This window comes from Streptomyces sp. EDA2-14 (assembly GCF_054963755.1).
This window is the reverse complement of sequence record NZ_JBUEGE010000015.1, coordinates 55,900-113,156: the sequence shown is the minus strand read 5'-3', so window position 1 is coordinate 113,156 and position 57,257 is coordinate 55,900. Positions and strand designations below refer to the sequence as shown.

48 protein-coding genes (2 of these 48 only partly in view) are annotated in these 57,257 nt (G+C 71.8%); 24 read left to right on the top strand and 24 right to left on the bottom strand.

Annotated features, from left to right (window positions below):
- Positions 1-566: the 3' end of a peptidoglycan D,D-transpeptidase FtsI family protein gene (locus ACY34M_RS29550; RefSeq protein WP_462721381.1), read on the top strand. 907 nt of this gene lie to the left of the window's left edge; 566 of the gene's 1,473 nt are visible here — the last part of the coding sequence; its start codon lies off the left edge, out of view; its stop codon occupies positions 564-566.
- Positions 567-584: 18 nt separating this feature from the next.
- Here the strand turns inward: ACY34M_RS29550 and ACY34M_RS29545 are convergent, their stop codons facing one another.
- A complete protein-coding gene (locus ACY34M_RS29545) occupies positions 585-1,691 on the bottom strand; it encodes a ferritin-like domain-containing protein (protein WP_462721380.1) in 1,107 nt (368 codons plus the stop codon).
- A gap of 158 nt (positions 1,692-1,849) precedes the next feature.
- Here ACY34M_RS29545 and ACY34M_RS29540 point away from each other — a divergent pair, with 158 nt between their 5' ends.
- From ACY34M_RS29540 to ACY34M_RS29525, 4 genes are all read left to right on the top strand, one after another.
- Positions 1,850-2,788, top strand: coding sequence for an AurF N-oxygenase family protein (locus ACY34M_RS29540; protein WP_462721379.1), 939 nt, complete (start codon positions 1,850-1,852; stop codon positions 2,786-2,788).
- A 35-nt stretch (positions 2,789-2,823) separates the two neighbouring features.
- On the top strand, positions 2,824-3,549 hold the full coding sequence (locus ACY34M_RS29535; protein WP_462721378.1) for a TetR/AcrR family transcriptional regulator: 726 nt from the start codon (positions 2,824-2,826) through the stop codon (positions 3,547-3,549).
- Positions 3,550-3,586: 37 nt separating this feature from the next.
- Positions 3,587-3,865 carry a hypothetical protein gene (locus ACY34M_RS29530; RefSeq protein ID WP_462721377.1) on the top strand — a complete coding sequence of 93 codons (279 nt, stop codon included), beginning with the start codon at positions 3,587-3,589 and terminating at the stop codon, positions 3,863-3,865.
- A gap of 136 nt (positions 3,866-4,001) precedes the next feature.
- A complete protein-coding gene (locus ACY34M_RS29525; protein WP_462721376.1) occupies positions 4,002-5,150 on the top strand; it encodes a C40 family peptidase in 1,149 nt (382 codons plus the stop codon).
- Here ACY34M_RS29525 and ACY34M_RS29520 read toward each other — a convergent pair.
- Complete coding sequence (locus ACY34M_RS29520) at positions 5,139-9,575, bottom strand: cation-translocating P-type ATPase (protein ID WP_462721375.1); 4,437 nt, start codon at positions 9,573-9,575, stop codon at positions 5,139-5,141. The genes ACY34M_RS29525 and ACY34M_RS29520 overlap by 12 nt on opposite strands.
- A gap of 167 nt (positions 9,576-9,742) precedes the next feature.
- On the opposite strand from ACY34M_RS29520, the gene ACY34M_RS29515 reads away from it, so the two are divergent.
- Positions 9,743-10,162 carry a hypothetical protein gene (locus ACY34M_RS29515; RefSeq protein WP_462721374.1) on the top strand — a complete coding sequence of 140 codons (420 nt, stop codon included), beginning with the start codon at positions 9,743-9,745 and terminating at the stop codon, positions 10,160-10,162.
- On the opposite strand, the gene ACY34M_RS29510 is transcribed toward ACY34M_RS29515, so the two are convergent.
- From ACY34M_RS29510 to ACY34M_RS29485, 6 genes are all read right to left on the bottom strand, one after another.
- Positions 10,133-10,264 carry a hypothetical protein gene (locus ACY34M_RS29510; protein WP_462721373.1) on the bottom strand — a complete coding sequence of 44 codons (132 nt, stop codon included), beginning with the start codon at positions 10,262-10,264 and terminating at the stop codon, positions 10,133-10,135. The genes ACY34M_RS29515 and ACY34M_RS29510 overlap by 30 nt on opposite strands.
- Positions 10,265-10,437: 173 nt before the next feature.
- Positions 10,438-11,694, bottom strand: coding sequence for a styrene monooxygenase/indole monooxygenase family protein (locus ACY34M_RS29505; protein ID WP_462721372.1), 1,257 nt, complete (start codon positions 11,692-11,694; stop codon positions 10,438-10,440).
- 76 nt (positions 11,695-11,770) lie between these two features.
- Positions 11,771-12,400, bottom strand: coding sequence for a GTP-binding protein (locus ACY34M_RS29500; protein ID WP_462721371.1), 630 nt, complete (start codon positions 12,398-12,400; stop codon positions 11,771-11,773).
- Positions 12,381-12,839 carry a DUF742 domain-containing protein gene (locus ACY34M_RS29495; protein ID WP_462721370.1) on the bottom strand — a complete coding sequence of 153 codons (459 nt, stop codon included), beginning with the start codon at positions 12,837-12,839 and terminating at the stop codon, positions 12,381-12,383. Before ACY34M_RS29495 ends, ACY34M_RS29500 begins: the two co-directional genes overlap by 20 nt.
- Positions 12,836-13,303: a roadblock/LC7 domain-containing protein gene (locus ACY34M_RS29490; RefSeq protein ID WP_462721369.1), complete on the bottom strand. Its 468-nt coding sequence runs from the start codon at positions 13,301-13,303 to the stop codon at positions 12,836-12,838. The genes ACY34M_RS29495 and ACY34M_RS29490 overlap by 4 nt, the downstream gene beginning before the upstream one ends.
- A gap of 35 nt (positions 13,304-13,338) precedes the next feature.
- Entirely contained in the window at positions 13,339-16,206 is a 2,868-nt protein-coding gene (locus ACY34M_RS29485; RefSeq protein WP_462721368.1) for a sensor histidine kinase, read from the bottom strand.
- Between the two features lie 399 nt (positions 16,207-16,605).
- Here ACY34M_RS29485 and ACY34M_RS29480 point away from each other — a divergent pair, with 399 nt between their 5' ends.
- The gene (locus ACY34M_RS29480) at positions 16,606-17,394 is read left to right on the top strand and encodes a protein phosphatase 2C domain-containing protein (protein ID WP_462721367.1); all 789 of its coding nucleotides are present in this window, start codon (positions 16,606-16,608) and stop codon (positions 17,392-17,394) included.
- A gap of 6 nt (positions 17,395-17,400) precedes the next feature.
- Here the strand turns inward: ACY34M_RS29480 and ACY34M_RS29475 are convergent, their stop codons facing one another.
- A complete protein-coding gene (locus tag ACY34M_RS29475; protein WP_462721366.1) occupies positions 17,401-17,913 on the bottom strand; it encodes a MarR family winged helix-turn-helix transcriptional regulator in 513 nt (170 codons plus the stop codon).
- A 239-nt stretch (positions 17,914-18,152) separates the two neighbouring features.
- Between ACY34M_RS29475 and ACY34M_RS29470 the strand changes: the two genes are divergently transcribed.
- Positions 18,153-18,989 carry a lysozyme gene (locus ACY34M_RS29470; RefSeq protein WP_462721365.1) on the top strand — a complete coding sequence of 279 codons (837 nt, stop codon included), beginning with the start codon at positions 18,153-18,155 and terminating at the stop codon, positions 18,987-18,989.
- 146 nt (positions 18,990-19,135) lie between these two features.
- Here the strand turns inward: ACY34M_RS29470 and lon are convergent, their stop codons facing one another.
- Positions 19,136-21,538, bottom strand: coding sequence for an endopeptidase La (lon, locus tag ACY34M_RS29465; protein WP_462721364.1), 2,403 nt, complete (start codon positions 21,536-21,538; stop codon positions 19,136-19,138).
- Positions 21,539-21,706: 168 nt separating this feature from the next.
- Here lon and ACY34M_RS29460 point away from each other — a divergent pair, with 168 nt between their 5' ends.
- The 5 genes from ACY34M_RS29460 (at position 21,707) to ACY34M_RS29440 (ending at position 29,157) form a co-directional block, all read left to right on the top strand.
- Entirely contained in the window at positions 21,707-22,366 is a 660-nt protein-coding gene (locus tag ACY34M_RS29460; protein WP_462721363.1) for a GNAT family N-acetyltransferase, read from the top strand.
- A gap of 96 nt (positions 22,367-22,462) precedes the next feature.
- Positions 22,463-23,164: a spermidine synthase family protein gene (locus tag ACY34M_RS29455; RefSeq protein ID WP_462721362.1), complete on the top strand. Its 702-nt coding sequence runs from the start codon at positions 22,463-22,465 to the stop codon at positions 23,162-23,164.
- 93 nt (positions 23,165-23,257) lie between these two features.
- On the top strand, positions 23,258-23,995 hold the full coding sequence (locus ACY34M_RS29450) for a response regulator transcription factor (protein WP_266714016.1): 738 nt from the start codon (positions 23,258-23,260) through the stop codon (positions 23,993-23,995).
- A complete protein-coding gene (locus ACY34M_RS29445; RefSeq protein WP_462721361.1) occupies positions 23,992-25,116 on the top strand; it encodes a HAMP domain-containing sensor histidine kinase in 1,125 nt (374 codons plus the stop codon). Before ACY34M_RS29450 ends, ACY34M_RS29445 begins: the two co-directional genes overlap by 4 nt.
- A 240-nt stretch (positions 25,117-25,356) precedes the next feature.
- Positions 25,357-29,157 (top strand): multifunctional oxoglutarate decarboxylase/oxoglutarate dehydrogenase thiamine pyrophosphate-binding subunit/dihydrolipoyllysine-residue succinyltransferase subunit, encoded by a 3,801-nt coding sequence (locus ACY34M_RS29440; protein WP_462721360.1) that lies wholly within the window; start codon positions 25,357-25,359, stop codon positions 29,155-29,157.
- 100 nt (positions 29,158-29,257) lie between these two features.
- On the opposite strand, the gene fxsT is transcribed toward ACY34M_RS29440, so the two are convergent.
- From fxsT to ACY34M_RS29400, 8 genes are all read right to left on the bottom strand, one after another.
- The gene (gene fxsT / locus ACY34M_RS29435; protein WP_462721359.1) at positions 29,258-32,269 is read right to left on the bottom strand and encodes an FxSxx-COOH system tetratricopeptide repeat protein; all 3,012 of its coding nucleotides are present in this window, start codon (positions 32,267-32,269) and stop codon (positions 29,258-29,260) included.
- A gap of 131 nt (positions 32,270-32,400) precedes the next feature.
- Positions 32,401-33,810: an aKG-HExxH-type peptide beta-hydroxylase gene (locus tag ACY34M_RS29430; RefSeq protein WP_462721358.1), complete on the bottom strand. Its 1,410-nt coding sequence runs from the start codon at positions 33,808-33,810 to the stop codon at positions 32,401-32,403.
- A complete protein-coding gene (locus ACY34M_RS29425; RefSeq protein ID WP_462721357.1) occupies positions 33,810-35,000 on the bottom strand; it encodes an FxsB family cyclophane-forming radical SAM/SPASM peptide maturase in 1,191 nt (396 codons plus the stop codon). Before ACY34M_RS29425 ends, ACY34M_RS29430 begins: the two co-directional genes overlap by 1 nt.
- A 156-nt stretch (positions 35,001-35,156) precedes the next feature.
- The gene (fxsA, locus tag ACY34M_RS29420) at positions 35,157-35,354 is read right to left on the bottom strand and encodes an FxSxx-COOH cyclophane-containing RiPP peptide (protein ID WP_462721356.1); all 198 of its coding nucleotides are present in this window, start codon (positions 35,352-35,354) and stop codon (positions 35,157-35,159) included.
- A gap of 32 nt (positions 35,355-35,386) precedes the next feature.
- The gene (locus ACY34M_RS29415) at positions 35,387-38,749 is read right to left on the bottom strand and encodes an SAV_2336 N-terminal domain-related protein (RefSeq protein WP_462721355.1); all 3,363 of its coding nucleotides are present in this window, start codon (positions 38,747-38,749) and stop codon (positions 35,387-35,389) included.
- A 4-nt stretch (positions 38,750-38,753) separates the two neighbouring features.
- Positions 38,754-39,773 carry an AAA family ATPase gene (locus tag ACY34M_RS29410; RefSeq protein WP_462721354.1) on the bottom strand — a complete coding sequence of 340 codons (1,020 nt, stop codon included), beginning with the start codon at positions 39,771-39,773 and terminating at the stop codon, positions 38,754-38,756.
- 187 nt (positions 39,774-39,960) lie between these two features.
- Positions 39,961-42,057 (bottom strand): VMAP-C domain-containing protein, encoded by a 2,097-nt coding sequence (locus ACY34M_RS29405; RefSeq protein WP_462721353.1) that lies wholly within the window; start codon positions 42,055-42,057, stop codon positions 39,961-39,963.
- The gene (locus tag ACY34M_RS29400; RefSeq protein WP_462721352.1) at positions 42,054-42,560 is read right to left on the bottom strand and encodes a CU044_2847 family protein; all 507 of its coding nucleotides are present in this window, start codon (positions 42,558-42,560) and stop codon (positions 42,054-42,056) included. The genes ACY34M_RS29405 and ACY34M_RS29400 overlap by 4 nt, the downstream gene beginning before the upstream one ends.
- A gap of 176 nt (positions 42,561-42,736) precedes the next feature.
- On the opposite strand from ACY34M_RS29400, the gene ACY34M_RS29395 reads away from it, so the two are divergent.
- The gene (locus ACY34M_RS29395) at positions 42,737-42,922 is read left to right on the top strand and encodes a DUF6104 family protein (RefSeq protein WP_030207192.1); all 186 of its coding nucleotides are present in this window, start codon (positions 42,737-42,739) and stop codon (positions 42,920-42,922) included.
- A 109-nt stretch (positions 42,923-43,031) separates the two neighbouring features.
- Here ACY34M_RS29395 and ACY34M_RS29390 read toward each other — a convergent pair whose 3' ends face one another.
- Positions 43,032-43,865, bottom strand: a complete 834-nt coding sequence (locus ACY34M_RS29390; protein WP_462721351.1) for a hypothetical protein — start codon at positions 43,863-43,865, stop codon at positions 43,032-43,034.
- Between the two features lie 169 nt (positions 43,866-44,034).
- Here ACY34M_RS29390 and ACY34M_RS29385 point away from each other — a divergent pair, with 169 nt between their 5' ends.
- Positions 44,035-44,919: a DUF4097 family beta strand repeat-containing protein gene (locus tag ACY34M_RS29385; protein WP_462721350.1), complete on the top strand. Its 885-nt coding sequence runs from the start codon at positions 44,035-44,037 to the stop codon at positions 44,917-44,919.
- A gap of 1 nt (position 44,920) precedes the next feature.
- Complete coding sequence (locus ACY34M_RS29380; protein WP_462721349.1) at positions 44,921-45,889, top strand: PadR family transcriptional regulator; 969 nt, start codon at positions 44,921-44,923, stop codon at positions 45,887-45,889.
- Between the two features lie 185 nt (positions 45,890-46,074).
- Here ACY34M_RS29380 and ACY34M_RS29375 read toward each other — a convergent pair whose 3' ends face one another.
- Together ACY34M_RS29375 and ACY34M_RS29370 are read right to left on the bottom strand one after the other, a co-directional pair.
- Entirely contained in the window at positions 46,075-47,037 is a 963-nt protein-coding gene (locus ACY34M_RS29375; protein WP_462721348.1) for a zinc-binding dehydrogenase, read from the bottom strand.
- A gap of 143 nt (positions 47,038-47,180) precedes the next feature.
- Positions 47,181-48,395, bottom strand: a complete 1,215-nt coding sequence (locus ACY34M_RS29370) for an NAD(P)-dependent malic enzyme (RefSeq protein ID WP_462721347.1) — start codon at positions 48,393-48,395, stop codon at positions 47,181-47,183.
- A gap of 565 nt (positions 48,396-48,960) precedes the next feature.
- On the opposite strand from ACY34M_RS29370, the gene ACY34M_RS29365 reads away from it, so the two are divergent.
- From ACY34M_RS29365 to ACY34M_RS29355, 3 genes are all read left to right on the top strand, one after another.
- Entirely contained in the window at positions 48,961-49,920 is a 960-nt protein-coding gene (locus ACY34M_RS29365; RefSeq protein ID WP_462721346.1) for an ABC transporter substrate-binding protein, read from the top strand.
- A 71-nt stretch (positions 49,921-49,991) separates the two neighbouring features.
- Positions 49,992-50,939, top strand: coding sequence for an amino acid ABC transporter permease (locus ACY34M_RS29360; protein ID WP_462721345.1), 948 nt, complete (start codon positions 49,992-49,994; stop codon positions 50,937-50,939).
- 14 nt (positions 50,940-50,953) lie between these two features.
- Positions 50,954-51,706, top strand: coding sequence for an amino acid ABC transporter ATP-binding protein (locus tag ACY34M_RS29355; protein ID WP_462721472.1), 753 nt, complete (start codon positions 50,954-50,956; stop codon positions 51,704-51,706).
- 79 nt (positions 51,707-51,785) lie between these two features.
- Here the strand turns inward: ACY34M_RS29355 and ACY34M_RS29350 are convergent, their stop codons facing one another.
- Positions 51,786-52,556, bottom strand: a complete 771-nt coding sequence (locus ACY34M_RS29350) for a class I SAM-dependent methyltransferase (protein ID WP_462721344.1) — start codon at positions 52,554-52,556, stop codon at positions 51,786-51,788.
- Between the two features lie 84 nt (positions 52,557-52,640).
- Here ACY34M_RS29350 and ACY34M_RS29345 point away from each other — a divergent pair, with 84 nt between their 5' ends.
- Positions 52,641-53,270 carry a CGNR zinc finger domain-containing protein gene (locus ACY34M_RS29345; protein ID WP_462721343.1) on the top strand — a complete coding sequence of 210 codons (630 nt, stop codon included), beginning with the start codon at positions 52,641-52,643 and terminating at the stop codon, positions 53,268-53,270.
- Here the strand turns inward: ACY34M_RS29345 and sodX are convergent.
- On the bottom strand, positions 53,174-53,617 hold the full coding sequence (sodX, locus tag ACY34M_RS29340) for a nickel-type superoxide dismutase maturation protease (RefSeq protein ID WP_462721342.1): 444 nt from the start codon (positions 53,615-53,617) through the stop codon (positions 53,174-53,176). The two genes, ACY34M_RS29345 and sodX, sit on opposite strands and share 97 nt — an antisense overlap.
- Positions 53,618-53,808: 191 nt before the next feature.
- On the opposite strand from sodX, the gene sodN reads away from it, so the two are divergent.
- From sodN to ACY34M_RS29320, 4 genes are all read left to right on the top strand, one after another.
- On the top strand, positions 53,809-54,204 hold the full coding sequence (sodN, locus tag ACY34M_RS29335) for a superoxide dismutase, Ni (RefSeq protein ID WP_306323441.1): 396 nt from the start codon (positions 53,809-53,811) through the stop codon (positions 54,202-54,204).
- A gap of 143 nt (positions 54,205-54,347) precedes the next feature.
- Entirely contained in the window at positions 54,348-55,169 is an 822-nt protein-coding gene (locus tag ACY34M_RS29330; RefSeq protein ID WP_462721341.1) for an ATP-grasp domain-containing protein, read from the top strand.
- A 46-nt stretch (positions 55,170-55,215) separates the two neighbouring features.
- Positions 55,216-56,109, top strand: coding sequence for an NAD(P)-dependent oxidoreductase (locus tag ACY34M_RS29325; RefSeq protein ID WP_462721340.1), 894 nt, complete (start codon positions 55,216-55,218; stop codon positions 56,107-56,109).
- A 45-nt stretch (positions 56,110-56,154) separates the two neighbouring features.
- Positions 56,155-57,000: an EamA family transporter gene (locus tag ACY34M_RS29320; protein ID WP_462721339.1), complete on the top strand. Its 846-nt coding sequence runs from the start codon at positions 56,155-56,157 to the stop codon at positions 56,998-57,000.
- Between the two features lie 15 nt (positions 57,001-57,015).
- On the opposite strand, the gene ACY34M_RS29315 is transcribed toward ACY34M_RS29320, so the two are convergent.
- Positions 57,016-57,257: the final stretch of a GNAT family N-acetyltransferase gene (locus tag ACY34M_RS29315; RefSeq protein ID WP_462721338.1), read on the bottom strand. It continues 358 nt past the right edge of the window; only the last 242 of its 600 coding nucleotides appear in the window; the start codon falls outside the window, past its right edge — the gene reads right to left on this strand; its stop codon occupies positions 57,016-57,018.

Sequence of the window (57,257 nt, the reverse complement as noted above, 5' to 3'; positions counted from 1 at the left end):
ACAGCGGCATCAACGTCCCGATGACGGCCGCGAAGTCGAACTTCGACACCGACATGAACGACGCGCAGCTCGCGCTCTCCTCGATCGGCCAGTACGACACCGCCGCCACGCCGCTGCAGATGGCGATGGTCTCCTCGGCCGTCGCCAACGGCGGCGCCCTGATGAAGCCGCACCTCGTCGACAGGACCACGGACAGCGAGGGCGACACGGTCTCGGAGACCGGCAACGACACCTACAAGCAGGTCATGTCCCCGTACACGGCGACGCAGGTGCAGTCGATGATGGAGGACGTGGTCTCCGAGGGCACGGGCACCGGGGCGCGGATCTCCGGCGCGACCGTCGGCGGCAAGACCGGCACCGCGCAGCACGGCGAGAACAACGAGGGCACTCCGTACGCCTGGTTCATCTCCTACGCCAAGGAGAAGAACGCGGCCACGCCGAAGGTCGCGGTGGCGGTGGTCGTGGAGGACGCCTCCGCGAATCGTGACGACATCAGTGGCGGGGGCAGCGCGGCGCCGATCGCGAAGTCGGTGATGGAGGCGGTGCTGGACTCGTCGGACGGTTGAGCCGAAGCGGGGGCGCGGTCACGTTGATTTACCCGCCTCCACGGCCTCCGCCACCTCCGCCACCCGTTCCTGCTCCTCCGTCGCGAAGCGTTCCGCGTCGAGTTTTTCGGCGATCTCCTCGTCCTGGGCCATGAGCTGGTCGAGGTTGGAGTTGCCCATGTCGAAGACGCCCATGTCGACGTAGGCCTGCTGGAGGCGCTTGCCCCACAGGCCGATGTCCTTGACGCACGGGACGATCCGCGAGAACAGCAGCTGGCGGAACATGGCCAGGAATTCGGACTGCTCCGTGTACTTCTCGGCGTCGGCCTTGGGGATGCCGAAGTTCTCCAGCACTTCGAGGCCGCGCAGCCGGTCGCGCATCAGGTAGCAGCCCTCGATGACGAAGTCCTCGCGCTCGCGCAGTTCGGCCTCGGTGAGCTGCTTGTAGTAGTCGCGCAGCGCCATCCGCCCGAAGGCCACGTGCCGGGCCTCGTCCTGCATCACGTACGCGAGGATCTGCTTGGGCAGCGGCTTGTCGGTGGTGTCGCGGAGCAGGCCGAAGGCGGCGAGGGCGAGGCCCTCGATGAGCACCTGCATGCCCAGGTAGGGCATGTCCCAGCGGGAGTCGCGGAGCGTGTCGCCGAGCAGGGCCTGGAGGTTGTCGTTGATCGGGTACAGCATGCCGATCTTCTCGTGCAGGAAGCGGCCGTAGATCTCCGCGTGCCGCGCCTCGTCCATGGTCTGGGTCGCCGAGTAGAACTTGGCGTCGAGGTCGGGCACGGACTCCACGATGCGCGCGGCGCACACCATCGCGCCCTGCTCGCCGTGCAGGAACTGGCTGAACTGCCAGGAGGCGGAGTGCTTGCGCAGCTCGGCCTTGTCCTTGTCGGTCATCTTCGCCCAGTAGGGCGTGTTGTAGAGGGCCAGCACGTCGTCGGGGGTGCCGAGCGGGTCGTACGGATCGACTTCGAGGTCCCAGTCGATGCGCTTGGCGCCGTCCCACTGCTTGTCCTTGCCCTTTTGGTAGAGGGAGAGGAGGCGGTCGCGCCCATCGTCGTATTCCCAGCTGAGTCGGGCCGAACTGGCGGACGGTACTTGCCAGTTGGACCCTTCCGGGGCCTTGGTGTACAGCTCATGCGTCGCCATGTTGGCAGGCTCACACGGTGGTAGACGCGGGGTCAACAAGTCGTGCGCAAGGGATTGACGGGCTTGCTGACGCGCAGTCTCATAAGAGTGGAGGCGGCGTGACCGCCGGTAACCGGCGTCCGCCCGATGCACACCCGTACGACGAGGTGGGGACAGCCATGACGACCATGACGGAAGCCGACGCGCTGGCGGGACTGCGCGACGCGCTCGGTCTGCTCAAGGACCGGGAGCAGGTGGCCGAGCGGCTGCTCGACTCTTCCGCCAAGCACTCCTTCGACCCGGACAAGGAGCTGGACTGGGACGCTCCCTTCGAAGAGGGCAAGTGGTTCTGGCCGCCCGAGCTGGTGTCCCTGTACGACACCCCGCTGTGGAAGCGGATGGGCGAGGAACAGCGGATCCTGCTGTCGCAGCACGAGGCGGCGGCCCTGGCCTCGCTGGGCATCTGGTTCGAACTGATCCTGATGCAGCTCCTGGTCCGGCACGTCTACGACAAGGCGGCGACGAGCGCGCACGTGCGCTACGCGCTCACCGAGATCGAGGACGAGTGCCGGCACTCGAAGATGTTCGCCCGCCTCATCACGCGCGGCGGCACCCCGCACTACCCGGTCGCGCCCGTCCACCACAATCTGGGCCGCCTCTTCAAGACGGTCTCGACGACCCCCGGCTCGTTCACGGCGACGCTGCTCGGCGAGGAGATCCTCGACTGGATGCAGCGCCTGACCTTCCCCGACGAGCGCGTGCAGACGCTGATCCGCGGCGTGACGCGCATCCACGTCGTGGAGGAGGCACGCCATGTCCGGTACGCGCGAGAGGAGTTGCGCCGCCAGATGATGACGGCGCCGCGCTGGTCGCAGGAGTTCACGCGCCTCACCTCGGGCGAGTTCGCCCGCGTCTTCTCGGTGGCGTTCATCAACCCGCAGGTGTACGAGAACGTGGGCCTGAACAAGAAGGAGGCCATGGCCCAGGTCAAGGCCAGCGGCCACCGCCGCGAGGTCATGCAGACCGGGGCCAAGCGCCTGACCGACTTCCTCGACGACATCGGCGTGCTGCGCGGCATCGGCCGGCAGATGTGGCGATCCTCGGGACTTCTGGCCTAGACGGTGGACATGGCGTGCCGGTTACGCTTCGAAGCATGACGTCGGCAACCGGCACGCCCGCCTACAAACGGCTCAGCGTCGAGGAGCGGCGGGCCCAGCTGCTCGAATCGGCGCTGTCGCTGTTCGCGCACCGGGCGCCGGAGGAGGTCTCGCTCGACGACGTGGCGGAGGTCGCGGGGGTCTCCCGGCCCCTCGTCTACCGGTACTTCCCGGGCGGCAAGCAGCAGCTGTACGAGGCCGCGCTGCGCTCCGCCGCCGACGACCTGGAGCAGTGCTTCGCGGAGCCGCCCGAGGGCCCGCTCACCGCGCGCCTCACCCGCGCGCTCGACCGCTACCTGGGCTTCGTCGACCAGCACGACATGGGCTTCGCGGCGCTGCTCCAGGGCGGCAGCGTGGTGGAGACCTCCCGTACGACGGCGATCGTGGACGGGGTGCGGCGGGCCGCTGCCGAGCACATCCTCAGCCACCTCGGCCAGGACGCGCCGGGGCCGCGCCTGCGGATGACCGTCCGCATGTGGATCACCGCGGTGGAGGCGGCCTCCCTGATCTGGCTCGACGAGGACAAGCAGCCGCCGCTGGACGAGCTGCGGGACGGGCTCGTCGAGCAGTTCATGGCGGTCCTCACGGCGACGGCGGGCCGGGACCCGCAGACCGCGGAAGTGGTGCGGTACGCGCTGGCGCTGGAGTCGCCGGAGGGGCCGGTGGGGGAACTGGCGCGCAGGGTGCTGCCGGTGGTCGCCGGGGCGGGACATCTGCTGTGAGTGAGGGCCGGGCGCCGGCCTGCGTGACACTGGTGGCGTGAAGAGCGAAGACATCCCCTTTGTGGGCGGCCCCCTCGACGGGCGGACCCTGCCGGTACTGGTGACCGCCACCGGGAACCCGCCGAAGGTCTACCGGGTTCCGGTGCCGGACGCCGAGGGCGGCCCGGACACCGTGCTCGTCTACGTACGGGAGGCGGTGCCCGGCAGGAAGGGGGTGCGGCTCGTGGCCAAGTGGCGGTACGCGTTCGCGCCCGACGGGAAGGTCGAGCGGGCGGTCACGTGGCCCTGGTCGAGGAACCGGTCGCCCGAGGCGTAAAGCGGACGCGCCGGGCGGGCACCGGACGGGTGGTCCGGTTGGGCCGAAGCGAGCAGCCCGGCGCGTGGGCGGGCCGCCCGTCTGTTCATGTTCACGGTGCGGGGCACAGGGGTTGGCCCGCACCGGAGGTGATCAGGTGTCAGGCAGGCTTGTGCGGTGGGTGTGCACGGTGGCCGTCACGGGGGCGCTGCTCGCACCGCTGCCCGCGAGCGCGGCTCCGTACCCGGAGCCGGAGGACGGTGGGACCGGCTCCGTCGCCGACCTCCTCACGGACCTCCAGCGCCTGTACCAGGACGCCGAGGCGGCCACCGAGACGTACAACGCGACGGCGGAGGCCCTCAAGGACCGCCGGAGGACGGCCGACGACCTCGCGAAGAAGCTGGCCGCGGCGCGCTCCTCGCTGCACAGCAGCCGGACCGACGCCGGGCGGCTCGCGCGCGACCAGTACCAGGGGCGCAGCGACTTCTCCCCGTATCTGCGCCTGCTCCTCGCCCGCGACCCCCAGCAGGCGCTCGACGAGGGCCACGTCATGCGGCGGGCGGCGCGCGAGCAGAAGGCCACCGTGGACCGGCTCACGGGCCGGGAGAAGAAGGCGGACGCGCTGGCGACGAAGGCGCGGGCCGCACTGGACGATCAACTTCGGCTCGCGGAGCGGCAGAAGAAGGACCGCGACAAGGTACGCGGCCACCTCAAGGAGGTCGAGCAGCTGCTCTCCTCGCTCACGGCCGACCAGCTCGCGGACGTGGCCCGCCTGGAGGCGCAGGGCACATCACGTGCCCAACGGGCGTTCATGGCGTCCGGAGCGCTCAGCTCGACCGGAAAGGCGCCGTCGGAGGCGGGCGACAAGGCGCTCTCCTATGCCGTCCGCCAGATCGGCAAACCGTACGTCTGGGGTGCGGAGGGGCCGGACTCCTTCGACTGCTCCGGTCTCACGTCGCAGGCGTGGGCCCATGCGGGGCGGGCCGTCCCGCGCACGTCGCAGGAGCAGTGGGCTTCGCTGCCGCGGATCCCCCTGTCGGAGCTGCGCCCCGGCGACCTGGTCGTCTACTTCCCCAAGGCCACGCACGTGGCGATCTACCTGGGCGACGGCATGGTGGTCCAGGCCCCGCGCCCCGGCGCCGACGTCAAGGTCTCCCCCATCGCGGCGAACCCCCTGCTGGGCGCCGTCCGGCCGGATCCGGGAGCGCCGCAGATGTCGGGGTACCGGGCGCCGGCGCTGCCGGAGGGGGCGATGGACGGGGGCGATACGGGGTACGGCGCGGCCGGGGCTCCTTCAGGACGGTAGCGGGGCCGCGGTCAGGGCCGGTCGGCTCGCTCGCCCCACGGCGGGGTCGGGGAACAGGACCGAGGCCAGCGTTCCCCCCGCGGCAGCGAGCACGGCCATGGCCCACGCGAACGGGCCGAGCGGTGTGCAACCGAAGAAGTGGCTGACCCCCGGGGTCTGCACCACGGCGGCCAGCGCGGCCGCCGACCCCACGACGGCCGCGAGGACCGTCGCACTGCGGGGCGCGGTCAGCAGGGTCTGCCCCAGTTGCGCGCCGACGAGGGCGAGCAGGGCGACGGTGCGGGCCCGGGCCGGGCGGCCGGTGACGCGGGCCACGAGCCATCCCGCGAGGGCGGCGAGCGCGGTGGCGCCCGCACGCACTCCGGTCTCCTGCGCCAGGGCGGCGCCCAGCGAGATCTCGGGGCCCTCCTTGAGCGGTCCTGACGTCAGGACACCGCCCGGGTCGCGGGTGGCCACCGCCACCGCTGGGGCGAGGTCGGTGAACAGGTTCACCAGGAGCAACTGCCGTGCGGTGAGCGGGGACTGGCCGGTGAGCGCCGCGGCCGACACGGCGAACGCGATCTCCCCCAGGTTGCCGCCCACGAGGATCGCCAGCGCCTGACGCACCGTCACCCACAGGGCGCGCCCCTCGATCAGGGTCGCCAGGACCGGTTCGAGGCGGCTGTTGGTCACCACGAGGTCGGCCGCCGCCCGGGCAGCGGGGGTGCTGCCGCCGCCGAAGGCGATGCCGACGTCGGCCAGGCGGATGGCGGGCGCGTCGTTGGCGCCGTCCCCGGTCATGGCCACCGTGCGCCCCATGCTCTGGAAGGCCTGCACGACCCGGACCTTGTGGTGCGGTGTGGCGCGGGCGACGACGCCGACCGTGGGCAGGATCTCGGCGAGCTTGGCGTCGTCGAGGTTGTCGAGTTCGGCGCCGCTGACGACGTGGTGCCCGTTGACCAGGCCCAGTTCCCGGGCGATCGCCTCGGCGGTGTCGGGGTGGTCACCGGTGATCATCACGATGTGCACGCCCGCGTCCGTGAGCCGCTCGATCGGCGCGACGGCGCTCCCGCGCACCTGGTCCGTCAGGGCCAGGAAGCCGAGGAAGTCCAGGCCGCTCACGTCCTCGTCGGTCAGCTCGGCGCCGTCCGGCAACGAACCGGTCCCGACGGCCTCCCGCCGCTCGGCGACCGCGAGGACGCGGTGCCCGGCCGCGGCCAGCTCCTCCCCTTCGGCCAGCACCGCCCGCCGGCCGGCCCGGTCCAGGGCGCTGCCGTCCCGGTGGGTGCAGCGGTCCACGACCTCCTCGGGCGCCCCCTTCACGGACAGCACGACCCCCGCCTTGCCGCGGCCCAGCGCCGCGTGGAAGCCGCGGCTCGGCTCGAACGGAAGGGAAGCGGTGGCCTTCCAGCCGGGCGCCCCCGTGTCCCTGCGCACCCCCTGCTCGCGCAGGGCCGCCGAGACGGCCTGGTCGGTGACATGGGCCAGGCGGCGGCTGCCGCGGGCCCGCGGCGTGGCCCGCAGCGCGGCGCCGAGGACGGCCCGGTGCTGCGGTTCCCGGCTGTCCAGCGGGAAGGTGTCGCCCCGGGCGTGGACGGATTCGAGTGCGAGACGCCCGTGGGTGAGCGTGCCCGTCTTGTCGAAGCACAGGACGTCGGTGCGTCCCGCCGCCTCGATGGTGCGGGCGTCGCGCACGAAGACACCGTGCTCGGCGAGCCGCCGCGCGGCGGCGAGCTGTGCGGCCGTGACGAGGAACGGCAGCCCCTCCGGGACACTGGCCACGGCGAGACCCACGGCCGCGCCGATGGTCTCCCGGACCGGGCGGCCGCGGAACAGCCCGGCCGCCACCACGGCACCCGCCGAGGCGAGCGCAGCGGGGAGCGCGGCCCTGGTGATCCGGGCGAGGCGGCGCTCCACTCCGGTCTGCGGGGCCTCGTCGTCGACGCCCCCGGTGCCGCGCCGCGCTTCGGTGGCCTCGCCGGTGGCGACGACGACGGCGCGGGCGTGCCCCGCCGCGAGCGTCGTGCCCTCGTAGACCATGGACGTGCGCTCGGCGGGATACCGGGCGAGGACCGGGGCGGCGGACTTGGCCACCGGGAGCGACTCGCCGGTCAGCGACGACTCGTCGGCCTCCACCCCGTCGGCCGTGAGCAGCCGGCAGTCCGCGGGGACCGCGTCGCCCGCGTGCAGGACCACGACGTCCCCCACCACCAGTCGCTCCGCGGACAGTTCCGTCTCCTCGCCGTCGCGCACGACCCGGGCGGGGATCACCGTGCGGTGGTACAGCCGCGCCGCCGTCCGGTCGGCGAGAAAGCGCTGGACCCCGCCGATCAGGCCGGACACCCCGGTGACGGCCAGGATCATCGACGCGTCGAGGACCGCGCCCACGGCGGCGGACAGCGCGGCCCCGCCGACGAGGACCGGCGTGAGCGGATTGGCCGTCTCGGTGACGAACGCCCTCGCGAGGGACGGGCGCGGGGCCGCGCGCTCGGGCGGCCGTGGGCGCTCGCGCGCCTGATCCGACGTCAGCCCGTCCGCGCTGCCCTCTGTCCTGGCCAGCACCGTGTCCGGGTCCATCGCGTGCCAGGGGTGGCGCACCGTACGCGCCGGCACGGGCTGCGCCAGCGACCGGGCCGCGCACCACACCCCCACGGCCAGGCCGACCGCCGCGGCCCCGTTGACGGTCATCAGGAAGCGGGCGATCGGCCGGCGCGCGGTCTGCACCGCGGACATCGCCACCCCGAGTCCAGCTGATGTCTGGGCGAGCCGCACACCCCAGCCCGACACGGACCGCGCCGACGCGCACGCCGCCAGCAGCACGGCCGCCTGCCCGGGATCCGCGTCGAGGTGGACGTCGGCGCCCCACGGCAGTTCGTCGGCGTGCGCGGCGACCCCGATCCCCACGTCCGCGGCGGCCAGCGCGTCCCGTCGCCGGGACAGCAACAGCACGCCCGAGCCGTCCCGTTGGGCCGCGCGCACGGCGTCGGTCAGGTGCTCGCCGCCCTCGACGACCCGGTCGCCGCCCGGCACGCCGGGCAGCCCCGAGTCGGCCCGGGTGGTCAGTACCGTGAGTCCGGCGCGGCGCGCCACGGCGACGAGTGCGCCCGACGCCTCGTCCACTTCCGAGACCGCCCCGACCAGAGCGAGCAGCCGGTCGCCCCGCACCAGACCGAGTACCTGGCGTGCGCCGCCCTCCTCCAGCCGCGTGCGGGCATCGGTGTAGGCCGCGTACGTCTCCGTGTGCGCCGGGTCCGGCCGGGGGCAGCGGTCCACCGCGTCGAGCCGCCACGGTCCGTCCTCGTGCGCCTGGTCCGGCCGCCGCGGGTCGAACAACCGGTACGCGACGGCGGTCGACTCCCCCACGTCGTCGTCTTCGTCGAGGAGACACAGATCGGTGAGGAGATGATCACCCGTCAGAAGGGCGTCGGTGTCGAGGAGCGCGACGTCCACGCGGTCGAGCCGCCGCAGCGCCTCGACGTCGCCGACGATCAGCCCGCGCCGGGCAAGACCCCGGCCCAGCGTGCAGGCGAAGGCCTCGCGGGCCAGCCAGGACGCCTTCGGGATCACCGACACGGCGGCTCCCATGGCGTGCAGGGGCCGGCCGGTCAGCGCCACCGCCCCGGCGAAGGAGGCGGCCGCCACCGTCTCCGCGCGGTCGGCGTACCGCTCCACGGGACCGGTGCGCAGCGGCACCTCACGGGGTGCGTGCCGGATGTCCGGGGCCGCGAACCGCTCCGCCGTGCCCGTGAGCCGGTGCTCCGCCGTCCGCCACGCGGACTGGTGGGCGAGCAGTTCCATCAGGCGCAGGGCATGGCGGACGGCGTCCACGCCGAGGCCGGGGCCGATCCCGGAGCCCGCGTTGACGACCGCGCTGAGCAGGGCCCGGGCCATCTCGGTGTCGTCGACGCCGAGGACGCGCTCCACCGAGCGGCGCAGCCGGGGCTGGGAGTCCAGGGCGCTCACCACCGAGGCCACCGCCGCGGGAACCGGGGTGCGGCCCGCCAGTTGGACCACGACGGCCACCGGCAGAGCGGCCAGGTGAGCGGCGAGCACGAGGCGGGCCCGCCGCGGCGGCACGGGGGACAGCGGATGTCCGGGCAGGTCCCCTGCGGCGGCGTACTCGCTCTCCAGCGCCTCGACCGCGTCGACCAGCGCCGCGACCGTGCTCTCCTCGATGGTCCCGCCGCCTTCGCCGTCGGCTCCGTCGGCCTCGGCGACGACGTGGCCCAGATGGCTGTTGACCGCCGCCCAGCGGACTCCCGGCACGGCGGCGAGCCGCTGCTCGTACATGGCGGCGAGGTCGGTGCCCCGGGGCCCCTGCAAGCCGCGCACCGCGATGTGCGCCCGCGGCCCGTGGATGTGGACGCGGGAGTCGTCCGACTCCCGCAGGCCCGCGAAGAGCGGCCCGACCAGCGCGGACAACCGGGCGATTCCCAGATCCCACATCGTGCGGCCCCACCTTCCGAGAGGGGGGTATCCTCCCGCACAACCGGCCCCCGGGCACGGTCGCATTCCGGTCTTCCGGCAGGGCCGCATCGCGAACCGGAAGGCGGGTGTGGCCGGGGCCGGCAGGGGTACGCACAGCACTCTCAGGCAACGAGACAGGAGCAGCCATGCCCAGTCCAGCCAAGAGCAAGCAGGAGAGCGCCGGGGCGAAGCGGGCCTCGGCGGCCGAGAAGTCCGAGCGGATCGAGACCCACGAGCACGAGAGCGAGCAGCACCTGGCGGTCCACACGCTGGACGCCAAGCTGCCCATCCCGTACTTCACCCCGGGCGACCTGGCGAACAACACGCGGACCGTCACCGGTTGGCTGCCATCGGCACCGCCCGCGAAGGACGTGGTCTACTACGGCGGCCTCGGCGCCCTCGCGGTGGCCGGAGCCCTCGAATGGCCGGTGGCCCTGGCGGTCGCCGGAGCGACCTGGGTGATCCGGAGCAGGCGAGGGGAACCGGCGGCCGGACCGGAAGGCGCGCACGGGACGGCACAGGAACCGGAAGAAATGTCAGGCGGTCGCGGTACCGGCCTGTCGTGACCGCGTGTACGCCGCGTACAGCTCGTACACGAGCCGGGAGACGACCGCCTCGACGAGTACGAGACCGACCTTCACCAACAGGGCCTGCACAAAACTGGCCATGGGAACCACCCTCCTGCTCACCGGACTTCACCGGTCCGGCCTTCGCTTCGTGCGGCTGCTCTACCCGCCGGAAACGGAGCGCGGGCAACGGCCGGGCGAAGTCCCGGTGATGCGGAGATGACGTCACGGCGCCGGCCGTGGGCCGTCTCGGGACGGCCCACGGCCGGTGGAGGTCAGGCGCCCGTGAGCGAGGACAGGTACGCGTCCGTCTTCTCGGGCTCGTAGAAGAAGTTCTCGAAGTCCGACGGGTCGTTGAAGCCGTTCGCGAAGCGGTCGGCCACCGGCTGGAGCTGCCCGCCCGCACCGATCAGGTTGAGCACGTGCTCCGGCGGAGCCTGCAGCATCGTGTTCGTCCACTTCGTGACGTGCTGCGCCGTCTCCCAGTACCGGTCGAACGCCGACTGCATCCACTCCTCGTCGAACGGCTTGTCACCGTGCTCGACGATCGACGCGAGGTACGACGCCGCGCACTTGGAGGCCGAGTTGGAGCCCTGGCCGGTGATCGGGTCGTTGGCGACGACGACGTCGGCGACGCCCAGGACCGCACCGCCGGAGGGCAGCCGGCCGATGGGGTTGCGCACGGTCGGGGCGTAGCGCCCGGCCAGCGTGCCGTTGGCGTCGGTCAGTTCGACCTTCGTGGCGCGCGCGTACTCCCAGGGCGTGAACTTCTCCATCAGCTCCAGCGTCAGCGCGAGGTGCTCGGAGGGGTCCTTGACGCCCTTGAAGGCGTCGAGCGGTCCGCCGGGGATGCCCTCCCAGAAGAGGATGTCGGCGCGGCCGGAGGTGGTGAGCGTGGGCATCACGAAGAGCTCGCCGACGCCGGGCACGAGGTTGCAGCGCACCGCGTCGAAGTCCGGGTGCTCGGGGCGCACGCCCATGCCGTGCACGTAGGCGACGGCGAGGGCCCGCTGCGGCTCGGTGTACGGGGACTTGGCGGCGTCACGACCGAACATCGAGACCAGCTCGCCCTTGCCGGCCGAGACGAGCACCAGGTCGTACGTGCGGGAGAAGTAGTCGAGGTCGGAGACCGCCGCACCGTGGATGACGAGCTGCCCGCCGCGCTGCGCGAACGTCTCCATCCAGCCGGCCATCTTCACGCGCTGGTCGACGGACTGGGCGTAGCCGTCCAGCTTGCCGACCCAGTCGATGGCGCGCTGGGTGGGACCCGGGTCGTGCGAACCGGGCGCGGCGACGGAGACGCCGAGGCCCTCGATCCGCGGGGCCTGCGACTCCCAGAAGTTGAGCTGCAGGTCGCGCTCGTGCTGGAGCGCCGTGTGGAACATGCACTGCGTCGACATGACCCGTCCGGAACGGACCTCGTCGGCGGTGCGGTTGGACATCAGGGTGACCTCGTACCCCTGCGTCTGCAGGCCGAGGGCGAGCTGGAGGCCGGACTGGCCGGCTCCCACGACGAGTATCTTCCGCGACATATGAGACTGCCTTAACTGCCGTAACTAATGTGTGGGGGGCGGGGCTTGACCACTATGCGGGCACGGTTCCGCGCGACTACTCGGGGGTCGCGTCCAGGGCGTGGCCGACCAGCGCCAGGAGCGTCTCGATCGCCGCGATACGGCGCCGCGCGTCCATGATCAGCACCGGTACGTGCGGCGGCACGGTGAGCGCCTCCCGTACGTCCTCGGGCGCGAACTCGGTCGTGCCGTCGAAGTGGTTGACGGCCACCACGTACGGCAGCCCGCAGCTCTCGAAGTAGTCGAGCGCCGGGAAGCAGTCCTTCAGGCGGCGGGTGTCGGCGAGCACGACCGCGCCGATCGCCCCGCGCACCAGGTCGTCCCACATGAACCAGAACCGCTGCTGCCCCGGCGTGCCGAACAGGTACAGCACCAGGTCGTCGTCGAGCGTGATGCGGCCGAAGTCCATGGCGACCGTGGTCGTGGACTTCTCCGGCGTCGCGGTGAGGTCGTCGGTGTCCTCGCTCGCCTGTGTCATCAGCGCCTCGGTCTCGAGGGGCTGGATCTCCGACACGGCGGACACCAGGGTCGTCTTGCCCACGCCGAAGCCGCCCGCCACGATGATCTTCGTGGCGACGGGGGCCCGGGTCCTGTCGGTCTGCCAGGCCTGCAACTCCTCGTCTTCCAAGGGCAGTTCGTCGAGCAGTTCAGAGGCGGCGGAGTCCACTCAACACCCTTTCGAGGAGCGCCCGGTCCGGCTGTCCGGGGCCGTGGCCTGTTCCGTATACACGGATCTTTCCCTGGTCGGCGAGGTCGCTGAGCAGCACACGCACCACGCCGAGCGGCATCTTGAGCAGCGCCGCGATCTCCGCGACCGTCCGCATGCGGCGGCACAGCGCGACGATGGCGCGCATCTCCGGCATGATGGCGGCGAGCCCGCCCGAGCCCAGCTCGGGGCGCTCCTCGGGGCCCTCGATCGCCGCGGTGCTGGCGATGAACGTCTCCACGAGCAGCACATGGCCGAAGCGGGTGCGGCCACCGGTCAGCGAGTACGGGCGGACGCGCGCGGGCCTGCGGTCGCCGCCGCGCACGGGGAGCCTGCTCGTTCCGTACGTCCTACTGGTGCCGTTCGGACTGTGAGCACTGCTCGAAGAGCCGGGGGTCATCGGCTGGCCTCCATCGACTGGCGCAGTTCGCTGCGGAGTTCCGGCGTCAGGACGTGCCCGGCACGCCCGACGAAGAGCGCCATGTGGTACGCGATGACGCCCATGTCGCAGTCGGCCGAGGCGTGCACCCCGAGCAGGGATCCGTCGCTGATCGACATGACGAAGAGGCTGCCCTCGTCCATCGCGACCATCGTCTGCTTGATGCCTCCGCCGTCCATCAGCTTGGCGGCTCCGATGGTCAGCGAACCGAGCCCGGCCACGATGGCCGCCAGGTCGGCGCTCGACCCTTTGGGGCCGGTGCTCGCGTCGGTCGCCGGGGCCGCGTCGTGCCGACCCGGATCGGAGGAGAGCAGGAGCAGTCCGTCCGACGAGACGACCGCGACGGACTGGAGCCCTGGCACCTCCTCGACCAGATCGGTGAGCAGCCAGTGCAGGTTGCGTGCCTCGCTACTGAGACCGTTCATTCCCTTTAGTCCGTTGAGTGCAGGGGTGGGCGCAGTCAACTGCTTGCCTCCTCGGCTGTGTCCCCCTCGGCTTCACTTCTACGTCCAGGGTTGTCTGCGAGCTCGGCCGTGACGTCACGGCGGCCCGCGGTCGCGCCGCGGTGGAACCCGCCGAGCTTGCGGCGCAGCGCGTCCGCGTCGACGGAGCCGGTGCGCGGCTTCGGTGCGGACGCGGGGGCGGCCACCTTCGGGGTGCGCTTGGGAAGGCCCTTCGCGGTGACGCGTTCGGCCGGTTCGGGCTGCGGTTCGGACTCCGGTTCGGGCCGCCGGTCGAGCGGCTGGTCCGGCTGCTCGGGGTGTCCGGCGGGCTCTTCCGGCTCCTCGCGCGGCGCGCGCGGGCGCGGAACTTCGGCCGCGGGCCCGGGGGCCGGGGTCGGGGGGAGCCAGGGCGCCGACTCGGGCTCCGGCTCAAGCTCGGACTCCGGCTCGGGCTCGGGCTCAAGCTCGGAATCCGGCTGGGGCTCGGACTCCGGCTCGGGCTCGGGCGGTACCGGCGCGCCGAGCGCCATGGTCGTCTCCGCGGGCGACTCGACCGGCTCGAAGGACTCGGGCGACTCGGCGGACTCCACCGCTTCCGCCGACTCGCGCACGGCCTGCTCGGCCGCCTCGATCAGCGGGTCCCCGTGCTCCGGGGCGAGCTCCTCCGGCACGGTGCGGCCGTACAGCTCGTTGGAGTTGGCCTCCGCCTCGGAGCCCGCCTGGCGGACCGCGGGTGCGGCGCCGGGCACCAGGACGGCGGGCGGCACCGAGGCCGCGGGGGCGGCGGCGAAGAGGGACGCGGGCAGCACGGCGACCGCCGCGACCCCGCCCTGCTTCTGCTCGCGCAGCCGTACGCGCACACCGTGGCGGACCGCGAGCCGGGCGACGACGTACAGGCCGAGCCCGAACCCGTCGACGTCCTCGGGGTCGTGCGCCTCCTCGGCGGTGAACGAGGAGAGGCGCGTGTTCAGCTCGCGCATCCGCTCGTCGGTCATCCCTATGCCCTCGTCCTGGACGGAGAGCATGACCGCGCCGCTCTCCAGGAGCCAGCCGGAGACCTCGACGGAGGCGTCCGGCGGCGAGAACGACGTCGCGTTCTCCAGGAGTTCGGCGACGAGGTGGCTGAGGTCGTCGGCGGCGAAGCCGGCGAGGTGGGCGTGCGGCGGGAGCGCGGCGATGCGCACCCGCTCGTACCGCTCGATCTCGGAGACGGCGGCGCGCACCATGTCGACGAGCGCCACCGAACCGCCGTGCTGCGGGCCGCGCTCGGTGCCCGCGAGGACGAGCAGGTTCTCGCTGTGCCGCCGCATGACGGTGGCGGAGTGGTCCAGCTTGTAGAGCGTGGCGAGCCGGTCCGGGTCCTGCTCGCGCTCCTCCAGGCCCTCGATGATGCCCAGTTGCCGCTCGACGAGTCCGAGGGTGCGCAGCGCCAGGTTGACGAACGTGCCGTGGATGGAGTGCTTGACGCGGTCCAGCTTGCCGGCGACCTCGGCGAGCTCGCCGCGCAGGCGGTCCCGCTCGTCGGCCATCCGCTGGCGCTCGCCGACGAGGTGCTTGCGGTCGGACTCCAGGGTGCCGATGCGGCCGTGCAGCCCCACGGCGTGCGCGTGCAGGGCGTTGATGGAGTCGACGACCTGAGCGAACTCGTCGTTGCGGCCCTTGTACTTGACCGGTTCCTCGACCGCCGGATCGCCCGCGACGCGCGCGGAGCCGATGCGCAGCGCGGCGAGCGGGTGGGTCAGCGAGCGGGCCGTCGCCATGGCCACGCCGACGGCGGCGAGGAGGCAGACGCCGACCAGCGCGATCCGGATCTCCAGCGCGGTGACGTCGTCGTCGCGCAGTTGCTCCAGGCGCTTGACCCGCTGGTCGCCGAGCGCGGACTCGGCGCCGCGCATGAGGTCGATGCGGGAGGTGAGAGCGGCTTCGACGCTCTTGGCGTTGTAGCCGAGTTCGGTGTCGCTCAGCGTCGGGGCGTCGGCGAGGCGCGTCAGATAGGCCTCGGCGCGCGTGGCGTCCGGGCCGGTGACGGTGGAGTCGTACGCGTTGACCGCCGAGGTCGTGCCCGAGTCGTGGAAGTCGTCGAGCGCGGCCTGCTCGCGCACCCTGGCCCGCTGGCCCTCGGCGCTGAGCGCGTCGCGCTGGGCGCGGGCGGCGGAGGACTCGCCGACGACCGCCTTGCGCAGTCCGGTCGCGGGGTCGATCCCGCTGGTCGTGGTGCGCGGCACGGCGAGCGCGGAGAGCAGCAGTCCGCGCGCGGCGGACGCCTGCTCGACGGCGCGGTCCAGGTCCGCGAGCGCGTACGCCCCGGAGCCCGCGCGCACGGGTATGCGCTCGGCCAGGTCCTCTGCGCGCGCGTGCAGTTCGCCGATGGAGCGGGAGTACGCGGCGTGGGCCTCCAGGGCGGAGCCCTTGCCGGTGAGGGCGGAGCGGCGCACGGCGGCGACCCCGTCGAGGTCCTTGCGCAGTGCGGGACTCGCGTCCACGCGCAGCTCGTCGACCTGCCGGTCGACGCGGGCCCCGCGTGCCTCGCTCAGCCCCTGGCCCTTGGGCCGGCCGGCCGCGATGAACCGGGTGACCTCGTCCCGCTCGTCGGCGAGCGCGTGCGACAGGGACAGTGCCTGCTGGGTCAGCCGGGCCTCGTCCACGAGGTTCTGCGACTCGCCCACGTTGTCGGAGGCGCCCACGACGACCGGAGCCCCGGCGCCGACGACGGCGGCCGCGACCACGGCGACCGCCACGATCAATCGGCTGCGGACCCGGACGCGCTTGCCCCGGCCGGAACCCTTGCGGCTCACCTCGGGCGCCTGGCCTGGGGCGACATCACCCGACACACCCAGCCCACTGGCCCCATTACCGCCGGAGGTGTTCCCCACTGATGCTCGCATTCCTGACTCGTCCTACGCATGGGTCCAGGTGACGCTGCGTCAACACTCGTGACCCTCTGGCCTGGTTCCTGACCCTTCCAGTGCCGGTGAGCAGGGGGCGCCCATCACCTCGCCCGCCACCCGAAGGAGTGAACATCGAGCGGGAGTTGGGGAGCAAGTTCCCGTGCAGTGATCACGCTCTGTCAACCGCGCGCTGGTTGGACGTCTTCGGCGCCCTTTGGCAAGATGCCCCGCCACACGCCAGACGGAAGTGATCATTCCAAGCAAATCCGGCGCTCCGCAAGCCGGTTCGGATCGTTGTCGAACCGGAACGGAAGCACCGCCGACCACCACGGTTCGACGCGCTCCAACTCGTGGCGCCACGCCGTCCCGTGAGGGCACCTCGTGCAGACTGATCGCATGCGCATCGAACTGACCACGGAGCCGGGCGCCGCCGACCGACCCAACGAGGACTACGTATCGGTGGCCGCACCGGCCGCAGGGCACGGCGGTTCGCTGGTCGTCCTCGACGGGGTCACTCCCCCGGCCACCGACGACGGCTGCCGGCACTCCGTACCGTGGTTCACCGCCCACCTCGGCGGCGCGCTGGCCGAACTGTCCGTTTCGCGGCGGGACATGAGCCTGGCCGACGCGCTGAGCACGGCGATCGCCCGGACCGCCGACGCCCATCGCGACACATGTGACCTTTCTCACCCGCGTACTCCGCAGGCGACCGTGGTGCTGGCCCGCTGGGACGCGGAGCGGGTGGAACATCTGGTGCTCTCCGACTCGGCGTTGCTCGTCGAGGCCCCGGACGGCGCGGTCACCCCGCTGCTCGACGACCGCCTCGACCGGGTCCCGCGCGCCCACCTCGTCTCGAACGAGGTGGCCGACGCCACGGTGCGCAACAAGGAGGGCGGCTTCTTCACGGCCGCCGCGGACCCGGCGGTGGCGCGCCGCGCGGTGACGGGCACGCTCCCCCGCGGCGAGGTACGGGCGCTCGCCGCGCTGACGGACGGCGTGACGCGCTGGGTGGAGAAGTTCCACGAGGGCGACTGGACGGACCTGTTCACCCTCGTACGCAAGGAGGGCGCGGAGGCGACGGTGGCACGCGTGCGCGCCCTGGAGGACGCGGACGCGGAAACCCGCACCCACCTCCGCCGTGCCAAGACCCACGACGACGCGACGCTGGCGTACGTGGAGCTGTGACCGGGACTATTCGGCGCCGGCATTCAACTGGTGCAGGAGCCGCGCCAGTTCCGCCACTTCCCGCCGGTCCCATCCCGCGAGCTGCCGCACGTACCGCCCCCGCCGCGCGTCCCGCACCTGCCGGAAGTGCTCACGCCCGTACTCGGTGAGGGAGACCAGCCACGCCCGGCCGTCCGCCGGATCGGGGGCGCGGTCGACGAGGCCCAGCTCCTCCAGGGCCCGCAGCTGGCGGCTCATCGTCGCCTTGCCTACGCCGATGTACCCGGCGAGCTCGGTCGCCCGCTGTGCCCCGCACTCCTCCAGACGTACGAGAAGCCCGTACGCGGCCGGTTCCAGATCGGGGTGGACCTCGCGCGCCATCTCGCCGGAATTGGCCCTCGCCCGGCGCAGAAAGACGGTCAACTCGCGCTCCAGGGCCAGGAATTCACCGTCCACGGCCGTCGGCGCCGCGGCGGTTCGCAGCTCGGTCTCCGCACTCCGCCGCCCGTCGTTCCCGTCTTCGCGCACGTCAGCACCCATGACCAGATTTTCCCCTGCTTCCCGGAGATTCCCGAATCTGAAAGTTTTCGCCCATCACGGTCATCACCGCAGTTCCGCCAGTATTTCGCAGGCGTAGACCAACGGCACACACCGACCCCTCTTCCACCGGCCGGTCTACGTGCGTAGCGTGGTTATCGCTGCCGGTCATGGCATGCACTCACCATCGAGCGCACTGGCGCCACCGCAACGTCACCCCACGTCGTCCCCGGAGGCCGCTCATGCCTGTGCACAGACCTGTCACCAACCGTCGCAGACGCAGCACCAGTCTCGGCGTCACCGGCACTCTGCTCCTTGCTCTCTCCCTCTTGTTCACTCTCCCGAGTGCGGCGCAGGCCGCCGACGTCCCCGCCCGCGGCGAGGCCCACATGGGCACAGGGGTCGCCGAGCACGACGGCGTCGGCTCCCCGCCCTCCTCCGGCGGCCGCGCCACACAGACCGAAGGCGTCGACGTCTCCAGCCACCAGGGCAACGTGGCCTGGTCGACGCTGTGGAACAGCGGCGTGCGCTGGGCCTACACCAAGGCCACCGAAGGCACGTACTACACGAACCCCTACTTCGCGCAGCAGTACAACGGCTCGTACAACGTGGGCATGGTCCGCGGCGCGTACCACTTCGCTACGCCGGACACCACGAGCGGGGCCACCCAGGCCAACTACTTCGTGGACCACGGCGGCGGCTGGTCCAAGGACGGCAGGACGCTGCCGGGCGTGCTCGACATCGAGTGGAACCCGTACGGCGCGGCCTGCTTCGGCAAGACGCAGAGCGGCATGGTGACCTGGATCCGGGACTTCCTGAACCAGTACAAGGCCCGCACGGGACGCGACGCCGTCATCTACACGGCGACCAGCTGGTGGACCCAGTGCACGGGCAACTACTCCGGCTTCGCCGCCAACAACCCCCTGTGGATCGCCCGCTACGCGAGCACGGTCGGCACCCTGCCGGCGGGCTGGTCCTTCCACACCATGTGGCAGTACACGTCGACGGGCCCGACGGTCGGCGACCACAACAAGTTCAACGGCGCGCTCGACCGCGTCGTGGCACTGGCCAACGGCTGACCAAAAACAGCGGCCGGACTCCAGAGGGAGTCCGGCCGCTGTCCTGCCGCGGTGAGCCACGACGGCGGATTGAGCAGATCAAGCCCCTGCGGCGATTGCGCAGCGGGGTCCGGGGCAGAGCCCCGGGACCTCACCCCCGCCGCAGGTCACGCGGCGACGGGAACCCCGACGTCGGCGGGCGCCAGCGCCAGCTCCAACACCTGCCGCACATCGTTCACCGGGTGCACGTCGAGCTTCTCCAGGACCTCCGCGGGGACGTCGTCCAGATCCGCCTCGTTCCGCTTCGGAATGATGACGGTCGTGATCCCCGCCCGGTGCGCGGCCAGCAGCTTCTGCTTGACGCCACCGATGGGCAGGACCCGCCCGGTCAGCGAGACCTCACCGGTCATGGCCACATCCGTACGGACGAGCCGCCCGCTCAGCAGGGACGCGAGCGCCGTCGTCATCGTGACGCCCGCGCTCGGCCCGTCCTTCGGGACGGCACCGGCCGGGAAGTGGATGTGCACGCCGCGCTCCTTCAGGTCGGCGACGGGCAGCTCCAGTTCCGCGCCGTGCGAGCGCAGGAAGGAGAGCGCGATCTGCGCCGACTCCTTCATGACGTCGCCGAGCTGACCGGTGAGGGTCAGCCCCGCCGCGCCCGTCTCCGGGTCGGCGAGCGACGCCTCCACGAAGAGCACGTCACCACCGGCCCCGGTCACGGCGAGCCCGGTCGCCACGCCCGGCACGGACGTGCGCCGCTCGGCCGGGTCCTGCGCCGACTCGGGCACGTGGTGCGGCCGCCCGATGAGCGGACGCAGATCGCCCTCGCCGACGGTGAACGGCAGCTCGCGCTCGCCGAGCTCGTGCTCGGCCGCGACCTTCCTGAGCACCCGCGTCACCGACCGCTCCAGGTTGCGCACGCCGGCCTCGCGCGTGTACTCGCCGGCGAGCTTGCGCAGCGCGTCGTCGCCGATGGTGACCTCGTCGGCCGCGAGTCCCGCGCGGTCCAGCTGGCGCGGCACCAGGTGGTCGCGGGCGATGACGACCTTCTCGTCCTCGGTGTACCCGTCGAGCCGGACCAGCTCCATGCGGTCGAGCAGCGCCTCCGGGATCGCTTCGAGCACGTTCGCCGTCGCGAGGAACACGACGTCGGACAGGTCGAGCTCGACCTCCAGGTAGTGGTCGCGGAAGGTGTGGTTCTGGGCCGGGTCGAGGACTTCGAGCAGCGCCGCGGCCGGGTCGCCGCGGAAGTCGGAGCCCACCTTGTCGACCTCGTCCAGGAGGACCACCGGGTTCATCGACCCGGCCTCCTTGATGGCGCGCACGATGCGGCCCGGCAGGGCACCCACGTACGTACGCCGGTGGCCGCGGATCTCCGCCTCGTCCCGTACGCCGCCGAGCGCGACGCGGACGAACTTGCGGCCCATCGCGTGCGCCACGGACTCGCCGAGCGAGGTCTTGCCGACGCCGGGCGGGCCGACGAGCGCGAGCACGGCACCGCCGCGCCGCCCGCCGACGACGCCGAGGCCGCGGTCGGCGCGGCGCTTGCGCACGGCCAGGTACTCGGTGATCCGCTCCTTCACGTCGTCCAGGCCCGCGTGCTCGGCGTCGAGGACGCCGCGGGCGCCCTGGATGTCGTAGCTGTCCTCGGTCCGCTCGTTCCACGGGAGTTCGAGGACGGTGTCGAGCCAGGTGCGGATCCAGGAGCCCTCGGGCGACTGGTCGCTCGACCGCTCCAGCTTCTCGACCTCCTTGAGCGCGGCGTCGCGCACCGTCTCGGGCAGGTCGGCGGACTCCACGCGGACGCGGTAGTCGTCCGACTCCTCGCCGTCCGTCTCTCCGTTGAGGTCGCGCAGTTCCTTGCGGACGGCGTCGAGCTGGCGCCGCAGCAGGAACTCGCGCTGCTGCTTGTCGACGCCTTCCTGGACGTCCTTGGCGATGGACTCGGCGACGTCCTGCTCGGCGAGGTGGTCGCGCAGGTGCTGGGTGGCGAGCTTCAGCCGCTCGACCGGGTCGGCGGCCTCCAGCAGTTCGATCTTCTGGGCGGTGGTGAGGAACGGCGAGTAGCCGGAGTTGTCGGCGAGCGCGGACACGTCGTCGATGGCCTGGACGCGGTCCACGACCTGCCAGGCGCCGCGCTTCTTCAGCCAGTTCGTGGCGAGCGCCTTGTACTCCTTGACCAGCTCGGTGATGGCGCCGGGCAGCGGGTCCGGCACCTCCTCCTCCACGGTCAGGCCCTCCACCCACAGGGCGGCGCCGGGCCCGGTCGTGCCCGCGCCGATGCGCACGCGGCCGACGCCGCGGATGAGCGCGCCGGGGTCGCCGTCGGCGAGGCGTCCGACCTGCTCGACGGTGCCGAGCACGCCGGTGTTCGCGTACGTGCCGTCGACGCGTGGAACAAGCAGCACCTTCGGCTTGCTGGGTCCTGTGCGTGCGGCGGCCTGCGCGGCCTCCACCGCGGCTCGTACGTCGGTGTCGTTGAGGTCCAGGGGCACCACCATTCCGGGCAGCACGACCTCGTCGTCGAGCGGCAGCACGGGCAGGGTGAGCGGTGTGGACGTCGAAGCCATGATCTCCCCTTCGGCAGTCAAGTTGAGCTATGTCGACTCAATGCTCGGGAGTCCCCAGATGTTCCGGAGAGGCCGTTCGCTGTCAGCGATCACGGCTTCCGCCGGAACGAGGCGACCGTATGTAATAACTGCAACCACGAAGGGACCCTTACGCAAGGGAGTGCGGTCATGACGGGCGAGCAACTCGTACGGGACTGGATCGACGGCTGGGTCGCGTCGCGCGGCACCGCTCCCCCGCTCACCGAGCCCTGGGGTTACACGATTCACGTGGGCCTTCCGGAGCACGTGAGCCGGCACGTCGTCGGCGCCACCAACGACGCCGTGCGCGAGGAGGCCGTGCGCAAGGCGGCCGAGTCGACGCACGGCCGCGGCACCCACCTGAAGGTCTTCGCGGACGCGGAGCGGGTGCTGCCGTGGCTGGGCCCGGAGTGGGAGGCGTACGGGGCGGACGACTTCCTGATGTCGACGGACCTCACCGCGGCCCCGGCGCCCCTGGCCCCCAGGGGCTACATCCGGCATGTCTGGACCCGCGCGGGCGTCACCCGCGTCCTGCTGACCGACGCCTCGGGCGCCTTCGCCGCGCGCGGCCAGGTCGCCCCGACCGGAGCGAGCGCCGTGGTCGACCAGATCGAGACCTCCGAGCACCACCGCCGCAAGGGCCTCGGCCGCGTGGTCATGGCCACGCTCCAGGAAGCCGCCCACACCCGCGGCGCGACCCGCGCGGTCCTCGCGTGCACACCGGAGGGGCGACTGCTCTACGAGTCGGTGGGCTGGCGGATCGAGGCACCGCTGACGAACGCGAAGTACGTCGGCGCCCCGGAGGACTGACGCGGTCGGCATCACCCTCTGTGACGCGCGCCATGTGAGACGTGGGACACACAAAAGCCCGGCGGGACATAGGTGCGGTCGGCAACAATGGCGGCCATGACGACTTTGCACGACCCCGATCCACCCGTCGTCCTCGATCGCCACGAAGGCCCGTTCGGCGAGGTGGTCCTGCGGCGGCACGGCGAGCTGCTGCAGATCATCGCCAACGGCACGTTCCTCATGGACACCTCCGACGGCCGCTCCGAGCGGCGGCTCGTCGACGCGGCGCTCACCGCCCTCACCACCGCCGGCCCGCTCGACGACCGCGCGAAGCCGCGTGTCCTCATAGGCGGCCTCGGCGTCGGCTTCTCCCTCTCCCACGCGGCCGCGGACCCGCGCTGGGGCGGCATCACGGTCGTCGAGCGGGAGCCCGCGATCATCGACTGGCACCGGGACGGACCGCTGCGCGAGCTGTCCGCCGAGGCACTCGCCGACCCCCGTACAGAGATCGTGGAGGCCGACCTCGTACGGCATCTGCACACGAGCACGGAGACGTACGACGCGCTCTGCCTCGACATCGACAACGGTCCCGATTGGACCGTGACCGAGGACAACGACGGGCTCTACGGGCCCGCGGGCCTCGCCGCCTGCATGGATCGACTCGACCCGGGCGGTGTTCTCGCCGTATGGTCCGCACAGCCGTCAGCAAATTTCGAAAAAACCTTGCGGAATGCCGGTTTCCAGGCGGTGCGCACCGAAGAGATCCCGGTTGTCCGGGGCGTCCCCGACGTGGTGCACCTCGCACTGAGGCCCACGTAGCCGACCGGCGGTAACTCCCCGTACGCTGACGTCCGAAACCCGATCATTCAAGCGTCAAGCGCGTCACGACGGCGCGCACTCAGGGGCGGGGCGATGGAGCAGACACACACCTCCCACAACACCACCACGACGACACAGGGAGCCCAACGACGGGTCCTGGTCGTCGAGGACGATCCGACCATCGTCGATGCCATCGCCGCCCGGCTGCGTGCCGAGGGATTCCTCGTGCAAACCGCGCAGGACGGCCCGGCGGCGGTGGACACGGCCGAGGCCTGGCAGCCCGACCTGCTGATCCTCGACATCATGCTGCCCGGATTCGACGGGCTCGAGGTCTGCCGGCGCGTGCAGGCCCAGCGGCCGGTGCCGGTGATGATGCTCACCGCGCGCGACGACGAGACGGACATGCTCGTCGGCCTCGGTGTCGGCGCCGACGACTACATGACCAAGCCGTTCTCCATGCGGGAGCTGGCGGCGCGCGTGCACGTGCTGCTCCGCCGCGTCGAGCGGGCCGCGCTGGCCGCCACGACGCCGCGCAGCGGCATACTGCGCCTCGGCGAGCTGGAGATCGACCACGCGCAGCGCCGTGTGCGCGTGCGCAGCGAGGACGTGCACCTCACGCCCACGGAGTTCGACCTCCTGGTGTGCCTGGCGAACACGCCGCGCGCCGTCCTCTCCCGTGAGCAGCTGCTCGCCGAGGTGTGGGACTGGGCGGACGCCTCGGGCACCCGCACCGTCGACAGCCACATCAAGGCGCTGCGCCGGAAGATCGGCGCGGAGCGCATCCGCACCGTGCACGGCGTGGGCTACGCGCTGGAGACGCCGAACCCGTGAGCGGTGGGAACCGGACTCCGGGCGGGCGGCCGCACCGGCCGCCGTTCAACCCGCAGTGGGCGTCCGGGGGCTTGCGCCCCTTCTCCGTCAAGGCGAAGCTCGGCACGCTCGTCGTCGTCTCGGTCTTCATCACCACGGGCCTGCTCATGGTGGCGATGTACACGGCGACGGAGCTGCGCTTCATCACGGTGTTCTCGATCATCGCGACGCTGCTCATCACGCAGTTCGTGGCGCACTCGCTGACGGCGCCGCTCGACGAGATGAACCTGGTCGCCCGGTTCATCTCCAACGGCGACTACTCACGCCGGGTGCGCGGCGCGGACCGGCGCGACGAGATCGGTGACCTCGCGGTCACCATCAACCGCATGGCCGACGAGCTGGCGGCCCAGGACCAGCAGCGCAAAGAGCTCGTCGCCAATGTCTCGCACGAGCTGCGCACGCCCATCGCGGGCCTGCGCGCGGTCCTGGAGAACGTGGTCGACGGGGTGATGTCGCCCGACCCCGAGACGATGCGCACCGCGCTCAAACAGACGGAGCGGCTCGGCCGCCTCGTCGACACCCTGCTCGACCTGTCCCGCCTGGACAACGGCGTCGTGCCGCTGAAGGCGCGCCGCTTCGAGGTCTGGCCGTACCTGTCGGGTGTCCTGAAGGAGGCCAACATGGCGGTCTCCCAGCGCGCCGGCATCGCCTCGGGCTCCGGCACCCACACCCGCACGGACGTCCATCTGCACCTCGACGTCTCGCCGCCCGAGCTGACCGCGCACGCCGATCCGGAGCGCATCCACCAGGTCGTCGCGAACCTCATCGACAACGCGGTGAAACACTCGCCGCAGCACGGCCGCGTCACCGTGCTCGCCCGGCGCGGTCCCTACCCCGAGTCACTCGACCTCGAAGTGATCGACGAGGGCCCCGGCATCCCGCAGTCCGAGTGGCACAAGGTCTTCGAGCGCTTCAACCAGGGCGCGGCGACCGGCGACAAGGGCGACGGCGGCACCGGCCTGGGCCTCGCGATCGCCCGCTGGGCCGTCGAACTGCACGGCGGACAGATCCGGGTGGCTGAATCCGCTCGGGGCTGCCGGATCAAGGTCACCCTTCCGGGAGAGTCCGGAACGCAAAGTTGACGTAGGGTTTCGGTCAGGCAAGGGTCAAGAGCGCGCCAGGCAGACAAGAGCACGCCGGGCGCGCATCCGAACGTACCGAAACCTCGGTTGTTTCCCGCCATTTCCAGGCCCGAAACGCGACTTCCGATGTGACTTACGTGACGGATCACCGGCCCGGTCTGCACGTCTCGCACATGGAGGCGTAGCCTTTATTCCCGCTGTCCATCACCTTGTGAGAAGCGGAAGAGGGCGGTTACCGCCGTGTCGCCACAGTCCCCCAGTAACTCGAGCATCTCCACCGAGACCGACCAAGCCGGGCAGGGTAAGAACCCTGCGGCCGCATTCGGCCCCAACGAGTGGCTCGTCGACGAGATCTATCAGCAGTACCTCCAGGACCCGAATTCGGTTGACCGAGCCTGGTGGGACTTCTTCGCCGACTACAAGCCAGGTGCCGCGGCCGCGGGGGCCGCGACGACCCCGAAGCCGGCCGAGAAGTCCGCGGCCCCGGCCGCGCCAGCAGCGCAGGCCCCCGCCGCGCCCGCGAAGCCCGCAGCCGCAGCTCCCGCACAGGCTGCCGCCGCGCCCGCGAAGCCCGCCACTCCGGCCGCGCCCACCGCGCCGAAGCCGGCCGCTGCTGCGCCCGCGAAGCCCGCAACCCCGAAGAAGGCTGAAGAAGTGACGACCGAGGCCCCTGCCGGCCCCGAGCTCGTGACGCTGCGCGGCCCCGCCGCCGCCGTCGCGAAGAACATGAACAAGTCCATCGAGGTCCCCACGGCGACGTCCGTGCGCGCGGTCCCGGTGAAGCTGCTGTTCGACAACCGCATCGTCATCAACAACCACCTGAAGCGGGCCCGCGGCGGGAAGATTTCCTTCACGCACCTCATCGGGTACGCGATGGTGCAGGCCATCAAGGCCATGCCGTCGATGAACTACTCCTTCCAGGAGAAGGACGGCAAGCCGACCCTGGTGAAGCCGGACCACGTGAACTTCGGTCTGGCCATCGACCTCGTGAAGCCGAACGGCGACCGTCAGCTCGTCGTCGCCGGCATCAAGAAGGCCGAGACGCTGAACTTCTTCGAGTTCTGGCAGGCCTACGAGGACATCGTCCGGCGCGCCCGCGACGGCAAGCTCGGCATGGACGACTTCACCGGTGTCACGGTCTCCCTGACCAACCCCGGTGGCCTCGGCACCGTCCACTCGGTCCCGCGCCTGATGCCCGGACAGTCGGTCATCATGGGCGTCGGCTCCATGGACTACCCGGCCGAATTCCAGGGCACGTCGCAGGACACCCTCAACAAGCTCGGCATCTCGAAGGTCATGACGCTCACGTCGACCTACGACCACCGGGTCATCCAGGGCGCCGCCTCCGGCGAGTTCCTGCGCATCGTCGCGAACCTCCTCCTCGGTGAGAACGAGTTCTACGACGAGATCTTCAAGGCCCTGCGGATCCCCTACGAGCCGGTCCGCTGGCTCAAGGACATCGACGCGTCGCACGACGACGACGTCACCAAGGCCGCCCGCGTCTTCGAGCTGATCCACTCCTACCGGGTCCGCGGCCACGTCATGGCCGACACCGACCCGCTGGAGTACCAGCAGCGCAAGCACCCCGACCTGGACATCACCGAGCACGGGCTCACGCTGTGGGACCTGGAGCGCGAGTTCGCCGTCGGCGGCTTCGCCGGCAAGTCGATGATGAAGCTGCGCGACGTCCTCGGCGTGCTGCGCGACTCGTACTGCCGCACCACCGGCGTCGAGTTCATGCACATCCAGGACCCGAAGCAGCGCCGCTGGCTGCAGGACCGCATCGAGCGGCCGCACGCCAAGCCGGAGCGCGAGGAGCAGCTGCGCATCCTGCGCCGGCTGAACTCGGCGGAGGCCTTCGAGACCTTCCTTCAGACCAAGTACGTCGGTCAGAAGCGGTTCTCCCTGGAGGGCGGCGAGTCCGTCATCCCGCTGCTCGACTCGGTCATCGACGCCGCCGCCGAGGCCCGCCTCGACGAGGTCGTCATCGGCATGGCCCACCGCGGCCGTCTGAACGTGCTGGCGAACATTGTCGGCAAGTCGTACGCGCAGATCTTCCGGGAGTTCGAGGGCAACCTCGACCCGAAGTCGATGCACGGCTCCGGCGACGTGAAGTACCACCTGGGCGCCCAGGGCACCTTCACCGGCCTGGACGGCGAGCAGATCAACGTCTCGCTGGCCGCCAACCCGTCCCACCTGGAGACGGTCGACCCGGTCATCGAGGGCATCACCCGCGCCAAGCAGGACATCATCAACAAGGGCGGCACGGACTTCACGGTCCTGCCGGTCGCCCTGCACGGTGACGCGGCCTTCGCGGGCCAGGGTGTGGTCGCCGAGACGCTCAACATGTCGCAGCTGCGCGGCTACCGCACGGGCGGCACGGTCCACATCGTCATCAACAACCAGGTCGGCTTCACCGCCGCCCCGGAGTCCTCGCGCTCCTCCATGTACGCCACGGACGTGGCCCGCATGATCGAGGCGCCGATCTTCCACGTGAACGGCGACGACCCCGAGGCCGTCGTCCGCGTTGCCCGCCTGGCCTTCGAGTTCCGCCAGGCGTTCAACAAGGACGTCGTCATCGACCTCATCTGCTACCGCCGCCGCGGTCACAACGAGTCGGACAACCCGGCGTTCACGCAGCCGCTGATGTACGACCTGATCGACAAGAAGCGCTCGGTGCGCAAGCTCTACACCGAGTCCCTCATCGGTCGCGGCGACATCACCCTGGAAGAGGCCGAGCAGGCGCTCCAGGACTTCCAGGGCCAGCTGGAGAAGGTCTTCACGGAGGTCCGTGAGGCCGTCTCGCACCCGGCCGCCGCCGAGGTGCCGGACCCGCAGGCCGAGTTCCCGGTGGCCGTGCAGACGGCGATCTCCCAGGAGGTCGTCAAGCGCATCGCCGAGTCCCAGGTCAACATCCCGGACCACGTCACCGTGCACCCGCGTCTGCTGCCGCAGCTGCAGCGCCGCGCCAGCATGATCGAGGACGGGACGATCGACTGGGGCATGGGCGAGACCCTCGCCCTCGGTTCGCTGCTCCTGGAGGGCACGCCGGTCCGGCTGTCCGGCCAGGACTCGCGCCGCGGCACCTTCGGTCAGCGCCACGCGGTCCTCATCGACAACAAGACGGGCGAGGACTTCACCCCGCTCCTCTACCTGTCGCCCGACCAGGCCCGCTACAACGTCTACGACTCGCTGCTCTCCGAGTACGCGGTCATGGGCTTCGAGTACGGCTACTCGCTGGCGCGTCCCGAGTCCCTCGTGATGTGGGAGGCGCAGTTCGGCGACTTCGTCAACGGCGCGCAGACGGTCGTCGACGAGTACATCTCGGCCGCCGAGCAGAAGTGGGGCCAGACCTCCGGCGTCACGCTGCTGCTGCCGCACGGCTACGAGGGCCAGGGCCCGGACCACTCCTCGGCCCGTGTCGAGCGCTTCCTCCAGCTGTGCGCGCAGAACAACATGACGGTCGCCATGCCGACGCTGCCGTCGAACTACTTCCACCTCCTGCGGTGGCAGGTGCACAACCCGCACCACAAGCCGCTGGTGGTCTTCACGCCGAAGTCGATGCTGCGCCTCAAGGCCGCCGCGTCGAAGGTGGAGGAGTTCACGACGGGCGGCTTCCGTCCGGTCATCGGCGACGAGTCGGTGGACCCGAACGCGGTCAAGAAGGTCGTCTTCGTGGCGGGCAAGCTGTACTACGACCTGGAGGCCGAGCGGCAGAAGCGCGGCGACACGGAGACCGCGATCATCCGCGTCGAGCGTCTGTACCCGCTGCCGGGTGCCGAGCTCCAGGCGGAGATCGCCAAGTTCCCGAACGCCGAGAAGTACCTCTGGGCGCAGGAGGAGCCGGCGAACCAGGGTGCGTGGCCGTTCATCGCGCTCAACCTGATCGACCACCTGGACCTGGCCGTCGGCGCCGACGTGCCGCACGGCGAGCGCCTGCGCCGCATCTCGCGGCCGCACGGCTCGTCCCCGGCGGTCGGCTCGGCCAAGCGTCACCAGGCCGAGCAGGAGCAGCTGGTGCGTGAGGTCTTCGAGGCGTAAGGCCCCGAAGCGCAACGAGCAAGGCCGAAGGCCCGGTCCCCTTTCGAGGGGGCCGGGCCTTCGGCGGTGTCCGGGCCTTCGGCGGTGACCGGTCGGCCTGTCAGGTCGTCTGGGGTTCGAAGTCCCAGTGGGGGCGGTTGCGGGCGCGCGCGGAGATGGTGTGCACGTGCTGCGGGCCGAGGGTGGCCGCCAGGTCGGAGAGGGCCTCCTGCTCGGTCTTCTCCGCCTGCCGGCGCTCCCGCAGGCCGCGGAGGTCGGCGGCGAGCGCGATGCGCGCGGACAGGCTGAGCGGGTGGGTCCTGCCCAGTGCCTCGACGGCACGCGCGGCCGTGCTGCTGCTGAGCGCGGCCGCGGCCTCGGTGTCGCCGACGAGGTTGCGCAGGGCCGAGGCGTTGACGGCGCAGCCGAGGGTCCAGGGGTGGTTCTCCCCGACGGCGGCGGTCATGTCGGCCAGGGCCTGCTCGATGAGGTCGTGCGCGTGCTCCCGCTCCCCCACGTTGCGCAGGATGAGCGCGTGGTTGGCGCGGGCCCCCGCGACGAAGGGATGGCTGTCGGCCAGCATCAGCTCGTACCGGGCGACGATGGCCTCGCTGAGCTCCCGCGCCTCGTCGATGTCCCCGTCCTCGCGGGCGAAGCAGCTCTGGGCGCAGGCGAACATGAGGGTCCACGGATGGGTCTCGCCCATCACGCGCTCGCCGCGCTCCAGTACGCGCGCGAGGGCGGGCCCCGCCTTCGCGCGCTCGCCCTTGCGGTGGTGGCAGAGCGCCAGGTTGTACTCCGCCTTGAGCGTCTGCGGGTTGCTCTCCCCCATCACGATCCGGTTCTCGCGCAGACTCTGCAGCTGGTTCGACTCGGCCTCGTCGTAGCGGCCCGTCAGACGCAGGTCGATGGCGTACTTGATGTGGGAGTCGAGCGTCCAGGGGTGCCGCCCCTTCAGCAGGGAGCGCCGGGACTCCAGGACCTGGCGGTCGATGTCGAGGGCCTCGGAGTAGGCGCCGAGCAGCCGCAGGGTGACCGCCACGTTGTTCTGTGCGTTCAGCGTGCGCGAGTCCTGCTCGCCCAGGAGCCCTTGATAGGCCGTCAGGATCCACCGGCACAGTTCGAGGGCCTCGTCGTAGCGCCCGAGGCCGCGCAGGTCGGCGGCGAGGCCGCTGGCGGCGCGCAGGTGCTCCAGGTCGTCGGGGCCCCGCTTCTCCCGCAGGTACTCGACGGCGGCGCGGTTGAGGACCTCCGTGCGCGCGTACTCACCGGCGGCGCGCAGCACGTTCACGTAGTGGAACGACAGCTCCCAGATACGCGGATGGTTCTCGCCGAGCAGCTTCCGCCAGGCCGCCAGGGCGCGCTCGCCCAGCTTGATGCCGGCCGTGTACTCGCCGGAGAAGTACATGTAGCGCAGGCAGTTGAGCACGAGCCGCTGGACGTTCGGGTCCTTGCTCTGCAGCACGTCCGCGTACTTCAGGTGCGGCACGATCTCGGCGTAGCCGGGCCACAGCCGGGTGTCGGTGGGCCTGCGCGGATCGGCGGCGGCCAGGGCCCGCTGCACGACGCCGATGAACTCGCGCCGGTCCGCGTCCGGCATGTCCACGTGCACGATCTGGTGGACCATGCGGTGCAGGTACAGGGACTCGCCCGATGCGGTCGCGTCGTCCGCCCCCGCCTCGTGGGACTCCAGGCGGACCACCGAGTACTGGCGCAGCTGGTTGACCGCCTTGTTCCACAGCAGCGGATCGTTCAGCAGCCCCGCGACCTGTTCGGGCAGGTCGTCGACCGGCATCTCCTTCAACAGGCGTACGGGGATGAAGCCCGGCGCGAAGAACGTGCACAGCCGCAGCAGGTCGACCGATTCCGGAACGGTCTCCTTGAGCTTGTTCAGCAGTATCGACCAGGCCGTCTGGAAGGCGATCGGGAAGTCCGCCGACACCTTGACCACGTCGTGGTCGATCCCGCCGTCCAGGAGACCGATGTACTCGTCGACCGACAGGTCCGAGTCGTTCAGCCAGCCGGCCGTCTGGTCGAGGAGCAGCGGCAGGTCCTCCAGGGCCTCCGCCAGCAGGTCGGCGTCCGGCTCCGTCAGCCGCGGCGCCCGGCGCCTGAGGAACGCCACGGACTCGCTGCGCTGGTAGACCGGCACCTCCAGGAGCATGCTGTTGTGCTCGCTCCACTCCGGGTTGCGCGAGGTGATGATCACCTGGCCCGGGCCCGTCGGCACCAGGTCCCAGATCTGGTCCGGCTCGTCGGCGCCGTCGAGGACCAGCAGCCAGCGCCCGTACGGTTCGCCGCGGCGCAACGCGTCACGGACGGCCCGCAGTCGTTCGCCGTACTCCTGACCGGTCTGCAGGCCGAGTTTGGGCGCGAGTTCCGCGAGGCCGCGCCGGTAGGTGACGCGCTTCTCGGCGTTGACCCACCACACGACGTCGTACTCGGACCCGAAGCGGTAGACGTACTCCGCCGCGAGCTGGGTCTTGCCCACGCCCGACATGCCGTGCAGGGTCACCACGCCCGCGCCCGCCTCGGCGGACGTCAGTTCGTGGTACGCCTCGTTGAGGAGGCGCTCGCGGCCGGTGAACCGGGTGTTGCGGCGCGGGACGCCGCCCCACACCTCGGGCATCGTGGCCGGGAACCGGGGGCCGCGCCGCGCGCCGTCGGCGGACTCGGGCAGCGGGTCGGTCGGCAGGTCGAGCCGTTCGAAGAGGCGCCGCTCGGCTTCGTCGGCGCCCAGGTTGATCAGGCCGACGGCGCCGAGCACGGCGCTGGCCGACGGCACCGACGCGGTCGTCAGGGAGACCGCGGCGAACCGTGTCGGGTCGGGCGCGACGACCTCGCGCAGCGCCGCGTTCCACTCCTCGTGGGTGCGCGGACCGAGCTGGAAGTACCAGTCGCTGACGATGATGAGGATCCGGCCTTCCGAAAGGCTCAGGTCGCGCAGCAGATCCACGAGCGGGGTGTCGGCCGGGGACTCCCAGCGCTGGAACACCACCCGGACACCGCGCCGCTGCAGGCGGTCGGCGATCCAGGCCGCCCAGGCGCGGTTGAACCCGGCGTAGCTGACGGTGACGGTCCGATTCGCAGCCTCCCCCACGGTCGCCCCGACCGGCGTACGAGCTCCAGACATTCAGCGGCCTCCTGCTGCGCGTAGTCGCGAAAAATCGTAGAACCTCGGCGCGATGCTGGTAAGTGGCACACCGCCAACTACGCCGTGGTTCCAGGATCTTCGCGCAGTGGCGCACCGACCGGTTGCCATCTTCACTCATTCGGCCGGGCGGCCGAGGACTGCCGCTGTCGCCACAGGGACCGCACCGCGTCCACGTACGCCTCGGCGCGGGCCGTGTGGCCTCGGGGCGCCGGGTGGGCGGACATCCGTTCGTAGGCGACGATCATCTGGTCGACGAACCGGCGGCCCCGCACGGTCAGGTGCGGTGATCCGACGAGCACCGGGAGCACGGCGCCGACCTGGGCCCGGTAGCGGCTGTACTGGGTCCACGCGGATTCCGCGTCGGACGCCTCGGTGAGCGCCCGGCGCTGGAAGAAGTCGGCGAGCGCCAGATGTGCGTAGGCGCCCTGCAGAAGCCCTTCGAAGGGGCGAGGATCGGGCCGCCAGGGCGCGAAGTACCGGGCCCGGTCGTCGTCCTGATGGAGCACCAGGGCGTCGCTCAGGGCGGAGAGTTTCGCGTGCTGGAGTTCGTGGACGACCGTCGCGGCGAAGGCGGCCGGTGCGGGCGGTGTGCTGGTGAGCAGGGCGCCGAACGCCTCGCGCCGGGTGGCGCTGCACCCGCCGCGGCCCTCCGCGCCCGGCGGCATCTCCAGGGGCACCAGGCACCGCAGCAGCGTCAGGGCCTCCGTGAGCCGGTGCTCGCCGCCGGTGCGCAGTACGGCGGCCGTGCCCGACCAGGCCGTCAGCCAGCGCTTGCGCTCCGCGTCGTCCAGCTCCGTGGGGCCGCTCTGGTGCCGGTGGCGTGGTCCGGGCGCCGTGCGGTACGGGTCGAGGTCGTCCAGCGGCATGGGCGCGGCTTCGGGGGTGAGCCCCGGCAGCGCGTGGGCGGGCGTCCACGCGAGCGCCCCGGACCACGCCCCGAACCCGCTCTCCAGGACCACGACGACGTCCTCGGCATTCTCCTGACGCAAGGTCACGCAGCTGTTCTCGCAGCTCATTTCGATCTGCACGTCGCGGTTCGCGGCCGTGTGCAGCCTGCCGAGGGAGGGCAGGGTCAGAGTCCCGCCGTGCGCGGACAGCCGCACCGTGAAGGAGAGGCCGGCGCGGGCGGCGGACGCCGCCGCCAGGACACTGAAGTGGTGCAGGGCGAGCCGCAGTTCGCGTTCCTCGCCAGGCCCGGGGGGCCCTGCCGTCCGGCCGAGGCCGCGCAGGCAGCGCAGCACCCACGGGCCGGTGAGCGGGTAGAGGATCCGGTCCCGTGCCCGGTTCGCGGCCCGTGACACACCCTCCGCCTCGGTCAGCAGTGCCCAGTCGTCTCTCAACCGCGCCTTCTGTCCGGCGGTGCACACCTGCGGGTCCGCCGCGTCGACCGCGTCGAGGAGGGCGCGGATCAGCAGCAGCCGCCGCGTGTCCTGGTCGCGCACCAGGAGCGCGAGCGTGTCCGGGCCGCCTTCGGTCCTGCCGAGTTCGTCGAGGGCCCGGTCCGGGATCACGGTGAGCATCAAGGGGCACTCCTCTCGCCCGCGACCGGGACGGTGGCGGTGGTGCGCCCTGCGAGCTCCCGAGCCACGTGGCGGATGAACCGCTGCAGGTCGGCGCAGTACACGGACGGGTTGCTGAACCCGTCGCCCGCCCGGTAGCGGTGGGCGTAGTGGCCGCCGCCGCAGACGGTCAGCAGGGGGCAGGCCCGGCACTGTCCGGCCAGCGCCGTCGCGGCCGACTGCCGGGCGACGACCCCGGGGTGGCGGAGGGCCTCGTCGAAGCCGTGCCGGAAGACGTCGAGGCCTGTCGCGGCGGCGCCCTCGTAGGCCGACTTCAGGGAGTCCACCTGCTCGATCGACCCGTCCGTCTCGACGACCACGGCGTCGAAGGGGGCGAGCCCCAGCGACTCGGTGGCCGCGGGAAGGCCGAGCAGCAGCGCGACGCACTCCTCGAAGAGGCGGACCCGTATCTCCCTGCGCCCGGCCTGCCACCAGCGGTCGAAGGCGGCGCACAGCCAGTCCCCGTACGCGGTGCCGTCGCTGTTCCAGTGCGGCGGCGGGTTCGTCCAGTTGCCGTGCGGCAGCAACAGGTCCAGGGCCGGTGGGCCGAGGCCCAGCAGGGACTCGTACGTCTCCACGGGATCCTGCGCGGGGTCGACCACCGCGAGGACTCCGGCGAACGACCGCGGGAAGCGCTCGGCGACCAGCCGTGCCCCTCGGACGGCGGCGGGCCAGGACGGGCGGCCCGCGTGGTCGACGCGACGCGCGTTGCCCGCGGCGGTTCCTCCGTCGAGGCTGATGCCGACGGTGATGTCGTGCCGGGCCAGGGTGGCGAGGCGGCTCTCGGTCAGCAGGGTGGCGTTGGTCTGGACGGTGGCGCGGACCGCGCACCCGGCGGGCGCCCGCTCGCGGACCAGGTCACTGAACCGGCCGAGGGTGTCGGCGCCCGCCAGCAGCGGCTCCCCTCCGTGCAGGACCAGGGAGAGCGTGGTCAGGGAATGGGCGCGTGCGTGCTCGGCGATGCGGGACGCGGTGCGGTCCAGGACGTCCTCGGCCGCGGCGGCGGGGCGGGTGCGCCAGGTGTGGTCGGGGCCTTCGTAGAGGTAGCAGTAGCGGCAGGCGAGGTTGCAGCGGCCGTGCACCTTGACGACGAACTGCCGGAAGGGGAAGGGCGGTTGAGGTATCGCATGGGGCGTTGCCTCTCCGGACACACCTGCACCCCCTGTCGTACGCGCGTGGAACGACCTCGTTCGCGAAAGCCGCCTACCGTCACACCGAAGGCATCAAACGCGGCGCTTTCGAACTGTCCGATTCGGTGGAGAGCGCGACCGAAACCATGCCGAGCGGCTTCCACGCTCCCCAGGACATCAGGCGAAGGAGTTGTTCCACCCCCAGAGCGCCTCTCCGGGTCGTTCCGCCCGGTCGCGCAGTTCGGCGAGCACGTCGCGCAGCACGGGATGCCGCAGCGTCTCCAGGTCCTTCAGAGCGAGCTGTGTCAGGTCGGGCAGCGGCTCGTTCGCCTCCTGATCTCCCTCGGCGTCCAGTGGTTCCTCGTTCCTGGTCACACCAGCCTCCTCGTGTCCCCATCGTGTCCCGCTCATTCCAGGGCGGCCAGCCTCTCCGCCGTGTCACGAGCCGTCGGCGCGCCGGTGCCCAGGCTGCCCTCCGGAAGCCTGGACCATCCCGCGCGTGCCGCCCTGTAGGAATCACGGGCGGCCCGCGGGCGGGCCGCCGCTTCGTAGGACATACCCCGCCAGTGCTGCGCCTGCGCACCCAGTTCCACCGCTTCGTGGCGCCGCTGGTCGGTCTCCGCGGCCTGCGCGGCCTCCCGGGCGCAGTCCGCCGCCGCCCGGAACGCCTCCACGGCCTCGTCGAGCCGCGCCGGACGCCCCAGGCTCCGGTAGGCCTCGTACTGCACCTCGCCCAGCTCAAGCCAGCACCGCGCCGCGAGGAGCGGGTCGCCGGCCTCGGCCGCGGCGAGCCCGAGGAGGTGCTCGGCCTCCCGCAGGTCCACGCGGTCGGCACGCCCGCGGTAGCGGAGCATCAGCGCGCGGCCGAGGAGCAGAAGGCGGCCTGCCAGCTTGGCGCTGCCGGCCGGCGTCTCGGTACGACAGTCCCGCAGGACGCGGATGGAGCGGGAGATGGCCTCCTGGGCGCGGGGTCCCGATTCCAGCGCGGCCCCGCGCAGGAGGACCTCGCCCCATTCGGCGAGCACGTCGGCGTGGGCCAGGGCCTCCCGCGGCATGCGCTGCGCGGCGCGCTCGAAGTGCTCCGCCGCTCCCTGCAGTTCGCGCGGATCGCCCGACTCGTCGTAGCGCGCGACGGCGACGCGTCCGGCGCGCACCAGCACGGCGGCCCGCAGGCGCTGCTCGGAGGCGAGCGACAGCGCGTCGTCGACGCGCGCCTGCGCCTCGTCGAGTGCGCCGCCCGCCGCCAGCAGCGCGTCCACCAGGTCGAGGGCGATACGCACCCGGGGCAGGGCGGCGGTGGCCTCGGGGTCGCTGTCGAGGCCGTCGCGCAGCGAGCGCGCGCTCTGCTCCGCGTACCGGCGCGCCTGCTCACGGTCGGACGTCGCGCCGGACAGGCGGAGCAGTATCCGCCCGTGCGCGAGCGGGAGCTCCGGCGGACGGCCGCGGTCGGGCCAGGCGTCGACGAACGCCTCCAGCATCCCGACGGCGCCCTGGAGCAGCGCGCTGTCGCCGCCGATCCGCCACTGCGTCTCCAGGGCGCCGACCCGTTCCAGGGTGAGCCGCAGCGCTTCCCGTTCCTCCAGGTCGGGCGCCGAGCACGCGACCGCGTACTCCCGGTCGGCCCTGCGCAGCAGTTCGAGCGCGCCGTGCCGGTCGCCGCGGCGCCTGCGGTCCGTGGCCGCGGTGCTCAGTACGCGCGCGAGGACGGCCCGTTCGCGCAGCGCGTGCGGGTGCGCGGTCGCGCGCTCCGCGGCCTGCTCCGCCTCGCGCAGCAGATCGGCGCCGCCTTGCACCTCCCACAGGCGCAGCACGCAGTGGGCGTATTCGGCCCACAGCTCGAAGTCCCGCTCCGCGGGCCGCTCGTGCTCGGTGGCGCCGCGCAGCAGCTGCACGGCGTCGATGAGGTCCTGCACCATGCCCTCGCCGTCGAAGCGCTGGGCGAGCTCACGGGCGCGGGTGACGGCCGGGTGGGTGGGCGGTGCCTCAGCCTGGTCGTCGCGTCCCCTGCTCCCGTACGACGCGAACTGTTCCGGCAGCGGCATGAAGCGCTCCAGGACGCGCGCTGCGACCTCGGCGAAGGGCTGCGGTACGAGGTCCTCGGCGCCGTGCTCGCCGTTCTCGCCGTTCTCGCCGCCGACCGTGTGCGGCATCCGGTACGCGCCGCCGGACGGGCGCCCGCCGCCCCCGTCGCCGAGCTGCGCCAGCGCGAGGGCCGGGAAGTTGGGGCCGCCCTTGCCGAAGCGGGCCTCGATGTACTCGGAGCAGTGCTTGAGGACCAGGACGGCCTCGTCCCTGCCGAGCGGCCCGAGCAGCGACTCCTGCACGCCCGGCGCGAACTCGTACCACTGCACGCCGTCGCCCCCGTGGTCCTCCTTGGCGCGCGTGAGCAGCCCGCTGAGCAGGACCTCCGCCAGTTCGGACGGGCCGGAGCCGGGCAGCATGGTCCGCTGCACGAGCTGCATCACCGGCAGGCACAGCGGGGCCGCCGCCAGGAATCCGGCGAGCCGGCTCGCGTCCGGTGAGGCGGTGGAGCGGAACCGGGAGACCAGTTCGAGCACCGAGGGCCGCTGCGCCTGCCGCCCCACCGGCACCTGCCGCTGGTCCGCCCTGACCCAGCCGACGGCGCCCGCCACGGGACCGGCGCCCGCCCCCGACAACGTTCGCGCCCAGGCGCCGAGCGCGACCGGCTCGGGCGGCAGCACGGGCACGGGCAGCGCGCCCGCGCGGACCCGCGCCGAGGACCCCGCATGGGTCCGTACCCGCAACGCGGCACCGCCGAGGTCCTCGCCGCGGCTCAACTCACCGTAGGAGACGGGGAGCCTGGTCCTGTTCCACATGCGCTGCGGCAGGGGCTGCAGCACGGCGGCGGGGGCCTGCCGTGCCAGTTGGTGCAGCAGCCGGTGGGCACGGCCACTGTGCCAGAGCGGGCCCGCGCAGTCGCTGACGAGGACGGTGATCTGGCGCCCCGACGGGTCGCTGAGCCGGTCGGTGGAGTGCAGCGGAGCCCCGTGCAGATCGGGGCTGCGGCTGACGGCCGCCTTCGCGTCGGGGCCCTCGTGCAGATAGCTGACCTGGATGTCCCAGAAGGCGCCCAACTGGCCGAAGACCCACTCCAGTTCCGCGAACATCCGGTCCCACACGCGCATGGACGAGGAGGCGTCCATCACGAGGTGCAGTCGTGCGTCGGCGCGGGTCACGGCGCGGAACACGGGCAGGACGAGACCGCCCGCGCGCGCGGTGCGCTCCGCGGTCGCCGTCTCGTCGAGCACCTTGCGCAGCGGCGGGGCGGCGCTGCGATACCCCTGCAACGGCCGCAGTGCGCGCTGGAGTTCGAGCGGGGCGGAGAACGCGCGCGCCGCGGGGACACCGACCGGCAGCGGGGCGGTTCGGCCCTCGCCGTGCGGGCGGCCCGGGCCGGGGCGCGACACGGGGTACAGGGCGACACGTCGCTCGCCGCTCCCGTCGTGCACCTGGAGTTCCGCCGGCTCCGGAACCCGCTCGGGCAGCGTGGTACGCGAGGTGGTCGGCAGCGGCGTGGACCGCGCCTCTTCATGGGTGGGCCGCTCGCCCTGCACGGGCTGCGTCTGCTCCGCGACACTCGGCGGGCGGGCGTGCCCGGCCAGCCACAGCGCGTCGCACAGCCCTTCGGCGTCGGGGTCGAGCCCGATCTGCCGCAGCCTGGCGATGAGTTCGGCGACGGGGTCGCCGCCTTGGCGTCCGGGCTCCGAGGGCGAACCGGGACCCTGACGCGCCGTCGCGTCCGGAGTCACCGCATCACCTCGGGCGGTCGAGTCGCTGGATCAGGAGGTCGGCGAGTCGGTCACGGCTGGGCGGGGCGGCCGCGTCGGTGAGGTAGATCGCGTTCAACAGCTGGTCCGTGGCCAGGAGTTCGCTGCGGGAGCGCTCCAGGAAGCGGTTGATGAGGTCGTCCCCCGCGCGTGCCGCCTCGTCGCCGAGGTGGGCGCGTACGAAGGTGGCGAGCCGGTTGTGGTCGGGCCTGCCGAGTTCGAGGTGGATGCAGCGGCGCATCAGCGGGGCGGGGAAGTCGCGCTCCCCGTTGCTGGTGAGCACCACGAACGGGAAGGCGTGGCAGCGCACCCGGCCGTCGCGGACGCGGACCTTCACACCGTCGGCGGTGAGCACTTCGGCCTCGCCGTCGGGCAACCGGTCGGCGACCCGCTCCAGTTCGGGTATCGCGAACTCGCCCTCCTCCAGCACGTTGAGCAGGTCGTTGGGCAGATCGATGTCGCTCTTGTCGAGCTCGTCGATGAGCAGCACGCGCGGCGTCGCCGACGGCAGCAGCGCGGTGCCCAGCGGGCCGAGCCGGATGTAGCTCCCGATGCCCTCGACGGCCCCCGGCGACCCGCCCGCGGAGCCGAACCCGCCCTGCGCCGCGATCTGCACGTCCTGGAGGCGGGCGATCGCGTCGTAGTGGTAGAGCCCGTCCTGGAGCGTGGACCGGCTGACGATGGACCACCGCAGTACGTTGCCCAGACCCAGCTCGTACGCCACCGAGTGGGCGAGCGTGCTCTTGCCCGCGCCGGGGCTGCCCGTCACGAGCAGCGGGCGGCGCAGATACAGCGCCGCGTTGATCATTTCGAGTTCCTCGGCGCCGGGCCTGTGCAGCTCCGCCAGGTGCCGGTGCGCGCCGAGCCTGCGGTCCTCGGAGCCGTCTCCGCCGGTCGAGTCCCGCCCCGAGAAGTCGCGCCAGGGAGGTGGCGGGGGCAGGCGGTCGAGGCCCTCATGGGGTTCGCCGGCGCCACGGTAAATGAGCCACTCACTGGATTCGGTCATGGTCCGGTCCTCGTCGTCACTCGTCCAGCAGGGCAGCCGAAGGGACGTGCTTCACGGTATCGATGGTTCGTGGCGGTGGTAAGGGCTCCGTGGTGAGCTGGCCTGAAGGGCCCCTCCGGGGACGGGCAGCCGGTCCTCGTGGTGCTCCGTCGACCGGCCGGTCCGGTGGCCCTCCGAGGCGGTGGCGTCATGGCGCCTCCAGGAGTTCCCCCGCGCCCGGGAGGGGCTGGTTCGGATCGTCGTAGAAGAGGGCGATGCCGTCGGCCCAGTACGCCTCGGTACGGCTGGCAAGAAGCTTCCTGCGCAACTCGTGTACCCGCTCGGGGAGATGGCACGCCCCGCGCTCGTCGGCCACCGTGACGGCGGCGCCGCGGTGGAACTCGCCGCAGACCGCGGCCGAGCGGGCCGGGCCCCTGCGCCACAGGGCGACACCGAAGCCGCCCAGCAGTATCCGGGCCAGCGCCTCGGTGTCGTCCTCGTAGCGGTGCTCTCCGTAGCGGCACATCACCGGTACGGATCCGGGCGACAGATTGCGCAGCTCGAAGCCCTCCGGGACGGGCCTCGGCATCCCGTCGTCGCAGTCGAGGATCTCGGCCTTGGCGCCGTGCGCGTGCAGCCAGCGCCAGCGGTCCGCGCGGTCCTCCTCCGACTCGGGCGAGGCCGGGTCGGACTCCGCGAACCCGCGCTCGCCGGGCAGCCGGTCCCGGTCGCCGCAGCGCAGCACGACGGGGCCGCGCACGCCGAGCGGCGGCTCGTCGGGCCGCAGCCGCCAGCCGTCCACCGGCAGGTCGAGGCGGGTGTGCGGGAGCACCACCTGGAGGACCGCGGGCCAGCCCGGCTCGTCGCACTGGCGGAAGGCCTCCGCGAGGGGCGCCGCGAGCCGCTCGGGGAGCGCGTCGGTCGGCGTGCGCTCGTCCTGCTGCACACAGTCGCGCGCACCGCCCGGCCGGGAGACGTACACCTGCCAGTCCCAGTAGTCCCGCTCCCAGCCGCGCTCGACGAGTTCGAGCAGGGCCGCGGGCCGGGGCTTGCGGTCACGGGGCGGGATCGGCGGCGCGTCGAATGGCTCGCGCTGTTTCAGGAGCTCCATGCGCAGTCTCTCGAGGCGTCGCCTGCGCCCCGCGTCGAGCCAGTCCTCGGCGGCCTGCCGCACCCACTCCCACAGGGCCTGCTCGGCGTGCGCCGTGCCCGCTGTGACGAAGGGGCGCACGGCCGTCATGACCCGTACCGCGTAGTCGAGCACGAGGGCCCGCACTCCCTCGTCGTGCGCGCCCTCGTAGAGGGCCCCGAGCCCGTCCCGCCAGCCGCGCGGCGACGGCAGCGGTGTGCTCCCCCCGAACTCGGGGAGCGACTCCAGGATGTCGAGCAGACTGCGGGTGCTGACCGGTGGCGGAAGGTCCGCGATACGGCCGAGCAATTGCACGCGCTCGCCCGCGGTGAGCGTCCGCCCCGGCCGCGCGCCGAGCCGGGTCTGCACGTCGGCCCAGGTGTGGCGGTCGGGGTGCGACTGCCGCTGGCGGTCCCGGTGGTAGCGGTCGTGGGCGTGACAGACCGCCTGGTAGAGGTCCTCGTGCTCGGCCCGCACCGCCTGCCCCGGCACGGGATCCGGCAGCGTGCGCAACTGCTCGATCCCGATGGACGTCCCGCCCCGCCCGTGGTCCGCCCGCGACTTCAGGACACCGATGACCTCACCGCGCACCGGGTCGACGACGGGGCCGCCCGAGACGCCGTACGGCAGGTCGTTCTCGCCGAGGCGCAGCTGCACGCCGGACGACCAGTCGCCGATGGTGCCCTTGACGCCGATCGGGCCGTCGAGCCTGCACACCTGACCGTCGAGGACGGTCCAGCCGGCGTAGAAGACCTCCCCCTCGCTGTAGTACGAGGCAGGCCGCTCGGCTACGTAGACGCACTCATGGTCGACGGGTTCGCGCAGCCGCACGAGGGCGAGGTCGGGGGCGGGCCATTTGCCGGGCACCGCCTGGTCGACGCCTTCGGGGAGCGTGGCGACGACCTCGCCGGGCACCCGGGACGTGCCGCGGCCAGGGCCGCTCTCGAAGGCCACCGTCAGCTCGCCCCCTTCCCCGCCGTGTGCCACGTGTGCGCAGGTCAACACCCAGTTCGGGGCGACGAAGAAGCCGCTCCCGACGAAGCTTTCGGGTCCGTCGGCTGCATACCCGGCCCCCGTGCGATGAATGCGCACGGTGGCCGCCATGACGAGTTCACGCAGCGCAAGGAGGGCGGCATCCCGCTTGCCCGGTGCGCCCCCGTCGTGCCCCGGTGTCATGCCCCGGCCCCGGCGACGGTCGGGTCGCCGCCCCCGTGCGCCGGAGCGCCGGGTGACGCGCCCGGGTCCGCGCGGGGGGCCGGTGGCGTGGCCGTGCGGGTGGGAGGTGCCTGCGGATTCTCCAGGTCGGGCGGGCCGTCGTTCCAGGTCAGCGTGACTTTGATGCCCGCCTTCGCCTCGCCGTCCGCGAGCAGCCCCACGACCTTGCCGGCCTTCGCCGTCAGCTCGACACCGAACTCGACGCTCACCTCGTCGGGCCGCACCGCGCGCAGCGGCGCCGCGAGGGACCGCGCGACGCCCGTCACCAGCGCGTTCAGACTCTCCACGCTCGCCTCGACGCGGTCGGTGAATCCGGTGTCGGAGTACGACAACTCCCCTTCCCGTGCGCCCAGTTCGTCGGCGGCGCCGGAGATGCGGGCCCACACCGGGGTCCCGTCCGGCAGCGCGATCCGCGCGACCCTGGCCACTTCCTGTGCTTCTCCCTGCGCCCCTTGTCGCTCCATACCGCTCCCCCGTTTCCCGTTCCCCCGTGGTCTCCCTTGCGGGACAAGGGTCCTTCCCGCAATGCGCGGGCACTACCCCTCGGGCGGGCCGCGAGGTCGGCCGTCCCCATAGGCTTGGTGGGCAGTCACACCACGCCCGCGCCCGCGCGGGCCCCGCACGCAGGAGAAACAGCCCCATGTACTTCACGGACCGCGGCATCGAAGAGCTGGAGAAGCGGCGCGGCGAGGAGGAGGTCACCTTCGAGTGGCTCGCCGAGCAGCTGCGGACGTTCGTCGACCTCAACCCGGACTTCGAGGTGCCGGTGGAGCGGCTCGCCACGTGGCTGGCGCGGCTCGACGACGACGAGGACGACGAGGAGTAGGCGCTCGGGGCGGCGGCGGGCGGCGCCGAGCAGGCGCACGCCTCCCTTGCGCAGTCGCGCGCATTCCGGGGGGCAGCGGCCAGTCGCGCGCTTTCCGGAGGGGCAGCAGTCAGTCGCGCGCCGCGCGCATCCTGTCGTATGCGAATCCGAGCGCCCCGTGCAGCAGGAGCAGCGCCCCCGCCGTGGTCCAGCCTCCGCTGCGCCGCCGCAGGCCGTACGCGGTGAGCGGCAGCCCGGCCGCGAGCTGGGCGGCGGCGAGCAGGCGCGCCCTGGGGCCGCGCAGCCAGGGGCCGAAGCTCGTGCCCTCCACGACGTCGAGTTCGGCGTGCACGGCGTCCCGCCAGCCCGACCAGGTGACCTGTTGCGCGTCCGGCTGGATCCGCGCGACCTCGCGCAGCCGGTCGGCGGGCTCGCCGGGGGTGAGCCCCGTGGGGAGGGTGAGTCCGGTGCGGGTGAGGACCGCGAGGAGGCCGAGCATGCGGGCGCGCGCGTCGGCCCTGTCCTCGCCGTTGTCGGGTTTCGCGAGGGCTTCGAGGGCCTGAAGGTCGAGTACGGGGTCCAGGCCGAGGCGGGCGGCGAAGGTGCGCAGCGCCTCGCCCTCGCCGACCGGCGTGCCGTTCGCGAGCCATTCGTAGCCGACGGGACGGCGGAAGCCCGAGGCCAGCGTGAATCCGCTGCGGTCGGCGTCCCACCACAGCGCGAGCACCGGCCAGGTCGCGCCGACGGCGAGCGCGCCGGCCCAGCCGCCGAGGACCCGGTCGACGGGTTCACCGCCACCGTCCTCCATGGACAGCCACGGCTTCGACTCCGGCACGAGGACGCTCCACTCGCGTCCGGCACGGGTGAGCAGCATCCGCTCGCGCAGCAGCTGGGCGGCGGGCCCGACGACGGACGGTTCGGCGCGGCAGAGCAGCAGCGCACCGGCGGGTTCGAGGGACGACATGACCCCACGCTAGGGCAAGTAGGTGCATTACCGCAGCAATTGGACAGCCTGCCGGGTGCCGGGACCCGGAGTCACGCGACAGTCTTGACTTTCCCCAACCGCGATATATCGTGTTTGACAGAGGACGCGATATGGCGCGTTCACTCCCGGCCGTCGAGGAGGTCGCACCATGCCCGAGTGGTCCGTCACGGAGCCGCAGAAGCTCGTCTTCGACGAGCCGGTGTCGGCCCTGAACGTACGCATCGTGAGCGGTGCGGTGAATGTGGTCGGGACGGCCGAGGGCCCGGCCCGCCTGGAGGTCTCCGAGATGGAGGGGCCGCCGCTGCGGGTGACGCAATCGGACGGCGTCCTCACCGTCGCGTACGACGACCTGCCCTGGAAGGGCTTCCTCAAGTGGCTCGACCGCAAGGGCTGGCACCGCAGCGCGGTCGTCTCCCTCGCGGTGCCGGCGGGCACGCGGGTCGAGGTCGGCGTGGTCGGCGCGGGGGCGGTGGTCTCGGGCACCGACGGGCCGACCGAGGTGAAGGGCGTCACCGGCGACACGACGCTCGTGGGTGTCACGGGCCCGGTGCGCACCAGCACGGTCTCCGGCGGCGTTGAGGCACAGGCGGTCACGGGCGACCTCCGGTTCAACTCGGTCTCCGGGGACCTGACCGTCGTCGAGGGCTCGGGCTCCTTCGTGAAGGCGGACACGGTGAGCGGGTCGATGATCGTCGACCTGGACCCCGCGGGGCCCACGGACGTGAGCCTGACGAGCGTCTCCGGCGAGATCGCCATCCGCATCCCGCACCCGGCGGACACGGAGGTCGAGGCGAACACGGCGAGCGGCGCGGTCTCGAACGCATTCGAGGACCTGCGGGTCTCCGGCGCCTGGGGCGCCCACAAGATCACCGGCCGGCTCGGCGCGGGCACCGGCAAACTGAAGGCGACGACGGTCTCCGGATCGATCGCCCTGCTGCGCAGGCCCCCTTCGGAGGAGGCGCCGCACGCCCCCGGCCTTGAGGACTCCCCGGACCCGCAGGACGCCGCCCCCTCCGACAAGAAGGTGCTCTGACATGCCCCCCGTCTTCGCCCACGGCCGCCTGCGGCTCTACCTGCTGAAGCTGCTCGACGAGGCGCCGCGCCACGGGTACGAGGTGATCCGTCTGCTCGAGGAGCGCTTCCAAGGTCTGTACGCCCCCTCGGCCGGCACGGTCTACCCGCGCCTGGCCAAGCTGGAGTCCGAGGGCCTGGTCACGCACACCACCGAGGGCGGCCGGAAGGTCTACGCGATCACCGACGCGGGCCGGGCCGAGCTGGCCGACCGCAGCGGCGAGCTGGCCGACCTGGAGCTGGAGATCCGCGAGTCCGTGGCCGAGCTGGCGGCCGAGATCAGGGACGACGTGCGGGGCGCGGCGGGCGAGCTGCGCCGCGAGGTCCGTGCCGCGGCGTCCCAGACCCGTACCGGCGCGGGCACCGGTGACTTCACCGACAAGGAGGCGTGGCGGGCCACCAAGGACGAGGTGCGGCGCGCCAAGCACGAGTGGAAGGAGCAGGCGCGGCGCGCGAAGGACGAGAGCCGCCGGGCCCGCGAGGAGGCCCAGCGGGCGCGCCGCCAGGCCAAGGAGTCGCAGGAGGAGGTGCGGGCGCAGGCGGCGGAGGACTTCCAGCGCATGGCCAGGCGCGTCCAGGAGCAGGTGCAGGACCACTTCACGCGCGGCGACTGGCCGACCGGGGTGCGCGAGGGCCTGACCGAACTGGCGAAGGAGTTCGGCGAGTTCGGCAAGTCCTGGAGCAGGCCCGGGCCGCAGTACCGCCCGCCGAGCGACGAGGTCCCCACGGAGTACGTCCCGTCCTGGGCCTCCGAGGAGCCCACCGACGACCCGGCCCGCGACCTGGACCGCCTCCTGGACCGCTTCCGCGACGACATCCGCGACGCGGCCCGCGACCACGGCGTATCGGCCTCACAGCTCCAGGAGGCCCGCCACCACCTGTCGGAGGCGGCGGCCCACATCGCAGCGACACTCCGCTCCCCGAATCCGTGACACGGGGCGGGGCTTGATTTACCTCCCCGTGGGCGGATGTGTGCCGCCACCGCCTTGGGCAATCTGCCGCCTTGGGCGGCAGGGTGGGCAAGGCGGCCCCCGGTGCCGTGCAACGGACACCAGGGGCGCCGCCCCGGCACAGCCCCGAAACCGCGGCGCCGCGCAACGCCCCACCAATCGCGGCGTCAGACGCTGAGCACGACCTTGCCGAACAGCTCGCCGCCGGCCATCTTCTGGAAGCCCTCGCGGGCCCGGTCCAGCGGAAGCACCTCGTCGATCACCGGACGGACGCCGGTCGCGGCGCAGAAGGACAGCAGATCCTCCAGCTCGTCCTTGGACCCCATGGTCGAGCCGACGACCTTGAGTTCGAGGAAGAAGATCCGGTTCAGTTCCGCGGCGGGCGGGTTCGGCCCGCTCGTCGCTCCCGAGATCACCAGGGACCCGCCCGGCTTGAGGGACTTGACGGAGTGCGACCACGTGGCGGCGCCCACCGTCTCGATCACGGCGTCCACCCGCTGCGACAGCCGCGCACCGGTCTCCACGGCCTCCACGGCACCGAGCTCCAGGGCCCGCTTGCGCTTCGCCTCGTCGCGGCTGGTCGCGAAGACCCGCAGGCCCGCCGCCTTGCCGAGCACGATCGCGGCGGTCGCGACCCCGCCGCCCGCGCCCTGCACGAGGACCGAGTCACCGGGCCGTACGCCCGCGTTGGTGAAGAGCATCCGGTAGGCGGTGAGCCAGGCGGTCGGCAGGCAGGCGGCCTCCTCGAAGGAGAGCTCCTTCGGCTTGCGCAGCACGTTCCACTCGGGGACGGTGACCTGCTCGGCGAAGGTGCCCTGGTACTTCTCGGTGAGGATGGAGCGCTTCTCGCGCGGACCGACCCCGTATCCGGTCTGTCCGATGACGGAGTGCAGGACGACCTCGTTGCCCTCGCTGTCGATCCCGGCGGCGTCGCAGCCGAGGATCATCGGCAGGGACTCCTCCCCGAGACCGACCCCGCGCAGCGACCACAGGTCGTGATGGTTGAGGGATGCGGCCTTGACGTTCACGGTGGTCCAGCCGGGCCTGTTCTCGGGGGCGGGCCGCTCCCCCAACTCCAGTCCGTTCAGCGGCTGATCACGGTCGATTCGGGCTGCGTAGGCGGCGAACATGACCTTGACGATATGTGCCGTGCCCACACCGCGGAACCTCCGCCACCTGTGACACACGTCCCGTAGCCACGAACGCCCCGCATACGGTGAAGGCCCCGCCGAAGAGGCGGGGCCTTCACCGAACAAGCGGAGCGAACCGACAACTATCGGCGCGCCACACCCTCGGCCCGGGCCGCGGCGGCGACCGCCGCGGTGACGGCTGGCGCCACCCGCTCGTCGAACGGGGACGGGATGACGTACTCGGCGGAGAGCTCGTCACCGACCACCGCGGCGAGCGCCTCGGCAGCCGCGATCTTCATCGTCTCGGTGATCCGGGAGGCCCGGACCTGCAGCGCGCCCGCGAAGATGCCGGGGAACGCCAGCACGTTGTTGATCTGGTTCGGGAAGTCCGAACGCCCGGTCGCGACGACAGCCGCGTACTTGTGGGCGATGTCGGGGTGCACCTCGGGGTTCGGGTTGGCCATCGCGAACACGAAGGCACCCGGCGCCATCGAGGCGACCGCGGGCTCGGGGACCGTACCGCCGGAGACGCCGATGTAGACGTCGGCGCCCGCGAGCGCGTCCTCCAGGGAGCCCGACAGGCCCGCCTTGTTGGTGATCTCGGCGAGCTCGCGCTTGACCGGCGTGAGGTCCTCGCGGTCCCGGCTGACGATGCCCTTGCGGTCGGTGACCGCCACGTCGCCGAGGCCCGCCTCGAGGAGGAACTTCGCGATCGCGACGCCCGCCGCACCGGCGCCGGAGATCACGCCGCGCAGCTCGCCGAGCGTCCGCCCGCTGAGCCGTGCCGCGTTCTTCAGGGCGGCCAGCGTCACGACGGCGGTGCCGTGCTGGTCGTCGTGGAAGACCGGGATGTCGAGTCGCTCCTGGAGCTTGCGCTCGATCTCGAAGCAACGGGGCGCCGAGATGTCCTCCAGGTTCACGCCGCCGAAGGACGGGGCGAGGCGCACGACGGAGTCGACGATCTCGTCGACGTCGTTCGTCGCGAGCGCCAGCGGCACCGCGTCCACGCCGCCGAACTGCTTGAAGAGAATGGCCTTGCCCTCCATCACGGGGAGGGAGGCCTCGGGACCGATGTCACCGAGTCCGAGGACGGCCGAGCCGTCCGTCACGACGGCCACGACGCTCGACTTCCACGTGTAGTCGTGAACGAGCTCCGGCTGCTCGGCGATCGCGCTGCACACCTTCGCGACGCCGGGCGTGTACGCCAGGGACAGGTCGTCCTTGTCGCGGACCGGCACGGTGGCCTGCACGGCCATCTTGCCGCCACGGTGCAGCGCGAAAGCCGGATCGAAGGGCTCGTCGGAGCCCTCGTTGCCGGTACTCGCGTCGCTGCGAGGGTTGACGATCTCCGCTGCCACTTTTCTGACCCCTTAAGTCATGTTGCACAGGTTGAGGGTGGTTCCGTCCCTGATTGAGGAACGGGCGGGCACCGCGCACGCACCGGACGGCCCTGTTGTGGTCCGCCTGGGAGGCACCTGCGCGACGGGCGCGCCGCACGCACGCCCTGAGCCCCGGATGAGGGGTGTAAGGATCCTTCTTACCTGACAGGGGGTGTCGGGCACGAGCCCGCCCGTGATCGATCACGCCTCGGTGACATGACTCATAGCCGAATATCTGGACAAGTCAACAAGTCAGTCGCACAAAACCAGGGAAGTCCGCCCGAATGGTGAGACATGGGGCGGCGGGCAGGAGATTTTTCGGCCCGCGGGCGGAAGTCCCGCAGATGATGCAGGGCCCATGCACCGTGAAACCGCCGGGCGTTGGCACTCTTCGGTCACCTGTTATCCGATTTTGACATGGCTGACCTCCTGATCCGGCCAGTCCGAATGGCAAGATGCCTCATCACACGAGGTCGCGACACCCGAAGGCGTGTGCCAAGGCGACCAGCACGGCAACTCCCACACCCGGCCGGAGGAACCAACCATGACCGCAAGCACCACCCAGCGCACGACCGCGAAGTCCGCGAAGTCCCGGATGGCAGCGGTCGGCGCGATCGCGGTCGCCGGCACTCTGCTGCTGACCGGCTGCGGTGACCAGACCAAGTCGGCCGACGGCGGCAAGACCGGCTCGAAGTCCGCCCCGCTCGCGGACAAGCTCCCCAAGGAGATCCGCGACAAGGGCACGATCCGGGTCGGTTCGGACATCGCCTACGCGCCGGTCGAGTTCAAGGACAAGTCCGGCAAGGCGATCGGCATCGACCCCGACCTCGCCAAGGCGATGGGCAAGCAGCTCGGCGTGACCTTCGAGTTCCAGAACGGCACGTTCGACACCCTGATCACGGGCCTGAAGTCGAACCGCTACGACCTCGCCATGTCGGCCATGACCGACACCAAGGACCGGCAGAACGGCATCGACTCCGACACCGGCAAGAAGGTCGGCTCGGGCGTCGACTTCGTCGACTACTTCAACGCCGGCGTCTCGATCTACACGCCGAAGGGCAAGACCCAGGGCATCAAGACCTGGGACGACCTGTGCGGCAAGAAGATCGTCGTGCAGCGCGGCACGGTCTCCCACGACCTCGCCAAGGCGCAGGCCAAGAAGTGCCCCGCGGGCAAGAAGATGGGCATCCAGGCCTTCGACGACGACCAGCAGGCCCAGACCCGGCTGCGCTCCGGCGGCGCCGACGCCGGCTCCTCCGACTTCCCGGTCGCCGCGTACGCGGTGAAGACCTCGGGCGGCGGCAAGGACTTCCAGATCGTCGGCGACCAGGTCGAGGCCGCCCCGTACGGCATCGCGGTCTCCAAGGACCAGAAGCAGCTGCGCGACGCGATCAAGGCCGCGCTCGACGCGATCATCAAGAACGGCGAGTACGACAAGGTCATCGCGAAGTGGGGCGTGGAGGCGGGCGCCGTGAAGTCGGCGAGCCTCAACGGCGGCAAGTGACCGCGCACTCACCGTCATTGACCGCGCGGCTCACGTCATGGACGTCCGCGACGTCGTGAAAGGCAACATCCGTGTCTGTTGACATCGACAAGTCGGGCGGCGGCCCCGAGGACACCCCGCCGTCCGCAGCCCCACCGGCAGCCGTCAAGGCGATCCCGGTGCGGCACTACGGGCGGTATCTCTCGGCGCTGATCGCCGTCGCCGTCCTGGCCCTGATCGTCTACGCGTTCGCCCAGGGCAAGATCAACTGGGGCGCCATCCCCGACTACTTCTTCGACGACCGGATCGTCAGCGGCGCCGGGAAGACGCTGCTCCTGACGGTCCTGTCGATGGTGATCGGCATCGTCGGCGGCATTCTGCTCGCCGTCATGCGCCTGTCGAAGAACCCCGTGACCAGTTCCATCGCCTGGTTCTACATCTGGTTCTTCCGCGGCACCCCGGTCCTGGTCCAGCTGTTCGTCTGGTTCAACCTGGGCCTGGTCTTCGAGTACATCAACCTCGGGCCGATCTACAAGGACTACTGGTCGTCCTTCATGACGCCGTTCCTGACGGCGCTGCTCGGCTTCGGTCTCAACGAGGCCGCGTACATGGCGGAGATCTGCCGCGCCGGCCTGCAGTCGGTCGACGAGGGCCAGACCGAGGCCTCGCACGCCCTCGGCATGAGCCACGCGAAGACGCTGCGCCGGGTGATCATCCCGCAGGCGATGCGCGTGATCGTGCCGCCCACGGGCAACGAGGTCATCAACATGCTGAAGACGACCTCCCTGGTGTCCGCCGTGCAGTTCCCGGACCTGTTCCGGGCCGCGCAGGACATCGGCCAGCAGTCCGGCTCGCCGGTCGAGATGTACTTCCTGGCCGCCGCCTGGTACCTGGTCATGACCTCGATCCTCAGCGTCGGCCAGTTCTACATCGAGCGGCACTACGCCCGCGGCACCAGCCGTCAACTGGCGGCCACGCCCTGGCAGAAGGTGCGCGGAACCCTGTTCTCCCTGGGTCGTCCGAACGGAGGCGCGGCATGACCGATCAGCACGCCATGGTCAAGGCCGAGCAGGTCCACAAGTCCTTCGGCCACGTAGAGGTCCTCAAGGGCATCGACCTGGAGGTCAAGCAGGGCGAGGTGTTCTGCCTCATCGGCCCGTCCGGCTCCGGCAAGTCGACGTTCCTGCGCTGCATCAACCACCTGGAGAAGGTCAACGCGGGACGGCTGTACGTCGACGGGAACCTGGTCGGCTACCGGCAGCAGGGCGACAAGCTGTACGAGCTGCGGGACCGGGAGGTCGCGCTTCAGCGCCGTGACATCGGCATGGTCTTCCAGCGCTTCAACCTGTTCCCGCACATGACGGCGCTCGAGAACGTCATGGAGGCGCCGGTCCAGGTCAAGAGGCAGTCGAAGTCCGACGCCCGCACGCGGGCCCAGGAACTGCTCGACCGCGTCGGCCTCGCCGACAAGGCCGCGAACTACCCCTCGCAGCTCTCCGGCGGCCAGCAGCAGCGCGTCGCGATCGCCCGCGCGCTGGCGATGGACCCGAAGCTGATGCTCTTCGACGAGCCCACGTCGGCGCTCGACCCGGAGCTGGTCGGCGACGTCCTCGACGTCATGCGCGACCTCGCCGAGTCCGGCATGACGATGGTCGTCGTCACCCACGAGATGGGCTTCGCCCGCGAGGTCGGCGACAGCCTGGTCTTCATGGACGACGGCGTGGTGGTGGAGTCCGGCGACCCGCGCGAGGTCCTCACCAACCCCCAACAGGAACGCACCCAGTCCTTCCTGTCGAAGGTGCTGTAGGCATTTCAAGCCCCTGCGGCGATTGAGCAGCGGGGTCCGGGGCAGAGCCCCGAGACCGCGCCGCCGTCGCCGCGGGGGCTTACTTCACGGCAAGCACCATCGCATCGGACGGCGAACACCACACCGCCCGCGCCTCCCCGAACCCGCCCCCGCGCAGCGCCTCCGCATGCCATGCGACAGACGGCGTATCCCCGTCCGCATGCTCTCCGTAGATCTCGAACCGCTCGGCCGTGGGCCCCGCCAGCACCGGATCCGCGGCGGCCAGCGCCCACCACGCGGCCCAGTCCACCGCCCCGCCGGCCTTGGCGGAGTCCATCCGCGCATGCCGCAGCGCCCGGTCCGCGGCGTTGATCCGCGGCGTCGTCTGGTCGATCATGTGGTCCGCGTTCATGAAGACGCCGCCGTCGCGGACGAGCCCGGCGACCTGTCCGTAGAGCGTCGCGAGGGGTTCGGAGTGCAGCCAGTGCAGTGCGGTGGCCGTGAGCACGGCATCGTACGAGTCGTGCGGCAGCGCCTCCGTCCACCGCGGGTCCTTCAGGTCGGCGGTCACGAACTCGGCCCGCCGGTCCCCCTCGAACGTGCCGCGCGCGATGGCGAGCAGCGCCGGATCGAGGTCGACGCCCACGCTCGTGGCGTCCGGGAACCGGCTCAGCAGCCGGTCGGTGATGCTGCCGGTGCCGCAGGCGAGGTCGAGCACGCGGGGCGCGGGCCCGACGAATGCCTCGACCATGTCGAGCATGACGCGGAACCGCTCCTCGCGGTCCGGCATGTACCACTCCTGCTGCCGGTCCCAGCTCTCCTGCCAGGCCCGCCAGTCGGTGGTACGAGTGGTGGCAGCGGTCTCGGACATGAACCCTCCCGTAATACCCTTAAGGCGCGAGTGAGTATTACCCTCGCTCGACACGACGATAGAGCGCACCGGTAAGGACTACAAGTGGAACTGGCCTATTACTCGGACTACGCCGTGCGCCTCGTCAACACCGAGGAGCCGGAGCGCGGCAAGGACTCACTGACGTCGGTGGAGGCGGTACGCGCACTGTTCGGCGCCAACCAGGAGGCGGCCCGCCGCGCCACCGAAGCCGACCTGACCCGCTTCAGGGGCGTACGAGGACGGCTGCGCGCGGTGTTCGAGGCGGCCGACGGAGGCGACGAGGAGCTGGCGGTGAATCTGCTGAACTCACTGCTCCTGGAGTTCCCGGTGAGCCCGCAGATCTCCGGGCACAACCACCGAGACGACGACGGCCGCCCGCTGTGGCACCTGCACCTGTCCGACCACCCGTCGAACGCGACGGCCGGTTACGCCGCCATCGCCGCGATGGGCCTCGCCTTCCACCTCACCGAGTACGGCGTCGACCGCCTCGGCGTGTGCGAGGCGACCCCCTGCCGCAACGCCTACCTGGACACGTCCACCAACCGCTCCCGCCGCTACTGCTCGGACCGCTGCGCGACGCGCGCGAACGTCGCCGCCTACCGCGCCCGCAAGCGCTTGGAGGCCGACCGGTCCGAGAGCACGGGTCGTACCGCGGAGAAGAGCCAGGACAGCACCGCCGTCACCGAGCGCTGACCCTCGCCCTCGACCCACGGCTTGCGGCGCCGCAGCCGCCCGCGCACCTTCGCGAGCACCAGCTCGTCCGGCACCACCCCGTACACCGGGCTGTCACCACCGGCGCCCGGATTGTCGCCGAGCACCCACCAGCCGCCCTCGCGCCGCTCGGCGATCCGCTTCACCACCAGCAGGTCCTGCTGAAAAGGGTGCCGCAGGACGATCACGTCACCGGCCCGCACCCGCGCGCCGTGCTGCACCAGCATCCAGTCACCGGGGTACAGCGTCGGGACCATCGAAGGACCCTCCACCTCAATGATCTGAAACGGCACCTTCGCCTCGCGCATCTCCTCGATCGCCTCGGGCATCAGAAAACCTCCCCGGTTCCAACCGCTGCTCCCGCCGGCCCGCGGGCCCGGTGCCCTTACGGTTCCATCCTCCACCAGTCCGAGTCTTGCCCCGGACTTTTGTCCTAAGCCGCCGGGGGCACCCGAGAAAACCCGTTCCCCACGGAGTAATGTCGCACCCGAGAAGACGATCACGAGGAAGGAACAGCTCCATGCTTTCCCGCCTGTTCGCCCCCAAGGTGAAGGCCAGCGCTCACTGCGACCTCCCCTGCGGCGTGTACGACCCGGCCCAGGCCCGCATCGAGGCCGAGTCGGTCAAGGCCGTCCAGGAGAAGATGGCCGGCAACGACGACCCGCAGTTCCAGACGCGTGCCATCGGCATCAAGGAGCAGCGCGCCGAGCTCGCCAAGCACCACGTGTCGGTGCTCTGGAGCGACTACTTCAAGCCCCCGCACTTCGAGAAGTACCCGGAGCTGCACCAGCTGGTCAACGACACCCTGAAGGCCCTCTCGGCCGCCAAGGGCTCGTCGGACCCGGCCACGGGCCAGAAGGCGCTGGACTACATCGCCCAGATCGACAAGATCTTCTGGGAGACCAAGAAGGCCTGACCCAAGGCACTGTTCACAACTGCGACCGGCGGGCGGTGCACCTCCGCGGGTCGGTGAACTTCTGAAGGGGCCCGGCCGGGCGGCGCTGCCGTTCGGCCGGGCCCCTTCTGCACCACCCCACCGGCACCATCAGGAGTCCCGCCGTGTCCCCGCGCCCCCGCGTCCTCTACGTCACCGATCTCGCGTATCCCGCCAAGGGGCGCCGCTACTGCGACGAGGACATCCACCTCACGTCCCGGCTGCGCTCGGCGTTCGACCTCGCCCTGTGCCATCCGCTGGACGCGGCCGCGCTCATGGACGGCTTCGACGCCGTCGTGGTCCGCAACAGCGGCCCGGTGCTCGGCTACCAGGAGGCGTACGAGGCGTTCCGTACGCAGGCCCTGGAGCGCGGCACGAACGTCTACAACCCGCTGACCGGGCGCGCCGACATGGCCGGCAAGCAGTACCTCCTGGATCTGACCACGGCCGGGTTCCCCGTCATCCCGACGGTCGACCGGGCGGCCGATCTGGACCGGCTGCCGCGGGCCGACGCGTACATCGCGAAGCCGAAGCTGGGCGCGGACTCGATCGGACTGCGCACCGTGCCCGCCGCCGAGCTCGCGGGGCTGCCGTTCGGGGACGGCCTGCTGGTGCAGCCGCGCATCGACTTCCAGTACGAGGTCTCGTTCTACTTCGTCGACGACCAGCTCCTGTACGCCCTGTACGCGCCCGATCCGGCGCGCCGCTGGGAACTGCGCCCGTACGAACCGACGGCCGCGGACCGCGACTTCGCCCGCTCCTTCGTCGAGTGGAACACGCTTCCGCACGGCATCCAGCGCGTCGACGCCTGCCGCGCCCCGGACGGCGAGCTGCTCCTCGTGGAGCTGGAGGACCTCAACCCCTACCTCTCGCTCGACCTGGTCGACGAGGCCACGCGGGATGCCTTCGTGACGGCGATGGAGGCCTCGGTACGGGCTAGCGTCTGAGACGGACACGCCCACGGAAGGCACCACCCCACCAGGGAGTTCACTCATGAGCAGCACCGACCCGTCCGCCGCCCGCCCCGTCGTCGCCGTGCTCGGCACCGGGACGATCGGCGCGCCGATGGCCCGCAACCTGGCCCGCGCCGGGTTCACCGTGCGGGCCTGGAACCGGACCCGCGCGAATGCCGAACCGCTGGCCGCCGACGGCGTGACGGTCACGGACAGCGCGTCCGAGGCGGTCCGGGACGCCGATGTCGTGGTGACCGTGCTGCCCGACGGGCCGCGCACCCTGGACGTCGTCCAGCAGGCCACGCCGAAGCCCGGCACCGTATGGGTGCAGTCCGGCACCGTCGGCGAAGGCATCGACGAGCTCGCCGCGTACGCGGCCCGCGCCGGACTCCTCCTGGTCGACGCGCCCGTCCTGGGCACCCGGCAGCCGGCCGAGCAGGGCGCACTGGTCGTGCTCGCGGCCGGCCCCGAGGCCGCGCGCGGGACCGTCCAGCCGCTCTTCGACGCCGTCGGCTCCCGTACGCAGTGGATCGGCGACGGCACGCCGGGCCCGGCCAGCCGTCTCAAGCTCGCCCTCAATTCCTGGGTCATCGCGCTGACCACGGGCGTCGGCGAGGCCCTCGCGCTGGCCCGCGGACTCGGTGTGGACGCGAGCGACCTGGTGGACGCCATCACCGGCGGCCCGCTGGACAACGCCTACTTCCAGAACAAGTCCGCGGCCATCCGCAACGGCGACCTCACCCCCAGCTTCTCCGTGGACAACGCGGCGAAGGACGCGGGCCTGGTACTCGCCGCGGCCGAACGCGCGGGCATCCGCGTGGACGCGGTGGCCGCCGCCCACGACCGCTTCCGGCGCGCCTCCGAGCAGGGGCACGGGGACGAGGACATGGCAGCGACCTACTTCGCGAGCTTCCCGGACGGGAAGACCGGCTGACCAGCGGCCCGTTAGGGCAGGCGACGAGTGGGCACACAGCCCACAATGGGGATATTCCTCGCACTCGCCTCCGCGGTCGCGTACGGCATCGCGGACTACGCCGGTGGGCTCCTGTCCCGTCGCTCCCATTTCGCGGCGATCGCCCTGTGGACCCAGCTCGGCGGCCTGCTCGCGGCCGTGGCGCTCGCCGTGCTCGCGCCCGCGCCGGACGTCACGCCCGGCGCCCTGGGCTGGGGCGCGGTGTCCGGCGCGGGCAGTGGACTGGCGATGCTGTTCCTGTACCGGGGGCTGAGCCGGGGCCCGATGAGCGTCGTGGTGCCGGTGAGCGCGGTCACCGGAGTGGCGCTGTCGGTCCTGGTGGGCGTCTGGTTCCTCGGCGACCGCCCGGGACCGCTTGCCTGGACCGGGATCGCGATGACCCTGCCCGCCCTGTGGCTGGTGTCGCGGACGGCGGGCGCGGCCACCACGGACGGGGCGGCGCCGCGCAGAGGCCCCGGCACCTCGGACGCGCTCGCCGCCAGTGCCGCCGTCGCCGTGCAGTACCTGTGCCTGGCGCAGGCCGCCACGGGCAGCGGCCTGTGGCCGGTCGCGGCGGGCCGGGCCGCCGCGCTGGTCTGCCTGGCCCCACTCGCGCCGCGCATCCCGCTGCGGATGCCGGCGGGCCGGGCCGTCGGCTCGCTCCTGATCGGGGGCTGCGCGGCCCTCGGCCTGGCCTGCTATCTCCTCGCCACCCGCAGCCAGCTCATCGCGGTGGCCGTGGTGCTGGCCTCCCTGTACCCGGCGATCCCCGTCCTCCTCGGCCTGGCCGCCCTGCACGAACGCGTCACGCGCACCCAGGTCGTGGGCCTGGTGGGCGCGGCCGCGGCGACGGTGCTGCTGGCCCTGGCCTGAGGCCTCCCGGCGCGCTCAACCGGTCTCCGGCTCCCGCCACATGGGCCACATCGACGGTCCGCCCGGCAGGTCGATCGCCGTTCCGGTGAAGACGAACCCGAGGCGCTCGTACAGCTCGCGGCTGCGGGTGCTGCTGGCCTCCAGGTAGGCGGGCAGGCCCTCGCGGTCGCAGCGGTCGAGCACCGGCGCCATCAGCGCGGTGCCGAGACCCTGGCCCTGCCGCTCGGGCACGACGCCGATCATCCACAGATAGACGT

Excerpts from the sequence above, each read along its gene's own strand:
- lon (WP_462721364.1), bottom strand. The coding sequence starts at position 21,538 with ATGGCTTCGACGTCCACACCGCTCACCCTGCCCGTGCTGCCGCTCGAC.
- sodX (WP_462721342.1), bottom strand. The coding sequence starts at position 53,617 with ATGCCCGAGGCGATCGAGGAGATGCGCGAGGCGAAGGTGCCGTTTCAG.
- ACY34M_RS29450 (WP_266714016.1), top strand. The coding sequence starts at position 23,258 with ATGGAGCAGACACACACCTCCCACAACACCACCACGACGACACAGGGA.
- ACY34M_RS29505 (WP_462721372.1), bottom strand. The coding sequence starts at position 11,694 with ATGTCGCGGAAGATACTCGTCGTGGGAGCCGGCCAGTCCGGCCTCCAG.
- ACY34M_RS29390 (WP_462721351.1), bottom strand. The coding sequence starts at position 43,865 with ATGTCGTCCCTCGAACCCGCCGGTGCGCTGCTGCTCTGCCGCGCCGAA.
- fxsT (WP_462721359.1), bottom strand. The coding sequence starts at position 32,269 with ATGTCTGGAGCTCGTACGCCGGTCGGGGCGACCGTGGGGGAGGCTGCG.
- ACY34M_RS29400 (WP_462721352.1), bottom strand. The coding sequence starts at position 42,560 with ATGGAGCGACAAGGGGCGCAGGGAGAAGCACAGGAAGTGGCCAGGGTC.
- ACY34M_RS29460 (WP_462721363.1), top strand. The coding sequence starts at position 21,707 with ATGACGGGCGAGCAACTCGTACGGGACTGGATCGACGGCTGGGTCGCG.
- ACY34M_RS29485 (WP_462721368.1), bottom strand. The coding sequence starts at position 16,206 with ATGCGAGCATCAGTGGGGAACACCTCCGGCGGTAATGGGGCCAGTGGG.
- ACY34M_RS29510 (WP_462721373.1), bottom strand. The coding sequence starts at position 10,264 with ATGGCCAGTTTTGTGCAGGCCCTGTTGGTGAAGGTCGGTCTCGTACTC.
- ACY34M_RS29545 (WP_462721380.1), bottom strand. The coding sequence starts at position 1,691 with ATGGCGACGCATGAGCTGTACACCAAGGCCCCGGAAGGGTCCAACTGG.
- ACY34M_RS29455 (WP_462721362.1), top strand. The coding sequence starts at position 22,463 with ATGACGACTTTGCACGACCCCGATCCACCCGTCGTCCTCGATCGCCAC.
- ACY34M_RS29380 (WP_462721349.1), top strand. The coding sequence starts at position 44,921 with ATGCCCCCCGTCTTCGCCCACGGCCGCCTGCGGCTCTACCTGCTGAAG.
- ACY34M_RS29410 (WP_462721354.1), bottom strand. The coding sequence starts at position 39,773 with ATGACCGAATCCAGTGAGTGGCTCATTTACCGTGGCGCCGGCGAACCC.
- ACY34M_RS29405 (WP_462721353.1), bottom strand. The coding sequence starts at position 42,057 with ATGACACCGGGGCACGACGGGGGCGCACCGGGCAAGCGGGATGCCGCC.
- ACY34M_RS29515 (WP_462721374.1), top strand. The coding sequence starts at position 9,743 with ATGCCCAGTCCAGCCAAGAGCAAGCAGGAGAGCGCCGGGGCGAAGCGG.
- ACY34M_RS29355 (WP_462721472.1), top strand. The coding sequence starts at position 50,954 with ATGGTCAAGGCCGAGCAGGTCCACAAGTCCTTCGGCCACGTAGAGGTC.
- ACY34M_RS29535 (WP_462721378.1), top strand. The coding sequence starts at position 2,824 with ATGACGTCGGCAACCGGCACGCCCGCCTACAAACGGCTCAGCGTCGAG.
- ACY34M_RS29495 (WP_462721370.1), bottom strand. The coding sequence starts at position 12,839 with ATGACCCCCGGCTCTTCGAGCAGTGCTCACAGTCCGAACGGCACCAGT.
- ACY34M_RS29325 (WP_462721340.1), top strand. The coding sequence starts at position 55,216 with ATGAGCAGCACCGACCCGTCCGCCGCCCGCCCCGTCGTCGCCGTGCTC.
- ACY34M_RS29385 (WP_462721350.1), top strand. The coding sequence starts at position 44,035 with ATGCCCGAGTGGTCCGTCACGGAGCCGCAGAAGCTCGTCTTCGACGAG.
- ACY34M_RS29320 (WP_462721339.1), top strand. The coding sequence starts at position 56,155 with ATGGGGATATTCCTCGCACTCGCCTCCGCGGTCGCGTACGGCATCGCG.
- ACY34M_RS29475 (WP_462721366.1), bottom strand. The coding sequence starts at position 17,913 with ATGGGTGCTGACGTGCGCGAAGACGGGAACGACGGGCGGCGGAGTGCG.
- ACY34M_RS29480 (WP_462721367.1), top strand. The coding sequence starts at position 16,606 with ATGCGCATCGAACTGACCACGGAGCCGGGCGCCGCCGACCGACCCAAC.
- ACY34M_RS29430 (WP_462721358.1), bottom strand. The coding sequence starts at position 33,810 with ATGCTCACCGTGATCCCGGACCGGGCCCTCGACGAACTCGGCAGGACC.
- ACY34M_RS29520 (WP_462721375.1), bottom strand. The coding sequence starts at position 9,575 with ATGTGGGATCTGGGAATCGCCCGGTTGTCCGCGCTGGTCGGGCCGCTC.
- ACY34M_RS29350 (WP_462721344.1), bottom strand. The coding sequence starts at position 52,556 with ATGTCCGAGACCGCTGCCACCACTCGTACCACCGACTGGCGGGCCTGG.
- ACY34M_RS29365 (WP_462721346.1), top strand. The coding sequence starts at position 48,961 with ATGACCGCAAGCACCACCCAGCGCACGACCGCGAAGTCCGCGAAGTCC.
- ACY34M_RS29375 (WP_462721348.1), bottom strand. The coding sequence starts at position 47,037 with ATGTTCGCCGCCTACGCAGCCCGAATCGACCGTGATCAGCCGCTGAAC.
- sodN (WP_306323441.1), top strand. The coding sequence starts at position 53,809 with ATGCTTTCCCGCCTGTTCGCCCCCAAGGTGAAGGCCAGCGCTCACTGC.
- ACY34M_RS29470 (WP_462721365.1), top strand. The coding sequence starts at position 18,153 with ATGCCTGTGCACAGACCTGTCACCAACCGTCGCAGACGCAGCACCAGT.
- ACY34M_RS29540 (WP_462721379.1), top strand. The coding sequence starts at position 1,850 with ATGACGACCATGACGGAAGCCGACGCGCTGGCGGGACTGCGCGACGCG.
- ACY34M_RS29490 (WP_462721369.1), bottom strand. The coding sequence starts at position 13,303 with ATGAACGGTCTCAGTAGCGAGGCACGCAACCTGCACTGGCTGCTCACC.
- ACY34M_RS29395 (WP_030207192.1), top strand. The coding sequence starts at position 42,737 with ATGTACTTCACGGACCGCGGCATCGAAGAGCTGGAGAAGCGGCGCGGC.